The sequence below is a fragment of the Lysobacter sp. Root667 genome, assembly GCF_001427715.1.
Classification (GTDB): Bacteria; Pseudomonadota; Gammaproteobacteria; order Xanthomonadales; family Xanthomonadaceae; genus Lysobacter.
This window is the reverse complement of record NZ_LMHF01000010.1, coordinates 467,200-524,170: the sequence shown is the minus strand read 5'-3', so window position 1 is coordinate 524,170 and position 56,971 is coordinate 467,200. Positions and strand designations below refer to the sequence as shown.

Below are 56,971 nucleotides of genomic sequence, written 5' to 3'. Positions count from 1 at the left end.
ACGTAGCGAGCGTTTTGAGACGAATGTCCATGACGTGTCGTAGAGGCTAAGGCGAGTGCCGAGAGGCACTTTATTAATTGAGTCGTTATATTCGAGTCCGGGCTTTGTACCCCTGGACCCGTATAGTTCCAAGGCAACTTGGGGTTATATGGTCAAGCGAATAAGCGCACACGGTGGATGCCTTGGCGGTCAGAGGCGATGAAGGACGTGACAGCCTGCGAAAAGCGTGGGGGAGCTGGCAATAAGCATTGATCCCGCGATGTCCGAATGGGGAAACCCACTCCGCAAGGAGTATCGTGCAGTGAATACATAGCTGTACGAAGCGAACCCGGTGAACTGAAATATCTAAGTAACCGGAGGAAAAGAAATCAACCGAGATTCCCTAAGTAGTGACGAGCGAACGGGGAGCAGCCCTTAAGTTGAGTAAGGTTTAGCAAAACGAGCTGGAAAGCTCGGCCATAGACGGTGACAGCCCGGTATGCGAAAGACCTCATTCAATGAAATCGAGTAAGGCGGGGCACGAGAAACCCTGTCTGAATATGGGGGGACCATCCTCCAAGGCTAAATACTCCTGACCGACCGATAGTGAACCAGTACCGTGAGGGAAAGGCGAAAAGAACCCTGGTGAAGGGAGTGAAATAGACCCTGAAACCGTGTGCGTACAAGCAGTAGGAGCCCGCAAGGGTGACTGCGTACCTTTTGTATAATGGGTCAGCGACTTACTGTTCGTGGCGAGCTTAACCGTATAGGGGAGGCGAAGGGAAACCGAGTCTGATAAGGGCGCATAGTCGCGGGCAGTAGACCCGAAACCGGGTGATCTAGTCATGCCCAGGGTGAAGGTTGAGTAACATCAACTGGAGGCCCGAACCCACTCCCGTTGCAAAGGTAGGGGATGAGGTGTGATTAGGAGTGAAAAGCTAATCGAACCCGGAGATAGCTGGTTCTCCTCGAAAGCTATTTAGGTAGCGCCTCGGACGAATACTACTGGGGGTAGAGCACTGTTATGGCTAGGGGGTCATTGCGACTTACCAAACCATGGCAAACTCCGAATACCAGTACGTACTATCCGGGAGACACACGGCGGGTGCTAACGTCCGTCGTGAAAAGGGAAACAACCCAGACCCACAGCTAAGGTCCCAAATTCATCGCTAAGTGGTGAACGATGTGGAAAGGCACAGACAGCCAGGAGGTTGGCTTAGAAGCAGCCACCCTTTAAAGAAAGCGTAATAGCTCACTGGTCGAGTCGGTCTGCGCGGAAGATTTAACGGGGCTAAGCGATGAACCGAAGCTTGGGGTGCACAACTTGTTTGTGCGCGGTAGAGGAGCGTTCCGTAAGCCGATGAAGGTGGATTGAGAAGTCTGCTGGAGGTATCGGAAGTGCGAATGCTGACATGAGTAACGATAATGCGGGTGAAAAGCCCGCACGCCGAAAGCCCAAGGTTTCCTTGCGCAACGTTAATCGACGCAGGGTGAGTCGGCCCCTAAGGCGAGGCAGAAATGCGTAGTCGATGGGAAGCTGGTTAATATTCCAGCACCTCGCGTAAGTGCGATGGAGGGACGGAGAAGGTTAGGTCTACCCGGCGTTGGTTGTCCGGGAGAAAGCAGGTAGGTGTGGGTCTTAGGCAAATCCGGGACCCTTTAACACCGAGCAGCGAGACGAGCTCATTAGAGCGAAGTGACTGATACCACGCTTCCAGGAAAAGCTCCTAAGCTTCAGCTTACGCAGACCGTACCGTAAACCGACACAGGTGGGCAGGATGAGAATTCTAAGGCGCTTGAGAGAACTCGGGTGAAGGAACTAGGCAACATGGCACCGTAACTTCGGGAGAAGGTGCACCCCTCTTGGTGGCTCATGCGAGCTACAGCTGAGAGGGGTCGCAGTGACCAGGCCGCTGCGACTGTTTATCAAAAACACAGCACTCTGCAAACACGAAAGTGGACGTATAGGGTGTGACGCCTGCCCGGTGCTGGAAGGTTAATTGATGGGGTCAGCCGCAAGGCGAAGCTCTTGATCGAAGCCCCAGTAAACGGCGGCCGTAACTATAACGGTCCTAAGGTAGCGAAATTCCTTGTCGGGTAAGTTCCGACCTGCACGAATGGCGTAACGACAGCGGCGCTGTCTCCACCCGAGACTCAGTGAAATTGAAATCGCTGTGAAGATGCAGCGTTCCCGCGGCAAGACGGAAAGACCCCGTGAACCTTTACTATAGCTTTACATTGAACGTTGAGTTCGTCTGTGTAGGATAGGTGGGAGGCTATGAAACCATGGCGCTAGCTGTGGTGGAGCCATCCTTGAAATACCACCCTGTCGTGCTTGACGTTCTAACCTAGGCCCGTAATCCGGGTCGGGGACCATGTATGGTGGGTAGTTTGACTGGGGCGGTCTCCTCCCAAAGTGTAACGGAGGAGCACGAAGGTACGCTCAGCGCGGTCGGACATCGCGCACTGTGTGCAAAGGCATAAGCGTGCTTGACTGCAAGATCGACGGATCAAGCAGGTACGAAAGTAGGTCTTAGTGACCCGGTGGTTCTGTATGGAAGGGCCATCGCTCAACGGATAAAAGGTACTCCGGGGATAACAGGCTGATACCGCCCAAGAGTTCATATCGACGGCGGTGTTTGGCACCTCGATGTCGGCTCATCACATCCTGGGGCTGTAGTCGGTCCCAAGGGTATGGCTGTTCGCCATTTAAAGTGGTACGCGAGCTGGGTTCAGAACGTCGTGAGACAGTTCGGTCCCTATCTGTCGTGGGCGTTGGAGATTTGAGAGGGGCTGCTCCTAGTACGAGAGGACCGGAGTGGACGAACCTCTGGTGTTCCGGTTGTCACGCCAGTGGCATTGCCGGGTAGCTATGTTCGGAAGCGATAACCGCTGAAAGCATCTAAGCGGGAAGCGCGCCTCAAGATGAGATCTCCCGGGACTTTAAGTCCCCTAAAGGAACCATCAAGACTAGGTGGTTGATAGGCAGGGTGTGTAAGTGCAGCAATGCATTGAGCTAACCTGTACTAATGATCCGTGTGGCTTGACCATATAACCTCAAGTTGCTTTGGTCTCCACGATATGTTTGACGACATTCGTACGCTTCTTTGAAGTAAACTTCGCTACGTCCCAACTTATTCGCCGATGACGGGCAATACTCCGTCTGAAGCAACCCAACGAGAGCGTGTGCGCGACTCAGTTCATCGAGACCCGCGACCCTCCACCCTCTCCCTGGTGATAATAGCTGTGTGGAACCACCCGATCCCATTCCGAACTCGGAAGTGAAACGCACATGCGCCGATGGTAGTGTGGCCTAAGCCATGCAAGAGTAGGTCATCGCCAGGGGCTTTATCCGAAGGCCGGTTCCCGCAAGGGGGCCGGCCTTCACCTTTTGGGCGAACGAGAATCGGCGTTGGCCGATATGCCCTGCCGGTGGGCGGAGATAATCCGCGTGAATCCACACGCATCCGCGCGAGCCGGGGGCGAGATAATCGCTGCGGTGATCGTGAACCACCCACCCACGCCGGCTAATGCCGGCGTTTGTGTTTGCGGGACCGGAAAACATACCGGCGTCCTTCGTCCCTGCCGGATGGCGGGCCGAACCGCCTGCTGTGGGAGCGGCGTGAGCCGCGATGGCAATGAAGCGACGACGTCGTTCGGTGATGGCGATCGCGGCTTACGCCGCTCCCACAGGAAGCGGCGCGGCGGGGGGAGCACGGCCGTGGCCCATGTCGTTCCTATCCCAAAGCGGAAGGCGCCGCGTGGAGATCGCGGTCGCGGCTTACGCCGCTCCTACCCCAAAGCGGAAGGCGCACAGTGGGGCACTTAACAAAAATGCCGGCTTGCGCCGGCATTTCTCGTTTCGGGACCAGGCATCGTGGTTACCGCGGAGCCGAGGAGTCCTTNAGGCGCACAGTGGGGCACTTAACAAAAATGCCGGCTTGCGCCGGCATTTCTCGTTTCGGGACCAGGCATCGTGGTTACCGCGGAGCCGAGGAGTCCTTGGCTCGCAAGGTCACCACCAGCACATCCCGGTGCGCGGGCAGCTCCGGGTCCAGCGGGGTTACCGCGGTCACGCCGTGGAACACGCGGCTGTCGTCGACCAGGGCTGCGTCCAAGGGCGCGGTCAGAGTGAAGCTGCCCAGCTCGGTGCCGTCCTCGGCATGGATCGAGGTCGTGCCGCTGAGGATGTTCTGACGATCGATCAGCAGCACCAGCACGTAGTCCACGCCATCGCGATGCACGCCTTCCGGGGTCGGCTGGCCGGCCTGGTCGCTGCGCGCCTCGATCCGGAATTGATGCACCTCGATATGCCAGCCGCTGACCGCCGGCGCCAAGGCGCCGAAGAAGTCGCGGCAGAACCCGATGATCCGGCGCAGGCTGTCGCCGTCGCCGATCGCGGGCAGGATCGGCTCGAACCAGCGTTCGATGTCGCCCTGCAGCGTGTTGTAGTCCAGGCTCTGGTAGTGCGGCTGGTGCGCTTCGCGGCGCAGTGCGCCCTCGGTATCGGCGGAGTACACGGCATAACGGCGGCGACGGTCGCGGCCGTGGCGTGCCAGGTAGACGTCGGGGCCGAGGTCGTTCCAGCTGTCGGCGAACGCGGTCCAGTCCTTCCAGGCGCCGCCGCTTTCGAGCAGGCCGCGCATGGTCTGCGCTTCGACGAAGCGGAAGCCGTCGTGTTGCAGTCCGGATTCGAGATCGCGGATGGTATCGGTGACGCCGGAAGTCATTGCGGAAGCCTTGACGTAGCTAGCTGGGCGCTCGGCTGGGCCGCAGCGGAAGCTGCGACGGATCCTGTCCGCCGCAACGGGAGATCACACCTGCGCGATGGCCGCGGCCTTCAGCGCGGCCAGTACCAGCAAGGCGATCACGCAACCATAGCCGACGACCCACACCAGGCTGCGCAGACCGTGCTTGTCGGCCAGATACAGCACGCCGTGCAGCACGCGCATGACCACGAACGTCAGCGCCAGCGCGGCGATGTGCGCGTGGGCGACGCCTGCGAGCTGGGCCAAGACCACGCCGGCGGCGAACGGTGCGAAGGCCTCGTAGGCGTTGAGCTGGGCGGCGTTGGCGCGGATACAACGCGGGTTGTCCTGACGCGCCTGCCAGCCGCGCGGATCGCGATTGTTGTAGCGCTGCCCGCTGCCTTTGGCGATCGACACCCACAGGTACGGCAACAAGGCGGCGATCAACACGCACCAGTAGGCCAGGGCCAGGGTCATGGGCAGGGTCCGTCCAGGAAGATGTAGCGAAGCCTAGCGGAAAAGCCGCGCGGGCGAGGGGATGCGGGGCGCTGCGGCTGTTGGAGGCGGCGAACGGGCCGGTTCGGTGGCGTTCGTGGAGCACGGTCGCCGTTGATACCGGCCCTCACCCCAACCCTCTCCCGCTAGCGGGAGAGGGGGCGGATCCAAGGTTGTGGCTTATTTGCCCGCAGGCTGCATCAGCTTCTCGTGCGCGGCGCGGAAGGCGTTGCCTTCGTACCAGTTCGGCCATTGCTCGTTGCCGGCCAGGGTCTTGCCGACGCCGTACAGCGCGTCCAGGTCCTGGATCACGCCGTCCATCTTCCAGCCTGGATCGAACTGGTCGGCGGGCTTGTGGTAACGCTGGTCGCGGTAGTCGGTGTTGGCCTTCTGTCCGGCCACGGTACCGCCGTCGATCAGGTCGTCGCCGCCCTTGGCGTACAGCGCCGGCACGCCGGCTTTGGCGAAGTTGAAATGGTCGGAGCGGAAATAGAAGCCGTCTTCGGGCGTGGCCTCGGCGTGCAGGGTGCGGCCCTGCGTGCCGACGGTGGCTTTGAGGATGTCCTCGAGCTCGGAACTGCCGTAGCCGATCACCGTCATATCGCGCGCCTTGCCGATCACCGGCATCGCATCGAGGTTGATCACCGCGACGGTCTTGTTGAGCGGCACGGTCGGATGGGCGACGTAATACTTCGAACCGAGCAGGCCGGATTCCTCCAGCGTCACCGCGACGAACAGCAGCGAGCGGTCCGGCGGCGGGGTCTGCTTGGTGAAGGCTTCGGCGATTTCGAGGATGCCGGCCACGCCGGTGGCGTTGTCGATCGCGCCGTTGTAGATCGTGTCCTGCGCGGCGGCCTGGGCCTTCGCGTCGGCGCCGTGGCCTTCGTGACCGCCCTTGTCGGCGTGGTTGCCCAGATGATCCCAATGCGCCATGTAGACGATCGCTTCGTCCGGACGCTTGGCGCCGTCCAGGCGCGCGATCACGTTGCGCGAGGACTTCTCGCTGATCGTGCTCTTGAGATCGATCGAGGCCTTGGCCTGCAGCGGAATCGCCTTGAAGCCGGGCTTGCCCGCGGCCTGGTAGAGCGCGTCCAGATCCTGGCCCAGGTCGGCGAGCAGCTTGCGCGCGGCGTCGCCGGTGATCCAGCCCTGCACCGGCAGGCGCGGTTCCGGATCGTCCTTGGCCGGCAGATCGAACTGCGCACCCGACCACGAGTTCTGGACCACGTCCCAACCGTAGGATGCGCCCTCGCTGTCGTGGATGATCAGCGCCGCGGCGGCGCCCTGGCGTGCGGCCTCTTCGAACTTGTAGGTCCAGCGGCCGTAGTAGGTCATCCGCTTGCCTTCGAAGAGCTTGGCGTCCTGGCTGTGGAAACCCGGGTCGTTGACGAACATGACGACGGTCTTGCCCTTGACGTCGATGCCGGCGTAGTCGTTCCACTTCTGTTCCGGCGCGTTGACGCCGTAGCCGACGAACACCAGGTCGCTGGCGTCGATCTTCACTTCCGGCTTGCCGGTGCGCGTGCCCACGACCATGTCGCTGCCGAACTTGAGCTCGCGCGCCTGTCCCTTGACGTCGAGCTTGAGCACAGCGGATTCGTCGGCCGTGGTTTCGACCATCGGCACGGTCTGGAAGTAGCTGTCGCCGTTGCCCGGCTTCAGGCCCAGGCGCTTGAACTGCGCTTCCAGGTACTGGACGGTCTTCTCTTCGCCGGCGCTGCCCGGCGCGCGGCCTTCGAACTCGTCGGAGGCCAGCACTTTGACGTGTTCTGCGAAGTCGGCGGCGTTGATCACCGCATCGAAGGCATGGCCGGGAGCCGCCGGTGCGGCGGCCTGCGGTGCGGCGGCGGTCGGCGCTTCGGCCGGGGGTTTGCTGCAGGCGGTCGCGGCGAGCGCGGCGGCGAGCACCGAGGTGGCGGTCAGCCAGGGAGTGGCGTGGTACGGCGTGCGGGACATGGGAACTCCGGGACGGCCGGCATCGGCGGAATCCCCATTCTATGTCCCGATGCGGGCCCGGGACCTGACCGCTATCGTGAATACGCGGTCGGGTCCGGGCCGTTCAGCTAGCGCGGCGATTGCTACGCGGCGATCACCGGCTCGGCGGCGTGTCGCCGGAATAGCGCACCGCGGTGGCGCCGGTGACCGCACCGATCTTCGCCGTCGAATGCACGTACAGGTCCACCTCGCGCTTGAACACCAGGGCGCCGTCGACCTGCGCGTTCGGTCCGATGATCACGCGCGGATTGCGGCGGTTGCTGGAGAACAGCTGGAAATTGGGCTTGTCGTAGGTGATGCCGCCCTTGACGTGCGAGCCGGCGCCGACGGTGAGGTCGCCGTTGACGGTCTTGATGCCCTGCGACACGTCGGTGTCGACCAGGCCGATCGAGCCGTTCACGGTCTCGACGCCGCCGCGGATCGTACCGCCGCGATCGACGAAGATGCTGCCGTTGACGGTGCTGACGCCGTCGTTCATCAGCACATTGCGGGCGACGCGGATGCCGCCGTTGACCGTCTGCAGGCCACCGGCCTGGACGTTCTCGGCGACGGTAACGCTGCCGTTGACGGTTTCGGCATCGCCAAGGCGGGCGCCGGCACCGACGCGGATGCTGCCGTTGACGGTGGTCAGGTCGCCGTACTTCTGGCCGGCTTCGGCGTTGATGCTGCCGTTGACCTTTTCGACATCCTGGTCGGAGGCGAAAGCCGGGGCGGCGGCGACGGACAGGGCCAGCGTTAGGGCGAGGGCGAAGCGGTTGCGGATCATGGGCGGGGTCCTTGGAAGTTCCCGTTGGGCGGGCTCGTAACAATAGATGCGATGGGCACGGTACAGGTTTAAGCCATCGTCGATGCGCTCGGCGCGTGTCCTTCGTAATGCCGTTGCGGGCCGCTCCGCTACAATCGGGCAACCGCAACGCCGGCTCCGGCCCCTTCATTAGGAAACGCGACGTGCCATCCCCCTCCGCGCGCCCCCACCCCGTGGTCCTGCTGATCCTGGACGGCTGGGGCCATCGCGACGACCCGGCCGACAACGCCCTGGCCCAGGCCGAGCTGCCGAACTGGCGGGCGCTGCTGGCCACTGAGGCGCATACCCTGATCCACACCGAAGGCCGCCACGTCGGCCTGCCGGACGGGCAGATGGGCAATTCCGAGGTCGGCCACATGAACCTCGGCGCCGGCCGCATCGTCTACCAGGACCTGACCCGGATCGATGCCGCGATCCAGGACGGCAGCTTCTACGCCAACGACGAGCTGCGCGCCGCCTGCGCCGCGGCCAAGGCCTCCGGCGGCAGCCTGCACGTGATGGGCCTGCTTTCGCCCGGCGGCGTGCACAGCCACGAGCAGCACATCTTCGCGATGCTGGAACTCGCGCACCGCGAAGGCGTGCCGCGGGTCGCCGTGCATGCCTTCCTCGACGGCCGCGACATGCCGCCCCGATCGGCCGCGCCCAGCCTGGCGCGCCTGCAGGCGGTCTGCGACCGTCTCGGCAACGCCCACATCGCCTCGGTCAGCGGCCGCTACTACGCCATGGATCGCGACCAGCGCTGGGACCGGCAGCGCCGCGCCTGGGATGCGATCGTCGAAGCGGCCAGCGAGCATCGCGCCGCCGATGCCCAGACCGCGCTGGCGCAGGCCTACGAGCGCGGCGAAAACGATGAGTTCGTGGCCCCGACCGTGATCGACGGCGCGCGGCCGATGAACGACGGCGACGCGGTCGTGTACATGAACTTCCGCGCCGACCGCGCCCGTCAGCTGACCGCGGCCTTCGTCGACCCCGACTTCTCCGGCTACGAACTGCGCCGACCCAAGCTGTCGCGCTTCGTCTGCCTGACCGAGTACGACGCCAAGCTGCCGGCGCCGGTCGCGTACGCGCCCGATGACCTGCGCCACACCCTGGGCGAACTGCTGGCCGAGCACGGCCTCAAGCAGCTGCGCATCGCCGAGACCGAGAAGTACGCGCACGTGACCTTCTTCTTCAGCGGCGGCCGCGAAGATCCCTACGAAGGCGAGACCCGCATCCTGGTGCCCAGCCCCAAGGTCGCGACCTACGACCTGCAGCCGGAGATGAGCTGCCCGGAAGTCACCGCGAAACTGGTCGAGGCGATCCGCTCCGGCGCGATCGACGTCGCCATCTGCAACATCGCCAACCCCGACATGGTCGGCCACACCGGCGATCTCGGCGCGGCGATCCAGGCCGCGCAGGCGGTGGACGTGGCGATCGGCGCGGTCGCCCGGGCCGTGCGCGACAGCGGCGGCGCGCTGCTGATCACCGCCGACCACGGCAACCTGGAAATGATGCGCGACCCGGACACCGGCCAGCCGCATACGGCGCATACGGTCGGCCCGGTGCCGTTGGTCTACCTCGGCCCGCGCCGCGCCGCCTTGCGCGATGGCGGAGCCTTGCGCGATGTCGCGCCGACCATCCTCGACCTGCTCGGCTTGCCGCAGCCGGCGGAGATGACCGGCCGCACGCTGCTGGTGCCGGATGCCGCGACCGAAGGCGGGCTGGTCGCCTGATGCCGACCCTGCGCGCGTTCGCCGTGGCGCTGCTGCTGTCGCTGCTGGCGCTTGCGCCGGCGGCGGCGCAGAACACCAGCCGCGATGCCGAACGCAAGCTCGAGCGCATCAAGAGCGAACTCAAGTCGGTCGCGGACGAGCGCCGCAAGCTCGAAGGCCAGCGCGGCGCGGCCTCCCGCCAGCTGCGCGAGGCCGATGAGAAGGTCGGCCAGTCCAACCGCAGCCTGCGCGACACCGAGCAGCGTCTGGCGCGCGAGCAATCCTCGCTGACGCAGCTGCAACAGCGCCGCGAAACCCTGCAGGGCACGCTGGGCGCGAGGCGCGAAGAACTCAATCGCTTGCTGCGTGCGGCCTATACCCAAGGCGCCGATGCGCCGCTGAAGGTGATGCTGGCGCAGGACAAGGTCGCCGACGCCAACCGCCTGCTCGCCTACCACGGCTATCTGCAGCGCGACCGCGCCCATCGGATCGCGCAGCTGCGCGCCGAGCTGAGCGAACTCGACGCGGTCGAACGCGACATCGTCACCCGCCGCACCGAGCTGGACAGCTCGCGTAAACAACAGCGTGCGCTGCTGGGGCAGCTGCAGAGCGATCGCGAATCGCGCGCCGCCCTGGTCAGCCAGATCAACCAGAAGTACCAGGACCGCAGCAGCCGCGAACGCGCCCTGGGCCGCGACGCCCAGGGGCTGGAAAGCCTGCTCAAGAAGCTGCGCCAGGCCGCCGCGCGCGCCGAAGCGCGGCGCAAGGCCGCGGCCGCACGCGAGGCGCGCGCCGCCGCGCAGACCGGTTCCAAGCAGGGCAGCGCGGCACCGACACGCAAGCCGGTCGTGGTCGCCAGCGCGCCGCCGTTGCAGGTCGGCGGCCTGGGCTGGCCGGTGTCGGGCGCGCTGCTGGCCGGCTACGGCGGCACCATGCCCGACGGCCGCGGCAGCGAAGGCCTGCTGATCGGCGCCAGCGCCGGCGCCACGGTCAAGGCGGTCGGCGACGGCCAGGTGGTCTACGCGGAATGGATGACCGGTTACGGACTGCTGCTGATCGTCGACCACGGCAACGGCTACATGAGCCTGTACGCGCACAACGACGCCCTGCTGCGCAACGTCGGCGACCGCGTCAAACGCGGCGACCCGGTCGCCACCGTCGGCAGCTCGGGCGGCAACGGCCGCCCGGCGCTGTACTTCGAGCTGCGGCGCAACGGACAGCCGGTGAACCCAGGGACCTGGCTGCGGCGCTGAGGGGCGGGGATCGGCTTCCAGCCCCTCCCCGGACCTAGCCTGAATGCTTCGCGCAGCGGTTAACGAAAGCTTCCCGCGGCCTGCCTAACGTGTTCCTATTCGACCACGCGCACCGAGCGAACCCCGATCGCGCCGCGCGGTCCAACCGATATCCGTTTCGGAGTTCCATGCATGCGCCTGCGTCATCCGCCCTCTTTCCGTCCGACCTTGGCGCGAGCCCTGCTGCTGGGCCTGGCGCCGCTGGCGCTGGCCGGCGTGGTCCTGCCCGCCGCGGCCCAGGACAAGCAGCCGCCGGCCACCGCTCCCGAGCCCGCCAAGCCGGCCAAGCCCACTAAGCCCGACGCCAAGCCCGACGCCAAGGACGCTAAAGACGCCAAGGACGAGTCCAAGGTGCCGATCGATGAGATCCGGCGTTATGTCGCGGTCTACAACGCGGTCAAGCAGGCCTACGTCGAGCCGGTCGACGATCGCAAACTGATGCACTCGGCGATCCGCGGCCTGCTGTTCGACCTCGACCCGCACAGCGTCTACCTCGACAAGGTCGCCGCCGACGATTTCGACGAACAGGCGCGCGGCGCCTACGACGGCATCGGCGTCGAACTGCAGCGCCAGGCCGACGGCACGCTGCGGGTGATTGCGCCGATCGACGACACCCCGGCCGCACGCGCCGGGATCAAGGCCGGCGACCTGATCGTCGCCATCGACGGCAAGCCGTTCAAGCCCGATGAAGGCGACAGCTCCGGTCCGCTGCGCGGCGCGCCCGGCAGCAAGGTGGTGCTGAGCATCGTGCGCGAGGGCAAGGACAAGCCCTTCGACGTGACCGTGGCGCGCGAGACCATCCGCATCGCCAGCGTGCGCAGCCGCATGCTCGAACCCGGTTACGGCTACCTGCGCATCAGCGCGTTCCAGGCCGACACCGCCGCCGATTTCGAAACCCAGATCGAGAAGCTCAAGACCCAGGCCGGCGGCAAGCTGCGCGGACTGGTGATCGACCTGCGCAGCAACCCCGGCGGCCTGCTGACCTCGGCGGTGCAGATCGCCGACGACTTGCTGGAGAAGGGCAAGATCGTCAGCACGCGCGGCCGCATCGCGATCAGCGACGCCGAATTCGGCGCGACCCCGGGCGACCGCCTCGACGGCGCGCCGGTGGTGGTGCTGGTCGACGCCGGTTCGGCCAGCGCGTCGGAAGTGCTGGCCGGCGCGCTGCGCGACAACGGCCGCGCGCGCGTGGTCGGCAGCCGCACCTTCGGCAAGGGCTCGGTGCAGACCGTGCTGCCGCTGGACAACGGCGATTCGGTCAAGCTGACCACGGCGCGTTACTTCACGCCCAGCGGCAAATCGATCCAGGCCCTGGGCATCGTCCCCGACGTCGCCCTGCATCCGGCCAAGGAAGCCCCCAACGGCGGCCGCGTCAGCTACAGCGAAGCCAACCTGCCCGGTCACCTGCGCGGCGACGTCGACGACGCGCCGGGCACCAATGCCGGCGAAGTGCTGGAGGGCGACGCGCCGATCACCGCCGCATTGGCGGAACTGAAGAAGCCGGCGGTGGCGAAGGCGGAAGACGGCGCGACCAAGCGCTAAGCATCCAGACGCGGCCAGATCGCGACGCCGCCAGATCGCGCGCACCCGCTTCGACGCATGCGAAAACGCCCGGCTCAAGCCGGGCGTTTTCGTATTCGGATGCGTCGTCGTTCTCGACTGCGAGCGGTCGGTCAACCGGCGATCGCGGCGCCCGTCACGGCGAGGTCCAGGCGTTGCGGCGGTGGCGCCTCGCTCATCGCATGGGCGCTGTACGGCGCGTCGGCGTCAGCGCGGTTTCGCCGGCAGCGGGAACGGCGTGACCACCTTCTCGCCGGTCGCCGCATCGCGGATCGCCGACTGGCCTTTGCGCTCGACCTCCTCGATGCGCACGATGCTGTGCATCGGCAGATGCAGCATGCGGGTGTTGCCGAACTCGTCGCGCAGGCGCTCTTCGGTCGGATCGACGACCAGGCCTTCGTGCACGTCGAACACCAGCTCGCCGACTTCGGTGAACCCCCAAAGCGCGCCGGAGGCCACGTGCCGCGCATACAGCTCGTAAACCTTGCCGGCGTTGAGGAAGGTGACTTTGTAGAGCGTCTTGGCCATGGCGGGTGTCGATGGAGAGGGGCGGGCGGGCCGCGTTCGCGGCGATCTCGCTGGGTATAACGAAAGTAGGGTCGCGGCCGTGACTTGCAAGGCTGCGCCGCGCTCAGAAGCCGCGCCGCCGCCGCATCCGCCGGGCGATGCCCGCGCGCGCGATCAGCGCGAACGCGCCGCCGAAGGCGAAGCCGGCCAGATGCGCCGACCATGCCACCGCGCCGAAGGCCGGGCCGATGAAGGTGAACACCACTTGCAGCAGCGCCCACACCCCGATCAGCAGCGGCGCCGGCACCTTCACGAACTGCAGGAACAACCCCAGCGGCACCACCACTCCGAGCTTGGCCCCCGGGAACAGGGCCAGGTAGGCGCCGATCAGGGCCGAGACCGCGCCGCTGGCGCCGATGATCAGCCGGTCCGGGGTGCCGATCGCGATCACCGCGGCCAGATTGGCGACCGCGCCGCCGCACAGGAACAGGGCCAGGAACCGCCAGGGCCCCATGGTCCGCTCCGCCGGCAGGCCGAAAATCAGCAGGAACACCAGGTTGCCGAGCAGATGCGCCCAGTCGGCATGCAGGAACAGGGCGCTGAACAGGCGCAGGCCGCTGCCGTCGCGGATCGCGTCCCACCAGGCCGACGGGCTGGACAGGCCGCCCGAGAGCGCCCCCCATTCCAGCATCAGCCGGCGCTCCTCCGTGTCCGGCAGCAAGGCCGAACCGATGAAACACAGCCACAGCGCTGCGAACAGCAGGGGGGTGGCCCAGCGCAGGGGTGCCTTTTCGCGGGAGGGGATGGCGATGAACATCGGTCGGGGCGTCGCGTATTCCAGTCCGGCCGGTACGAACAGGGGGAAACCGGCACGGCAGAAAGGCAAAAACGGTAGCGGCGAGACGGGCGTCCTATTGTTAGCTTTCAGTTAACGGCCGCGCTATAGTGCATACGGCGTCGTACGTCGGGAGGGGCATTCCGGCGGGCGCGGCTCCGGCACAGCCGGGACCGCAAGGACAGCCGCGGAACACCAAAAATACTCCAATGGAGACTACACGCATGCAACACGCACACCGCTATACGCGCCTGACCGCCCTCGCGCTGGGCATCACTGGCGCCTTGGCCTTTGGCCAAGTCCACGCTTCGGGCTTCCAGCTCAAGGAAAACAGCGTCAAGGCCATGGGTCGCGCGTTCGCCGGCTCCGGCGTGGCCGCGGGCGATAGCTCCGTCGTTGCCAACAACCCGGCGGCGATGACCCAGTTCGAAGGCACCACCTTCCAGGCCGACGTCACCGTCATCGACCTCAACGCCAAGTTCAGCGGCGGCGGTTACGACGTGCTCGGCCGTCCGCTCACCGGCGGCGACGGCGGCGAAGCCGGCGACATGACCCCGGTTCCGGCGATGTCGATCATCCACAAGTTCGATAACGGCCTGTCCGTGGGCGCCATGGTCAGCGCGCCGTTCGGCCTGAAGACCGAATACGACAACGGCTGGGTCGGCCGCTACTACGCCGCCAAGTCCGAGCTCAAGACCGTCGACCTGACCCTGTCGGCCGCGTTCGAGCTGGTGCCCGACCACCTGTCGGTCGGCGCCGGCATCGTCTGGGAAAAGGCCGAGGCCGAGCTCTCGAAGTCGGTCGACTTCGGCACCCTGCTGTTCGGTAACCCGGCAACCCGTCCGCTGCCGTTCGCGCGTCCGCAGGCGTCCGACGGCTTCGCCAAGGTCGAAGGCGACGACACCGGCCTGGGCTGGATCATCGGCGTCAACTTCCGTCCGAACGACAAGCTGGCCATCGGCCTGTCGCACCGTTCGGAAATCGACCACGAGCTGGAAGGCTCGGTCGACTGGACCGTGCCGGGCAACGTCGCCGCCGTGTTCGCCGCGAGCCCGACCACCCGTCCGCTGTTCCAGGACGGCAAGGTTCTGGCCAAGCTGACCACGCCGGCGGTCACCACCGTCAGCGTCGAGTACAAGTTCAACGACCAGTTCTCGCTGATGGCCGACTACTCCGAGACCGATTGGTCGTCGCTGCAGGAAATCCGCATCGACTTCGCCAACCCGGATCCGGATTCGGTCGAGCACTTCGGCTGGGATACCACGCGCTTCATGGCTCTGGGCGGCGAGTACAAGCTCAACGACACCTGGACCCTGCGTGCCGGCTACGCCTACGACGAAACCCCGACCACGTACGCCGCGCGCACCCCGCGCCTGCCGGACGAAGACCGTCGCTGGTACTCGATCGGCGCCACCTGGAACTTCAGCGAGAACCTCGAGCTGAACTTCTCCTACGTGCGCATCGAGCCGGACACCCCGGAGATCGGCATCGTCACCCCGCCGGCGCAGGGCGGCCAGCGTCTGTTCGGTTCCTACGACAGCAACGTGAACCTGTTCGGCGTTTCGGCTCAGTACCACTTCTGATCCGACGCGGCATCGCGACTCGAAAAGCCCCGCTTCGGCGGGGCTTTTTTTGTGCCCGAATGTGGCGCGGATGCGCCGGAGCGCACGCATTTCTTGACAGCGCCCGCGCACGGGTGGACAGATGGTCGCGATGCGCGCGGCGACTCATGGGGAGGCCGCGGGACGTCCGGCCTCCACGGATCGAAGGAGGCCGGGCGCGCCGCATCGTGGACACGCCTGCAACGCAGGCGCCTTGATGGACTAAGGAGACGCTCATGGACTTCGTTTCTCGCTCCGCGCCATTCGTCGCGAACGACGGTGGCGGCAACGCTATGCGTGTGTGCTTGCGCTGGTTATTGATCGTTTTGGCTTTCGTCGTCGCCGCCTTGCCCAGTCGCGAGGCCGCCGCGCAGGCGTGGCTGCTGACCCAGGCCGAACGCAAGGCCTATCTGGAGTACTACGCGCCGGTGATCATGCAGCGCGCCGAAGAGAGCAGCAGCAAGAAGGGCCGCGATTGGATCTCGAACTACGACTTCGACCGCGACGGCAATTTCTCCAACAACCGCTACAGCTGGCCGAACCTGCTGCCGCAGTACATCGCCGCGTCCGCGGCCGGCTCCGGCGCCTATCAGAACTGGCGCATCCGGCCCACGCTGTACGCGTCGGCGATCGAGTACATGGACGGCAACAACAAGGGATTGGTGCTGCTGTACCACGTCTATCATCCGGTCGATAAGAAGGCCAACGAGATCCACGACTGGGAGCGCATCGAGATCGTGGTGCGCGCGGCGACCGGCATACCCGGCGGCGCGGGCGAGTACGTGGGCCACGTCACCATCACCAGCCACAAGGACCACGTGATGCGCAGCAACGGCAGCGCCGACCTGAACTTCATGCAGGTCGCCGGCGGCAAGCACGTGATGATCTGGCAGGCCGACGAGGACAACACCGAGCTCGGCACGCACGGCCACGAGCTGCATTTCGTGCAGGACGCCTACAGCACGATCGCCGCGCGCAGGGCCGCCAACAACTCGGCCGAAGTCGAGGTGACCAACGACGACGACAAATCGGTGCACTACGTGTGGGTGCCGGAAACCTCGTCCGCGGCGGTGTCGGCCTGGGGCGCGAGTGCGATCAATTACGGCAACGCCGCCAGCCTGGCGGCCGGGCGCGACGACACGGTGTCGTGGTCGCTGGTCAAGCGCATCACCTACGAGCTGCAGGACCTCGCCGACATCCACGTCACCCAGTGGTCGGGTTCGGCCTGGTCGACGAACTGGACCACCAACGTCATCGTCGATGTGCTGCTGGACGAGCCGATCGCGAACGAAGCCGGGCAGGTCGAAGTGCCGGCCGGCCTGCAGCGCTTCTATCTGGGATCGCGCGACATCATGAGTTCCAGCCTCACCGACGGCCGCGAAGGCGTGCTCGCCAAGGCCTGGTTCTGGGGCGGCTATTCGGCGGAAACCAATGCCGACACCATCTCCGGCTCCGACAAGCTCGACGGCTACAGCGGCGCCGGGCGCGACAGCTACAACCGCAACCGCGCCGATGCCAGCGGCGACTACGCGTCGCTGGGCAACTATTGGCGTCAGCACGACTTCCTGGTCCACTCCGGCGCCATCGACACCCGCGAGCACTACGAAGCCGGCGTGTGGCTGGGCAACGGCTGGAACCTGCCGCAGAACGGCGGCTTCGACGGCCGCTGGGCGCAGCTGTTCGACGACCGCGTCGCCTACGAGCCGGTCGCGCCCCTGGCCGTGAGCCTGCCGGCGTCGATCCGGGGCTGCGGCGAAACGGTGACGGCGACGGTGCTGGTCTCCGGCGGCTTGCCGCCGTACTCCTACAGTTGGAGCAACGTGCTGTGGCAATCCGGGGCCTCGGCCGAAATCGACGTCGGCGTCCTGGCGACCGTCGTCGTCGGCAGCGCCGACGGACAGAGCGCGACCCGAACCGTCCGCAACACGGCCGGCTGGACCGGCTGCGGCGGAGGTGGCGGCGGCAATCCGATTCCGTAAGCCCTGTCGCGGCCATGCGCTGCGGCGATCGGAAAGATCGCAGTGCGTTTTCCGGGAGCCCCGCATGCAGCGGGGCTCTCTTTGCGACCGGCTCCCGCGCAACAGGGGCCATACGCCGATGCATCGCTGCGGTGTGCTATCGACCTTGCTCGCCGCCGCGTTCAGCCCGCTCGCGCATGCAACTGACCGATGGCGGCGCGAGCATGCCTTACGCGCGTAAGCCGCGGCACCCTCCTGAGCGCGCAAACGAAAAGCCCCGCACTCGGCAGGGCTCTCGTTACTGAGCGATGCGGCGTCGGATCAGTCGCCCAAGGTCAGCAGCGAGGCGTTGCCGCCCGCGGCCGTGGTGTTGACGGTGATCGTCTTCTCGGTGGTGAAGCGCGGCAGGTAGTGCGGGCCACCGGCCTTGGGGCCGGTGCCGGACAGGTTCTGGCCGCCGAAGGGCTGCACACCGACGACCGCGCCGATCTGGTTGCGGTTGACGTAGCAGTTGCCGACCCGCACCCGCGCGCTGATGCGCTCGATGGTTTCGTCGATGCGCGAGTGGATGCCCAGGGTCAGGCCGTAGCCGGTGGCGTTGATCGCGTCGATGACCGCGTCGAGCTGATCGCCCTTCCAGCGGATCACGTGCAGCACCGGGCCGAAGACTTCCTTGTGCAACTGGTCCAGCGACTTCAGCGCGTAGGCGCGCGGGGCGAAGAAGCTGCCGTGGGCGCTGTCGGCGTCGAGCGCGACCTCGCCGATCTTGGTCGCTTCCTTGTCCATGCGCGCGGCGTGATCGACCAGCATCTTCAGCGCGTCTTCGTCGATCACCGGACCGACGTCGGTCGAGAGCAGGCCGGGGTCGCCGACCTTGAGCTCGGCCATCGCGCCGGCCAGCATCGAGGTCACCTTGTCGGCGATGTCTTCCTGCACGAACAGCACGCGTGCGGCCGAGCAGCGCTGGCCGGCCGAGGTGAAGGCCGAGCCGATCGCGTCCTTGACCAGTTGTTCCGGCAGCGAGGACGAGTCGGCGATCAGCGCGTTCTGGCCGCCGGTCTCGGCGATCAGCACGCCGATCGCAGCGTCGCGCGCGGCCAGCGAACGGTTGATCGCGCGCGCGGTGTCGGTGGAGCCGGTGAAGGCCACGCCGGCCACGCGCGGGTCGCGGGTCAGCGCCGCGCCGACGGTGGCGCCGTCGCCGGGCAGGAACTGCAGCACCGCTTCCGGCACGCCGGCTTCGTGCAGCAGCTTGACCGCGTAGTAGCCGATCAGGTTGGTCTGCTCGGCCGGCTTGGCGATCACGCTGTTGCCGGCGGCCAGCGCGGCCGCGATCTGGCCGGCGAAGATCGCCAGCGGGAAGTTCCAGGGGCTGATGCAGACGAACACGCCGCGACCGGACAGGTGCAGGGTGTTGGACTCGCCGGTCGGGCCCGGCAGCGCTTCCGGCGCGAACAGCTTGCGCGCCTGCTGGCCGTAGTAACGCAGGAAGTCGACCGCCTCGCGCACTTCGGCGACGCCGTCGGGGATGGTCTTGCCGGCTTCCTTGGTGCACAGCGCGATGTATTGCGGCATGCGCTGTTCGAGCAGGTCGGCGGCGTGTTCGAGGATCGCGGCGCGGCTGTCGGCCGGGGTCGCGTCCCAGGCTTCCTGCGCGGCGACCGCGTTCTTCAGCGCCAGCTCGACGGTGGCGGCGTCGGCGGCGCGCCACTGGCCGACGGTTTCGCGGCGGTCGGCCGGGTTGGTCACGGCGATGTCCGGGCCGGCGACGTTGGCGCCCGGCACCAGCGGCGCGGCGCGCCAGTCGCCCAGGGCGGCGTTGACCTGCGCGGCCAGGGACTGCAGTTGCTGATCGTTGGCGAGATTGACGCCCATGGAATTGGCCCTTTCCGAACTCTTGTTTGACGCCGCGAAACTGCGGTACAGGTCGACCGGCAGCGGAATGCGCGGGTGGGGAATGCTGTCGAACGCGGACACCGTCTCGACCGGGTCGCGGATCAGTTCGTCGATCGCGATGTCCTCGTCGGTGATGCGGTTGACGAAGCTGGAATTGGCGCCGTTCTCGAGCAGGCGCCGCACCAGGTAGGGCAGCAGGTCCTCGTGCGAGCCGACCGGCGCGTAGACGCGGCAGGGCACGTCCAGGCGATCGGCGGGTATGACCTCGGCGTAGAGGTCGTCGCCCATGCCGTGCAGCTTCTGGAACTCGAAGGCGCGGCCGGCGGCCATGCGGTGCACGGTGGCGATGGTCTGCGCGTTATGGGTCGCGAACATCGGATAGATCGCGTCGCTGGCGTCGAGCATGCGGCGCGCGTTGGCCAGGTAGGACACGTCGGTGTTGGGCTTGCGGGTGAACACCGGGTAGCCGGCCTGACCGTCGACCTGGGCGCGCTTGACCTCGCTGTCCCAGTAGGCGCCCTTGACCAGGCGCACCGGGATGCGGCGGCCGCTGCGGCGGGCGAGGTCGGCGAGGAAGTCGATCACCTCCGGGGCGCGCTTCTGGTAGGCCTGCACGGCCAGGCCGTAGCCCTGCCAGCCGTCCAGCGACTTGTCGGCGTAGGCCGCGGCGATCACGTCCAGCGACATTTCCAGGCGGTCGGCTTCCTCGGCGTCGATGGTGAAGCCGATGCCGTAGCTCTTGGCCAGCTGCGCCAGTTCCAGCACGCGCGGGGTCAGTTCGGCGAATACGCGTTCGCGCTTGGCGTGCTCGTAGCGCGGGTGCAGCGCCGACAGCTTGACCGAGATGCTGGGCGCGGCGAACACGTCGTGCTGCAGGTAGTGGCCGCCGGGGCCGCTCTTGCCGATGGCGTGGATCGCCTGGCGGTAGGCCTCCAGGTAGCGCAGCGCGTCCTTGGTGGTCAGCGCGCCTTCGCCTAGCATGTCGAAGGAGTAGCGGTAGCTGGCGTTGTCGCCCTTCTTGGAACGCGACAGCGCCTCGCCGATGGTGCGGCCCATCACGAACTGGTGGCCCATGATGCGCATCGCCTGGCGCACGGCCAGGCGGATCACCGGTTCGCCGACGCGGCCGATCAGGCGCTTGAAGGCGTTGTGGGCGTCGCGCTTGGTGTCGTCGGCCAGGTCGACCAGGTGGCCGGTCAGCATCAGGCCCCAGGTCGAGGCGTTGACCAGGACCGAATCGGACTGGCCGAGGTGGCGCTTCCAGTCGGCTTCGCCGAGCTTGTCGCGGATCAGCTTGTCGGCGGTGTCCTGGTCGGGGATGCGCAGCAGGGCCTCGGCCACGCACATCAGCAGCACGCCTTCCTCGCTGCCCAGGTCGTACTGGCGCATGAAGGCCTCGATTGCGCCCTGGTTCTGGGCGCGGGCGCGGACCCGGGCGACCAGGTCGGCGGCGGTGCTCTGCGCGGCCTGGCGGTCGGCTTCGGGCAGGCGTGCCTGTTCAAGCAGATGGCGTACGTGTGCGGCTTCGTCGCGGACCCAGGCGGCGGTGATCGCCGCGCGCGGGGCGGCCGGGGCCGGGGGCAGTTCGGGACTGATCAGCGCGCGCGGCGGCGGGCCGTCGGCGGCGTCGGAGGAGGAGTCGATGGTCATTCGGACCGCAGCGCAGCGGAGGGGAGCCGCTTAGTTTAGAGCTTTCGGTCCAATCCGGTCTGTCGCAACCGGGCTGCCGGCGGCGCCGCTCGCGCATCGGACCGCCATGCGGGTGCGAACGGGTCGGTCGCTACGCTACGGTCGGCGTCGTCGAGCGGGCTGCGGCGCGGGCCGCGGAAGCCGCCCGCAGGCTGCTGCGACGGCCGTTGCGGGCCGTTTGCGCAAGGCCCGCAGCGGTTGCGTGAACGCCTCGCGGGTTGCCGCAGAGCGGGTCGGAGGCTACCATTTCGCGGATTATCCGTAGCGCCGTCACCGGCGTGATGGGCCCTGGACGGGGCTCGCCAGCCACCTCCTTCCGGACGGTCCCCCGCGCCAGCACCTGGCCGGGCCGGTGCCGGGAGAGGCAGCCCGCGGAGCAGACAACGCAACCTTCTACGATTTTCGGGGCTCGAACTGATGAAAGCCGGTCGTTTCAAGCAGTGGGCAGTGGGTGTCGCCGCGATGGCGCTGCCGGTCCTTGCATTTGCTCAGGCGGCCGATCCCAAGCCGTGGCAGCTGAACATGGGCCGTGGCGTCACCGCCCAGTCGGTCAACGCGTACGAAGCGCACATGATGGCGCTGTGGATCTGCGTGGCGATCGGCATCCTGGTGTTCGGCGCGATGGCCGTGGCGATGTTCAAGTTCCGCCACTCCAAGGGCGCGGTGGCGGACAAGGACTTCACCCACAGCACCAAGCTGGAAATCATCTGGACCGTGGTCCCGGTCGTGCTGCTGGTGGCGATGGCGTTCCCGGCGACCAGCAAGCTGATCAAGATGTACGACACCCGCCAGTCGCAGATGACCGTCAAGGTCACCGGCTACCAGTGGATGTGGAAGTACGACTACCTGGGCCAGAACGTCTCCTTCACCAGCCGTCTGGACCGCAAGAGCGACCAGCTGCGCCAGGCCAAGCGGACCGTCACCAAGGCCGACCACGAGCATTACCTGCTCGACGTCGACAACGTCCTGGTACTGCCGACCGACACCAAGATCCGCTTCGTGATCACCGCCGACGACGTCATCCACGCGTGGTGGGTGCCGGCGCTGGGCTGGAAGCAGGACGCGATCCCGGGCATCGTCAACGAAGCCTGGACCGAGATCAAAGAGCCGGGCGTGTACCGCGGCCAGTGCGCCGAACTGTGCGGCAAGGACCACGGCTTCATGCCGATCGTCGTGCGCGCCGTGCCCAAGGCCGAGTACCAGCAGTGGCTCGCCGAGCAGAAGGCCAAGAACGCTCCGGCCGCGGCGCCCGCCGCTCCGGCTGCGCCGGCCGAAGCCGCTCCGGCGCCTGCGACGGCCGGCACCCCGAACACCGACGCCACGGCCGCTCCCGCGGTCGCCGGCTGATCGTCAAAGCATTCTCAGAGGTAGGCCATGGCAGCCACGCACCCCGTCGCCGATCATCACGATGATCATCACGCCCACCAGCAGGGCTTCATCGAGCGTTGGTTCTTCTCGACCAACCACAAAGACATCGGCACGCTGTACCTGATCTTCAGCTTCGTGATGTTCATCATCGGCGCGGGCATGTCGGTGGTCATCCGCGCCGAGCTGGCGACCCCGGGCCTGCAATTGGTGAAGCCCGAGTTCTTCAACCAGATGACCACCATGCACGCGCTGGTGATGATCTTCGGCGGCGTGATGCCGGCCTTCGTCGGCCTGGCCAACTGGATGATCCCGCTGCAGATCGGCGCGCCGGACATGGCGCTGCCGCGCATGAACAACTGGTCGTTCTGGATCCTGCCGTTCGCCTTCAGCCTGCTGCTGTTGACGCTGATCCTGCCGGGCGGCGCGCCGGCCGGCGGCTGGACGCTGTACCCGCCGCTGTCGCTGCAGGGTGGCAACAACGTCGCCTTCACGATCTTCGCCATCCACATGATGGGCATCAGCTCGATCATGGGCGCGATCAACGTGATCGCGACCGTGCTCAACATGCGCGCGCCGGGCATCGACCTGCTGAAGATGCCGATCTTCTGCTGGACCTGGCTGATCACCGCGTTCCTGCTGATCGCGGTCATGCCGGTGCTCGCCGGCGCCGTGACCATGCTGCTGACCGACAAGTTCTTCGCCACCTCGTTCTTCAACGCGGCCGGCGGCGGCGACCCGGTGATGTTCCAGCACATCTTCTGGTTCTTCGGTCACCCCGAGGTCTACATCATGATCCTGCCGGCGTTCGGCGTGGTCTCGGAGATCATCCCGACCTTCAGCCGCAAGCCGCTGTTCGGCTACCAGGCGATGGTGTACGCGACCGCCTCGATCGCCTTCCTCTCGTTCATCGTGTGGGCCCACCACATGTTCACCGTCGGCATGCCGCTGGGTGGCGAGATCTACTTCATGTTCGCGACCATGCTGATCGCGGTCCCGACCGGCGTGAAGGTGTTCAACTGGGTCACCACCATGTGGCGCGGTTCGATCAGCTTCGAAGCGCCGATGCTGTGGGCGATCGCGTTCGTGATCCTGTTCACCATCGGCGGCTTCTCGGGCCTGATGCTGGCGATCGTGCCGGCCGATTTCCAGTACCACGACACCTACTTCGTGGTCGCGCACTTCCATTACGTGCTGGTGACCGGCGCGCTGTTCTCGATCATCGCCGCGGTCTACTACTGGTGGCCGAAGTGGACCGGCCGCATGTACAACGAGACCTTCGCCAAGTTCCATTTCTGGTGGACGATCGTGTTCGTCAACCTGCTGTTCTTCCCGCAGCACTTCCTGGGCCTGGCCGGCATGCCGCGCCGTATCCCGGACTACAACGTCGTGTTCGCGGACTGGAACCTGGTCAGCTCGATCGGCGCCTTCGGCATGTTCCTGACCCCGTTCATGATGCTGGGCATCCTGTGGCACTCGAAGAAGTACGGCGCCAAGGCCGAAGCGCGTTCGTGGGAAAGCGCCAAGGGCCTGGAGTGGACCCTGTCGAGCCCGCCGCCGCACCACAGCTTCGGCACGCCGCCGGTGATCCGCGATGGCGACCTGGCGCACGGCGACATCACTCATTGAGGCTGACGCCCGGCAGGAAGCTCGGAGTGCATGGCTTCGGATGGATTCGGATTGCATGCCATACCCCGCCTTGCTCCGCTGCGCGAAGCAAGGCCGCCCCCTAACTCAGGGGGCTCCAAGGGCGGGGCTTCCGGAGTAAGTAATAGGAAACGTATGAACAAGACGCCTGACAACTCGGATATCGCAGCGCGTCGCAAGCGCGCGCGGCGTACCGCGTTGTGGGCGGCGGCGATCGCGGTGGCGATCTACGCGGTGTTCATCCTCAGCGGCGTGATGTCGAAATGAACGCCGGCAGCGACGACCGCAGCAAGAAGAACACCGCCGGCCTGATGAAGATGGTGCTGGTGGCGCTGGCCGCGTTCGCGTTCACCTTCACCCTGGTGCCGCTGTACCGGATCGCCTGCGAGAAGGTGTTCGGCATCCGCCTGGAGCGCACGGCCGCCGAAGGCGCGAAGGACGCCGTGGCCAAGGGCGCGCGCATGGTCACCGTGCAGTTCGACGGCGGCGTGAACTCCAAGCTGCCGTGGTCGTTCCACCCCAACCAGGTGACCATGCAGGTGCGTCCGGGCGAGCAGTACGAGACCACCTACTACGCCCACAACGACAGCGACCGCACCATCGTCGGCAGCGCCGTGCCCTCGGTGGCGCCGGCGCGCGCGTCGGGCTACTTCAGCAAGACCGAGTGCTTCTGCTTCACCGCCCAGACCCTGGCGGCCGGCGAGAAGCGCGACATGCCGGTACGCTTCATCGTCGACCCGAACCTGCCGGCCGACGTCAACACGATCACGCTGTCGTATACCTTCTTCAAGAACGACGTACTCACCGCGCAACAGCAAGGCACGACGGCGAAGACGCCGGCGTCGCCGCTGTCGGCGCCGTAAGCCCGCAACTCACTCAGTACCGCAAACAACGGAACGCCGCCATGGCCCAAGCCCACACGCCAGACGCCAACACCTACTTCGTGCCGCACAGCAGCCGCTGGCCGTTCCTCGGTTCGATCGCGCTGTTCACGACCATGATCGGCATCGCCAGCTGGCTCAATGAAGTCAGCTGGGGCCAGCCCACGTTCTTCGTCGGTCTGGCCCTGATGTGCGGCGTGCTGTTCGGCTGGTTCGGCGACGTGATCCGCGAGTCGGTGCGCGGCCACTACAACCGCCAGGTCGATGTCTCGTTCCGCATGGGGATGATGTGGTTCATCTTCTCCGAGGTGATGTTCTTCGCGGCCTTCTTCGGCGCGCTGTTCTACGCCCGCCAGCTGGCGCTGCCGTGGCTCAGCGGCGAAGGCGACGGCGTGATGACCAACAGCCTGCTGTGGAGCGGTTACACCGCCGGCTGGCCGACCAACGGCCCGGGCGCGATCGGCGGCATGTTCGAGACCATTCCGGCGTGGGGCCTGCCGCTGCTCAACACCATGATCCTGCTGACCTCGGGCGTCACCGTGACCATCGCGCACCACGCGCTGAAGGCCGGCCACCGCAAGCAGCTGCTGGTGTTCCTGGGGCTGACCGTGGCTCTGGGTTGCCTGTTCCTGTTCTTCCAGGCCGAGGAATACATCCACGCCTACAAGGAACTGAACCTGACCCTGGGTTCGGGCATCTACGGTTCGACCTTCTTCATGCTCACCGGCTTCCACGGCGCGCACGTGACGCTGGGCACCATCATGCTGGCGATCATCTGGTTCCGCTGCCTGAAGGGCCATTTCGACAAGGACAACCACTTCGCGTTCGAAGCCGTGGCCTGGTACTGGCACTTCGTCGACGTGGTCTGGCTGGGCCTGTTCCTGTTCGTCTACGTGCTGTAAGCGCGGACGCCAGGGTTTCGCATCGGGCCGGCACTGCCGGCCCGTTTGCGTCTTGGGAACCCGCGATTTTCTCCCGGCCGCGCGCGGCCGGGACTCACTTCGGGTTGGATCCGATGCCGTGCGGCTGGATCCAGCCCATCTTGATCGACAGGATGATGATCAGGATCAGCGCCACGGACAGCGCGATACGGCGGGTCAGCGCGTTCACCGTGCGCTTGCTCTGCCCCTTGTCCACGAGCATGTAGTAGAGGCCGGCGCCCAGGTTCCAGAGGATGAGGATCAGGAACGCAATGATCAGCAGGGTCTTGAGCGAGTCGTTCATGGCGGCCTCCGCGCGCGTTACCGCGAAAGCAGGATTATCGCAGTCCGGCCGGAGGAAGTCGTGAGCCGTCGGCGCAACCTCGTCGTCGGCTGGACGCTGGCGCTGTTGACGATCGCCACCTTCGCCAATCTCGGCCTGTGGCAGTCGCGGCGCGCGGTCGAGAAGCAGGCCATGCTCGACGCCGCCGCGCGCGTGCTCGGCGAGCGCAGGCCCGGCGCGCTGGCGCTGGCCGCCGATCCGGCCAGGCGCCGGGATTACGACTGGGCCAGCGGCCGCGGCGAGTTCGACGCGCGCGGCGCCCTGCTGCTCGACAACCAGCAACGCAACGGCCGCGCCGGCGTGCGCGCCTACCGCATCTTCGTGCCCGAACACGGTGCGCCGCTGCTGGTCGACCTGGGCTGGCTGCCGCTGGACGGCCGGCGCCGTTTCCCGGCGATCGAGCGCCCGCAGGGAACGCTGGAGCTGCGCGGTCTGCTCGCGCCGCCGCCGTCGACCGGCATCGCCCTGGGCCCGGCCCTGGGCCGCGAAGGCGAGGGCTGGCTGCTGACCCGCGTCGACACCGACGCGATCGCGTCCGGCGTCGGTCTGTCGGCGCCGTTGGCGCCGCGCGTGCTACGCCTGGACCCGGCCCTGAAGCTGGGCTACGAACGCGACCTGGAATTGCTCGCCAATACCCTGCCGCCCGAACAGCACCGCGGCTATTCGCTGCAGTGGTTCGCGCTGGCGGCGGCGGTGCTGGCCACCGCCTTGATACTCACTTTCCGGAAATCCCGCCGATGAACGTCCCCGACACTGACGCGAACGTTTCGCGCAAACGCAATCGCGGCATGCTGATCGTGATCTTCGCGCTGTTCTTCGGCAGCATGCTGGTCGCCGGCGTGCTGCGTTTCTCGGGCTGGCGCCCGCACGGCATGAAGAACCACGGCGAGCTGCTGCAGCCGCCGTCGGACCTGCGCCGGGTCGTGCCGCGCCTGGCCGACGGCAAGGCCTACGAGTGGCGCCCGGCCGAGCGCATGTGGCGCATCGCGCTGGCGCCGCCGGCCGACTGCACCACCGAATGCGCGAAGCTCGCGCGCGACCTCGACACGGTCTGGCAGTTGTTCGGCAAGGACGCGGATCAGGTCCACGTCCTGTGGATCGGCCAGCCGCCCGCGGGCGCGCCGCATCCGGCCGCGCTGCGCATCGTGCAGTCCACGCCGCAACTGCGCGCCGGCCTGCCGCGCGTGGACGATCCCAAAGGGGTCCCCGTCTACGTGATCGATCCGAACGGCTTCGTGATTCTGCGCTACGCTCCCGGCTTCGACCCGGCCGACTTGCGCGAAGACCTGTCCAGGCTGCTGAAACTGATGTGACCCGGCCGCGGGTCGCTACAGCGCCCGCGTCCAACCGCAACCGAGTCAACCGCAAGAGTTCCGCATGAACGTGACGTTCAAACCGACCTGGTACCGCAACTTCCACCGCATCGCCTGGCTGGCGGTGGCGCTCGCGCTGTGCGTGATCGTGTTCGGCGCGTTCGTGCGCCTGTCCAACGCCGGCCTGAGCTGCCCCGACTGGCCGACCTGCTACGGCCGTGCCGCGTGGCCGACCGTCGCGCACGAGATCAGCGACCACGCCGCCACCGCGATCCGTCCGGTCGAGGTGCATAAGGCCTGGCGCGAACAGTTCCATCGCATGATCGCCGGCCTGCTCGGCGTGCTGACCCTGACCCTGGCGCTGCTGGCCGCGCGCAAGCGCCGCTACGGCGTCGCCCAGGTGATCGTGGCGGCTGCATTGGTGGCGGTGTCGATTCCGCTGTACATGAAGGGCCAGCACGTCGCCGCATCGGTGCTGGCCGCGACCGGCGAAGCCGTGCTGCTGCTTGCGGCCTTGCGCTGGAACAACAGCGATCTGTCGCGCGTGGCCGCGCTGACCCTGGCGGTGATCGTATTCCAGGCCCTGCTCGGCATGTGGACGGTGACCTGGCTGTTGAAGCCGATCGTGGTCATGGGCCATCTGATCGGCGGCCTGCTCACCTTCTCGCTGCTGCTATGGATGGCCTGGCGCGCGACCGATCTGCCGATCCGCCTGGCCGACGCGGTGACCGTGCGCAGGCTGCTGATCCTGGGCATCGTCCTGCTCGGCGTGCAGATCGCGCTCGGCGGCTGGACCAGCGCCAACTACGCCGCGCTCGCCTGCGGCAACGATTTCCCGACCTGCGTCGGCCAATGGATGCCCAAGCACGACTTCCGCGAAGCCTTCGTGCTGTGGCGCGGCATCGGCGTGGACTACGAAGGCGGCATCCTCGACGGCGAGGCGCGCATCGCGATCCAGCTCGCGCACCGGGCGATGGCGATGGTGGTGTTCGTCTACCTGCTCGGCCTGGCGATCAAGTTGCTGCGCACGCCGGGCATGCTCGGTTGGGGCGTGCTGCTGGCGCTGCTGACCCTGGCCCAGGTCGGCCTGGGCATCGCCAACGTCAAACTCAGCCTGCCGCTGACCATCGCGGTGCTGCACAACGCCGGGGCGGCGCTGCTGCTGTTCGTGCTGGTGTCGCTGCTCGCGCGCATGCGCGCCCCGGAGCACTGAGCATGGCCGCCGCCCGCGCCAGCCTGCGCCAATACTGGGACCTGACCAAGCCGCGTGTGGTCGCCCTGATCGTGTTCACCGCCCTGGTCGGCATGCTGCTCGCCGTCGACGGCGTGCCCAGCGGCGAGGAGACCGTACGCGGTTTGCTCGGTTTCCTCGGCATCTGGCTGGCCGCGTCCAGCGCCGCGGCGATCAACCAGCTGCTGGACTCGCGCATCGACGCCAAGATGGCGCGCACCTCGTGGCGGCCGATCGTCGCCGGTCAGATCACGCCGGCGCAGGCGCTGGTGTTCGCGCTGATCCTGGCCGCGCTGTCGATGGCGATCCTGCTGCTGTGGGTGAACCCCCTGACCGCGATCCTCACCTTCGCCTCGCTGATCGGTTACGCGGTGATCTACACCGTCTTCCTCAAGCGGGCGACGCCGCAGAACATCGTGATCGGCGGCATCGCCGGCGCGGCGCCGCCGGCGCTGGGCTGGGCTTCGATCACCGGCACCCTCGATCCGCACGCGCTGCTGCTGGTGCTGATCATCTTCGTCTGGACCCCGCCGCACTTCTGGGCCCTGGCGATCTTCCGCCGCGAGGACTACGCGCGCGCGATGGTGCCGATGCTGCCGGTCACCCACGGCGTGCAGTACACGCGCTGGCAGATCCTGTTCTACACCGTGCTGTTGGTGGCGGTGACCGTGCTGCCCTGGGCGACCGGCATGAGCGGCCTGTTCTATCTGGGCGGCGCGCTGGTGCTCGGCGCGGTGTTCCTGGGCTATGCCTGGAAGCTGATGGACCCGCCGGACGAGCTGTACGCGATGAAGGTGTTCAGCTACTCCATCGTCTACCTGATGGCGCTGTTCGCGTTCTTGCTGGTCGACCATTGGCTGCTGCCGTTCATGCAGCCGGCGCCGCTGTTCGAGCTGCAGCCGGTGCTCTGAGGCGCGAAAGACGCCGCGCTCACTCTCCGCAGCGCGGCGGCCAGTCCGCATCGACCTGCGGCTGCAGGTCGGCGAGAAACAGCTCGCCGAAGTCGCGTTCGCTGGCGACCTGGCCGAACAACACCCGATCGCCGCGCGGCGACAGCAAGGGTCCGACCTGGAACACGTCTTCGCGCGCGGGTACGCGTCCGTTCGCGACCCAGCGTCCGCCTTCGCGCTGGTAGCGATACAGGTGCGAGCGGCCGTCGCCGCGCTGTCCGACCAGGATCAGCTGGCGGCCATCGCGCGAAATCTCCACTTCGTATTCCTGTTCGGCGGTGCTGATCGGGGGCCCGAGCAGGCTCACGTCCCAGCCGCCGCCGTTGCGCGGCCTGCCGACGTAGATGTCGGTCAGGCCCGGACCGCCGGGGCGCGAAGAGCCGAAGTACAAGGTCCCGTCCGCGTCTTCGCGCGGCAGCAGTTCGGAAGCCGTCGAGTTGACGGGCGCGGGCAGGCGTTGCGGCTTCGACCAGAGGCCATCGGCGCTGCGTTCGACCCGCCAGATGTCGAGATCGTCGGGGTCCGTGCCGCCACGCGAAGACACGTAGTACAAACGCCGGCCATCGGCGCTGACGTAAGGGTCGGCTTCCTGCGCCGCGGCGGGTCCCGCGAACGGCGGCGGCACCGGTGCGCTCCAGGCACCGTTCTCGCAGCGCGACATCAACAGGCGGTAGCGGCCGAAGCTGCGGTCGCTGCGCATGAAGTAGAGCTCGCGACCGTCCGGTGTGAATGTCGGCGAGGACTCGTACTGATCGCTGGCGATCGCGGTCGGTGTCCAGCGCTGCGGCGATGCCGCCTGCGCATGACAGGACAGCGCCGACAACGGCAGCAATGAAAGGACGGGGATCAGGCAACGTGCGCGCATCCGGACGGTCCTGGAACGGGGCCGCCGTCAGCCTAGCGCCGTCATTCCGGTAAAACAAGTTTTAACGGTTATAGTGCGCCGTGACCCGAACGGAGCCTGGACGATGGACAGACGAGGTTTCTGCATCACCGGCCTGGGCCTGTGGGCGCCGTTCGTAGCCGCCAAGACGGGAGCCCCGGCCCCTGCGACGGTCCGACGCCGCAGCTACGCGCCGGCCGACGGCACCTATGCGCAAGCCGCCGAAGTGCGCGCGCCGCAGCGCCTGCTGTTCGTGAGCGGGCAGGTGCCTGCCGATGCCGAAGGCGCGGTGCCCGAGGGTTTCCGCGACCAGTGCCGCTTGGCGTGGCGTAACGTCGGCGCGCAGCTGAAGGCCGCGGGCTTGGGCTACGAAACATCTGGTCAAGGTCACGGTCTATCTGGCCCGCCGTGAGGATCGCGACGCCGCGCGCGAAGTGCGCCAGGAGGTGCTGGGTCGCTTGCCGCATCCGCCCGCGCTGACGGTGGTCGTGGTCGGCATCTACGACAGCGCCTGGCTGCTGGAGATCGAGGCGATCGCGGCCGCGTGAGGCCAGGCGCCGCGAGCCGTCCCGCGAGGCGCCGATACCGCCATGCGCCGAAACGGTCGGCCGGGCCGCAACGGCTGCGCTAGAGTCGGCGCGACGTCCACAGGGAGAGGGCAGGCATGATCGATCGACGCGAATTCCTCGGTGCGGTCGGGCTGACCGCGCTGGCCGCAGCCACCGGGCCCACGTTCGCCGCCGCCGCCGCGCCGGCGCGCTGGCCGCGATACCGCGACACGCTCGCGATCGACGCCCTCAGCGGCTCGGAGCTGTTCTATCTCAAGGAAGGCGACCCCGACGTTCCCAAGGCGCTGCAGCAGCTGCGCGAGTGCGGGCTCAGCGGGATCATGGCCAGTCTCGCGCCGCAGGGACGGTTCTGGTACACCGACCAGGCCTATGCTGAGGCCAAGCAGCGCGTCGAAGACTGCAAGGCGACGATCGCGCGCCACGCCGACGTGCTGTTGCTGGTGCGCAACGGCACCGACCTCAAGCAGGCCGAGCGCGAGAACAGAGTCGGCATCATCTTCACCTTCCAGGGCGCCGAGCCCTTGGGCGAAGACGTCGAGCGCATCGCGCAATTCCGCGAGCAGGGCCTGCGCGTGCTGCAGCTCACCCACAACCGTCGCAATCTGGTCGGCGATGGCTGCATGGAGCCTGGCAACGCCGGCTTGAGCAACTTCGGCCACCAGGTGGTCGAGCGGCTCAACGCCGAGAAGATGGTGGTCGACCTCGCTCACGGTGCGCAGCGCACCATCCGCGAGGGCATCCTGGCTTCGAAGGCGCCGGTGCTGATCGGACACACCGGCTGCCGCGCGCTGTCCGACGTGCCGCGCATGGTCCACGACGCCGAGCTCAAGCTGCTGGCGGACCGGGGCGGCGTCGCCGGCATCATCTTCTGGCCCTACCTGCGCGAGCAGGGTCAGCAGACCTCGGCCGACGTGATCCGGCATATCGAGTACGCGATCAAGGTCTGCGGCGAGGACCATGTCGGCATCGGCACCGATATCAACGTGTCGGCGGTAGACGTCACGCCCGAGTACGTCAAGGAAAACACCGAGATGGTCAAAGGCATGATCGGGGACGGCATCTTCGAAAAGGGCCGCGACCCCAACCTGCTGCTGTTCGCGCCCGACCTCAACACCGCCGACCGCTTCGAAACCCTGGCCGGATTACTTTCGGCACGCGGCCATCCGGATGCGCGTATCGCTAAGATCCTGGGAGGCAACTTCGCCCGTGTCATGACCGAGGTGTGGGGATGATCGACCGTCGCGGTTTTCTGATCGGCGCGGGCAGCCTCGCGCTCGCCGGCCTGGCCCGCAACGCGCAGGCGTTCGCGCCGCCGCCGCGCTGGGCGCCCTACGCCGATGCCTTCGTGCTGGATGCCTGCGGCACCATCGGCCGTCAGGACCACCAAGGCGATGCGCCGCTGAGCGCGCCGGAACTGGGCGACCTGCGCGAGTCCGGGCTGAGCGCATTGCAGGTCACGGTCGCGCCGGTCGGGCATTACAAGGACGCGTTCGAGGAGACGATCGCGCAGATCGCTTCCTGGGACGACGAGATCGCCCGCCATCCCGAGCAACTGCTGCTGGCGCGCGCCGGCGCCGATCTGCAGCGCGCGCAGAGCGAGCGCAAGACCGCGATGATCTACGGCTTCCAGGACACCACGCCGATCGGCGAGGACCTGGACCGCATCACCGTGTTCCATCGCAGTGGCGTGCGCGTGGTGCAGCTCACCTACAACCTGCGCAACCTGGTCGGCGACGGTTGCCTGGAGCCCGGCGACGCGGGGCTCAGCAAGTTCGGCCACAAGCTGGTCGAGGCCTTGAACGAGAAGAAGATCGTCGTCGATCTGGCCCACAGCGGCCGCCGCACCGCGCTGGAAGGCATCGCGGCGTCGAAGTCGCCGGCGGTGATCAGCCACACCGGCTGCGCCGCGCTCGCCGACCTGCCGCGCAACAAGACCGATGCCGAGTTGCGCGCGGTCGCCGAACGCGGCGGCGTGGTCGGGATCTACCTGATGCCGTTCCTGCGCCTCAAAGGCCAGCCGATGGCGGCCGATCTGATCGCGCACCTCGAGCACGCGGTCAAGATCTGCGGCGAGGACCACGTGGGCCTGGGCAGCGACGGTACGGTGGCGGCGACCAGGCTGACGCCCGAGTACAAGCGCGACCACCGCAAGTTCATCGCCGAGCGCCGCGCACTGGGCATTTCGGCGCCGGGCGAAGCCGACGACGTCTACCTGCTCCTGCCCGACCTCAACCATCCGCGCCGTTTCGAGACCCTGGCGGCGATGCTGTCGGCGCGCGGGCATTCCGATGCGCGCATCGGCAAGATCCTGGGCGGAAACTTCAAGCGGGTGATGAGCGAAGTCTGGGGTTGAGTGCGCGCCGGCGCGAATTCGGACGCCGTCAGAGCGCCGGGCCGGAGTAGCCGGCGATCTGCGAACGCAGCGCGCGTGCGTCCTGCAGCAGGCGCGCGATTTCGGCGCGCTCGTCGGCGCCCAGCGACGAAGGGCCGAGTTCGCGCAGCTTGTCGGCGATCTCGGCCTGGCGTTGTTCCACCGCCTGCAGTTCGAGCTGGCTCATGGTGCCGAGGAAGTAGCGGGTGATGATCTGTTCGTCGCCGACGAAGCTGCCCGCGGCGAGCTTCTGCAGCGCCTTGGCTTCCTCGCGCTCGGCGAAGTGCTCGATTAGCGCGCCGGTGTTGATGTCGGGACGCGACACCACCAGATCCACGATCTCGGTCAGCAGCTCGATGCCGTTCTGGCGCAGTGCGGCGAAGCGGTAGGGCGGCCGCAGTTCCAAGGCCAGCGCCGGTTGCTGCAGCAGCAGTTCGATCGCCGCGCGCACCAGCGAGCGCTTCTGCGTCGGCGCGCTGGCGCCCGCGCGTGCGCGCTGCGCGGGCACGTGGGTGTCGGGCGTGCTGGCGCGCGCGCCGACGCCGGTGAGTTCGGTCAGGCGCTGCCGCATCAGGTCGCCGAAGGCGCCATCGGGAATCTGCGCCAGCAGCGGCTTGGCGCGTTCGGCCAGGCGACCCTTGCCTTCCAGGGTGCCGAGGTTGACGTCGGCGGCGAGCGAGTCGAACAGGAACTGCGACAGCGGCACGGCCTCGCGCAGGCGCGCGTCGAAACCCTCCGCGCCTTCCTTGCGCACGATCGAATCCGGATCCTCGCCTTCGGGCAGGAACAGGAAGAAGGCCTGGCGGCCGTCCTTCATGCGCGGCAGCACCGATTCGACCGCTTTCCAGGCCGCGCCGCGGCCGGCGCGGTCGCCGTCGAAACAGAAGTAAACGTCGGCGGCGTTGCGGAACAGCAGTTCGGCGTGGTCGGGCGTGGTCGCGGTGCCGAGCGTGGCGACCGCGGTGTCGACGCCGTGCTGGAACAGCGCGACCACGTCCATGTAGCCCTCGACCACGATCAGGCGCGGGATCTTGTTGTGGGCCTGGCGCACCTGCCACAGGCCGTAGAGTTCGCGGCCCTTGTGGAACAGCTGGGTCTCGGGCGAGTTGAGGTACTTGGGCCCGTCCTCCTTGTCGAGCACGCGGCCGCCGAAGGCGATGGCGCGGCCGCGACGGTCGAGGATCGGGAACATCACCCGGTCGCGGAACTTGTCGTAGACGCGGCCGCTGTCGTTCTTGGAGAACAGGCCGGCGCGCTCCAGCAGCTTCATCCGGCGCTCGTCGGTACCCAGCGCGTCGCGCAGGGCGTTGAAGCCGTCGGGCGCGTAGCCGATCGCGAAGCGTTCGCGGATGTCGGCGCTGACGCCGCGGCTGTCGAGGTAACCCTGGGCCTTGCCGCTGAGGCCGTACTGCTTCTGGAAGAACTTGGACGCGGCCTCGACCGCGGCGTACAGATCGCTGCTGTCGGAGTCCTCGTTGCGCTGGCGGGTGTCGCGCGGGACTTCGACGCCGATGCGCTTGGCCAGTTCTTCGACCGCGTCGAGAAACTCGAGGCGGTCGTAGTTCATCAGGAAGCTGATCGCGGTGCCGTGCGCGCCGCAGCCGAAGCAGTGATAGAACTGCTTGGTCGGCGAGACCGTGAACGAGGGCGAGCGCTCGTCGTGGAACGGACAACGCGCCGAGTATTCCTTGCCCTGACGCTTCAACGGCACGCGCGCGCCGATCAGCTCGACGATGTCGGAGCGGGCGAGGAGGTCGTCGATGAAGGCGTCGGGGATGCGGGCCATGCGTCGGGTGCCCGAAGGGGGCGTCGTGCTCGTGAGGGCCAAGTCCTAGGATGCCATGCGCGGCAAGTCCCGGCGGTCGGGCGGAAAGCCCCGCGGCGGAAACGACGAAGCCGGGGCATGCCCGGCTTCGTCAGGTCTTGCGAGGGCGGCTCAGCCGGCCAGGCGCTGCTTCACCAGCACCGACACCTGGCCCATGTCGGCCTTGCCGGCGAGCTTGGCCTTGAGCGGGCCCATCAGCTTGCCCATGTCGGCCGGGCCGGCGGCGCCGGTTTCGGCGATGGCGGCGTCGATCGCGGCCAGGATCTCGGCTTCGCCGAGCTTGGCCGGGACGTAACGCTCGATCACCAGGATTTCCTCGCGCTCGATCGCGGCCAGATCCTCGCGCGCGGCGGCCTCGTACTGGCTGACCGAGTCGCGGCGCTGCTTGACCATCTTGTCGAGCACCGCGATCACGGCGGCGTCGTCGAGTTCGATGCGCTCGTCGACTTCCTTTTGCTTGATCGCGGCGTTGATCAGACGGATCACGCCCAGGCTGTGCTTGTCGCCGCTCTTCATCGCGGCCTTCATGTCGTCGGTGAGTCGTAGCTTGAGGCTCATGGCGCGCTCCTGAAGTGGTGCCGGAAGGTGGGATAGGGGGTGCGACGGCCGGGGGGCGGCCGAAACGCAAAAAGCCGGCGGCGCAGGGCGCAGCCGGCTCGTTGGTCATCCCTCGCCGGCCCCGCCCGCGAACGGTGGGGCTGCGCGGGATGCGCGATCAGTACAAGCGCTGGCGCTTGGTGACGTCGCGCGAGGCGCGGCGCGCCTGACGCTTCACCGCAGCAGCGGCCTTGCGCTTACGCTCCTGGGTGGGCTTCTCGTAGAACTCGCGCTTGCGGGTTTCGGCCAGAACACCGGCCTTCTCGCAGGTGCGCTTGAAGCGGCGCAGGGCAAACTCAAAAGGCTCGTTTTCGCGGACTTTGACGCTGGGCATACGTGATCTCGGATTCGGGGACCGGCCCGTACAGACCGGGCGAGCCGTGCATTATAGCGGTGGCGCCGCGGAAGGTGCAACATAGCGCCCCATGAAGGCGAAAACCCCAGCAAAGCCGGGCCTTTCATGAAAGTCCTCGGCATCGAAACCAGCTGCGACGAGACCGGAGTGGCGGTCTACGACACCGCCACCGGGCTGCGCGCGCACGCACTTTACAGCCAGATCGCCCTGCATGCCGAGTACGGCGGGGTGGTCCCTGAACTGGCCAGCCGCGACCACGTGCGCAAGCTGCTGCCGCTGATCCGCCAGACCCTGGACGAATCCGGCCTGCAGGTCTCGGATCTGGACGGAGTGGCCTACACCGCCGGCCCGGGCCTGGTCGGGGCGCTGCTGGTCGGGGCCGGGGTCGCGCGCTCGCTGGCCTGGGCCCTGGACCTGCCCGCGGTCGCGGTGCACCACATGGAAGGCCATCTGCTGGCGCCGCTGATGGAGGAGGACCCACTGGGCCGCCCGCAGCCGCCGTTCGTGGCCCTGCTGGTGTCCGGCGGGCATACCCAACTGGTCGCGGTCGAGGCCATCGGCCGCTACCGGCTGCTGGGAGAAACCCTGGACGACGCCGCCGGCGAGGCCTTCGACAAGACCGCCAAGCTGATGGGCCTGCCCTATCCGGGCGGACCGCAGCTGGCCGCCCTGGCCGAGCGCGGCCGGCCCGGCATCTATAAGTTCTCCCGACCGATGACCGACCGCCCCGGGCTGGACTTCAGCTTCAGCGGCCTCAAGACCCAGGTCCTGCTGGCCTGGCGCGACAGCGACCAAAGCGAGCAGACCATGGCCGACATCGCGCGCGGCTTCGAGGACGCGGTGGTCGAGACCCTGACGATCAAGTGCGGGCGCGCGCTGGACGCGGCCGGCTGCGAGACCCTGGTGGTCGCCGGCGGCGTCGGCGCCAACAAGCGCCTGCGCGAACGCCTGGCGCAGATGGCGCAGCGCCGCGGCGGCCGGGTCGCGTTCCCGCGGCCGGCGTTCTGCACCGACAACGGCGCGATGATCGCCTACGCCGGCGCGCTGCGGCTGCAGGCCGGCCAGCACGAGGACGCGGCGGTGATGGTGACGCCGCGCTGGGACATGGCGGAACTGCCGGCGGTGTGAGCGGCCGCATCGATCGCCACGCTTGAGCGCCGCCGGCCACGAGCGCGGCGCGATCGCGATTCTGCGCGACAATGGCCGCCGAGCCCGACTGTCGAATCCCCAATGGACCACGTCTTCATAGAAGGCCTCGAGATCGAGGCGCTGATCGGCATCTACGACTGGGAGCGGCGCATCCGCCAGCCGCTGGTGTTCGACCTGGAAATGTCGTTCGACAACCGCATCCCGGCCGCGACCGATGCGATCGAGGACACCTTGAATTACAAGGCGGTCAGCAAGCGCATCGTCGAATACGTGTCGCAGTCGGATTTCGGCCTGGTCGAAACCCTGGCTGAGCGCGTCGCGGCGATCGTGATCGAGGAGTTCGGCGTGCGCCGGGTGCGGCTGAAGCTGAGCAAGCCCGGCGCGGTGCGCGGTGCGCGCGCGGTCGGGGTCACGATCGTGCGCGAACGCGACGCCGCCTGAGCCGCGCCGCGGCTTCCCACTTTCCGCCCCGCCGCCGGCCGGGCGCACCGGATACAGCGATGGGCAAGGCTTATCTCAGTCTCGGCAGCAATCTGGATGCCGCCGAGCACTTGCGCGGCGCAATCGCGGCACTGCGCGAACGCTTCGGCGAGGTGGTGCTGTCGCCGGTCTACCGCACCCGTGCGGTCGGGTTCGTCGGCGCCGATTTCTACAACAGCGCGGCCATCGTCGACAGCGAGCTCGAACCGCAGGCGCTCAACGACTGGCTGCACGCGCTGGAAGACCGCCACGGCCGCGACCGCACCGGCCCGCGCTACGGCGACCGCACCCTGGACATCGACATCGTGCTGTACGACGACCGTCTGCTCGAAGGCCCGGGCAATCTGCGCATTCCGCGTCCGGAGCTGAAGCACGCCTTCGTGCTGCGGCCGCTGGCCGACATCGCCCCGGACCTGGTGGTGCCGGGCGACGGCCGAACCCTGGCGGAGCTGTGGCGCGCGCATCCGGACCACGGCCAGGCGGCGGTGGTCGCCGACATCGGCGGCTGAGCCGCGCTGCGGCTCGGATCTACCTGCCAAGTAAGCAAGCGGCCGCAGGGTCGCTGTCGCGCGCGGCGCCCGGCCGGTCACATCCGCCGCCGAGCATCGTCCTGGCTCTCGCAGACGCCGCCGGTCGGGCCGGTGACGGCTGACGCTTGCGATGTGCCGAGTTTGGCCCGAGCATGCGTCCATTCATCCACGGGGGAGCACACGATGTTCGAAAAATTTTCGCGTAGCTGGGCACTGGTCAAGGCCAGCGCCGGAGTGCTGCGCTCCGACAAGGAGCTGATGCTGTTCCCGGTCCTGTCCAGCCTGGCGACGCTGGTGGTGCTGGCGACGTTCCTGGTGCCGATGTTCGCGCTGCGCGTGTTCGAGAACGGCGTCGGCGTGGGCGGGATCGTGTTCGGCTTCCTGTTCTACTTCTGCCAGTACAGCGTGATCATCTTCTTCAACTGCGCCCTGGTCGGTGCGGCCATGATCCGCCTCGACGGCGGCGACCCGACCCTGCGCGACGGCTTCGACGCGGCCAGGTCGCGCCTGCCGGCGATCCTGGGCTACGCCGCGATCGCCGCGACCGTGGGCCTGATCCTGCAATCGCTGAAGGACCGCGACAACAACTTCATCGTGCGCATGATCGGTTCCGGCCTGGGCGCGGCCTGGACCCTGGCGACTTTCATGGTGGTGCCGGTGCTGGTGAGCCAGAACGTCGGCCCGATCGACGCGCTCAAGCGCAGCATCGGCCTGCTCAAGCAGACCTGGGGCGAGAACGCGATCGGCAACGTCGGCATCGGCGCGGCGTTCGGCCTGATCATGTTCCTAGTGATCGCGGCCGGCGTGGGCTTGTCGTTCCTCGCGGCGCAGGCCTCGGTCGGTCTGGCGATCGCGGTCGGCGCGGTGTTCCTGGTCGTGGTGTTGCTGCTGGGCGTGTACCAGGCGGCGCTGAGCGGCATCTACTCGGCCGCGCTGTATCGCTACGCGACCGAAGGCGAAGCCCCGGCGGCGTTCCGCGCGCTGGAGCTGCAGACGGCGTTCAAGGCCAAGTAAGTCGTTTCCTTAGCCCCTCTCCCGCTGGCGGGAGAGGGGTTGGGGTGAGGGGCCCGCCGCAAGCGCGAGGCTTTACAACCTCGGCACGCCCCTCATCCGCCCTTCGGGCACCTTCTCCCGCAAGCGGGAGAAGGGAGAATCGGCTGCGATATCGCCGTTAGCCCCTCTCCCGCTGGCAGGAGAGGGGTTGGGGTGAGGGCCCGCCGCAAGTGCGAGGCTTTCGAGCTCGGCACGGCCCTCATCCGCCCTTCGGGCACCTTCTCCCGCAAGCGGGGGAAGGGAGAATCGACTGCGATATCGGCGTTAGCCCCTCTTGCGCAGGCGAGAGAGAGCGGAAGAGCCGGCGCTCAATCCGCCAACAGCCGTCCGCCGTCCACCCGCAGCACCTGCCCGGTGGTATAGCGCGCTTCACGCAGCAGCCAGCGCACCGCTTCGGCGATTTCCTCGGCGCTGCCGGTACGCCCCAGCGGCGTGCGCGCCAGCATCGCGGCCTTGGCCGCCTCGTCCTTGTCCGCGCCGCCGGCGCCGGGTTCCGGCCACAGGATCGCGCCCGGCGCGACCGCGTTCACCCGCACGTCCGGCGCCAGTTCCAGCGCCAGCGCGCGCGTGGCCATCGCCAGCGCGGCCTTGGCCATGCAGTAGAGGCTGTGGTCGCGCAGCGGGCGCTCGGCGTAGATGTCGACCATATTCACGATCGCGCCGTGCGCGAGCTTCAGATGCGGCGCCGCGGCCTGTGCCAGGAAGAACGGCGCGCGCGCGTTGCTGGCGAACAGCGCGTCCCACTGCGTCGGCGTGGCGCTGCCGATCGGCGTCGGCGCGAAGCCCGAGGCGTTGTTGACCAGGGCGTCGAGGCGGCCGTAGCGGCCGACGGTGTGCGCGACCAGCTCGGGCAGGCGGTCGAATTCGGCCAGGTCGGCCTGCAGGGTCAGGGTGCTGCCCGGGCGCAGGCCTTCGAGCTCCGCGGCGAGCGCGGCCATGGCCTGGCCGGAGTCGCGGTAGTGCAGGGCCAGGTCGTAGCCGTCGGCGTGCAGCGCGCGCGCGATCGCGGCGCCGATGCGCTTGGCGCTGCCGGTGATCAGGGCGACGGGAGCGGGCGTGGTGGCCATGGCTTGCGTATTCGATTCCGTGTCGGTAACGAGTGAAGGAGTTAGCGGCTGGCAACTAGGAATCAGCGACTAGCAACTAGTAACCAGCAACTAGTAACGAGCAACTGGCAATTGGTAGTCGCGAGATATGTACTTACTAATTACTCTCTACTCGTTCCTTATACTGCAAGCCGCCCGCTGCGCGCCCGGTGACCGTATGTCCGACCCGACCCCCAACGACCTCCACCGCGACGCCGCGACCCTGCCCGCACCGGGTCCGGACGCGCTGGAGCACAGTGCGCGGCTGGAGGCGCTGATCCGCGAGCAGATCGGGGTCGGCGAGGGCGCGATTCCGTTTTCGCGCTACATGGAGCTGGCGCTGTACGCGCCGGGCCTGGGCTATTACAGCGCCGGCGCGCGCAAGTTCGGCGACGACGGCGATTTCGTCACCGCGCCCGAGCTGGGCCCGGTGTTCGCCGCCTGCGTGGCCGAAGCGGTGGCACCGGTGCTGCGCCAGATCGGGCCGTCGGCGCGCTTCCTCGAACTCGGCGGCGGCACCGGCGCCTTCGCCGAGGTCGCGCTGAAGCGCCTGCTCGAACTCGACGCCTTGCCCGACCGCTACGCCATCCTCGAACCCAGCGCCGAGCTGCGCCAGCGTCAGCGCGAACGCCTGCAGCAACGCCTGGCGCCGCCGCTGTTCGACCTGGTCGAATGGCTGGACGGCCCGTTCCAGGAGGACTGGGACGGCGTGCTGTTCGCCAACGAAGTGATCGACGCGCTGCCGACGCCGCGCTTCGCGATCCGCAACGGCGAGGTCTACGAGGAGCACGTCGTCGTCGACGGCGACGGTTTCGCGCGCGAGCTGCGCGAGGCCGATGCCTTCCTCGGCAATGCGGTGCGCCAGGCCGAGCGCCGGCTCGGCCGGCCGCTGGAAGAGGGCTACCGATCGGAACTGCTGCCGCAGCTGCCGTATTGGATCCAGGCCGTTTCCGGCGGCTTGCGCGCCGGTGCGATGCTGTTCGTCGACTACGGCTACGCACGCGCCGAGTACTACGCGCCCGAACGCAGCGACGGCACGTTGCGTGCGTTCTACCGCCACCGCATGCACCACGATCCGCTGCTGTGGCCGGGCCTGCAGGACCTGACCGCGTCGGTGGACTTCACCGCCCTGGCCGAGGCCGGCGTCGCCGCCGGCTTCGATTTCGCCGGTTACTGCTCGCAGGCGAACTTCCTGCTCGGCAACGGCCTGGCCGGTGTGCTCGAACGCATCGACGCGATCGCCGACGAGGGCGAGCGCCAGCGCCGCCACAACGAGGTCAAGCGCCTGACCCTGCCCAGCGAGATGGGCGAACGCTTCCAGGTGATGGGCTTCGAGAAGGACGTCGAGTTCGGCATCGCCTTCCTTGCCGGCGACCTGAGCCATCGCCTGTGAGGGCCGCGCGCAAGACCGACGCGCCCAAGGGACCCTGGCTGCGCAGTTTCCGCACGCCGGGCCGCTGGCTGGCCCTGGGCGCGGCCGGCGTGCTGGCGGTGATCGCGCTGTCGCTGCTGCCGGCGGGCGATCTGCCGCCGTCGCCGTTCGCCGGTTCCGACAAGGTCGGCCATTTCCTCACTTACGCCGCGCTGTCGGCCTATGCCTGCATGCTGTTCGCGCGGATGCGGCCGCAGGCGCTGTGCGCGGCCGGCCTGATCGTGCTGGGCGTGGCGCTGGAGTACGCTCAGGCCTCGCTCACCGACAGCCGCATGGGCGACAGCCGCGACGCCCTCGCCAATGCCCTGGGCGTGCTGCTCGGGCTGGCCACGGCCTCGACCCCGCTGGCGCTCATGTTGCAGCGCATCGATAACCGTCTGGCCAAGACGCGTTAATCAGAGTGTGACGGGGTTGGTGAAGCCAAAGTCGGCAAAGTCACACGACGTATTGCGCAAAGGTTAAGAACTTGTGAATCTCGGGCCGGACTTCCAGGGGGAAGTCCGCCGCCCCGCCTCTTCGCAAGGAACCGACCATGTCTGCAGTGCACCGCAACCGACTGGCGCTGGCCGTGGCCGCCGCCATGGCCGCCAGCGCGATCGCCTCGCCCCTCTACGCCCAAACCGCAGCGCCCGCGTCCACCGAGGATACGGCCACCACTCTCGACACCGTCCAGGTCACCGGCTCGCGCGTGCGCGGCCGCACCGCTGAGGACACCGCCGCCCCGGTCGACGTGATCGGCCGCGAGGAGATCAACGCCACCGGCGCGCTCGAGGTCGGCCAGATCCTGCAGATGCTGGAGCCCTCGTTCAATTTCTCGCGCACCTTCGTCAGCGACGGTACCGACATCCTGCGTCCGGCCACGCTGCGCGCGCTGGGCCCGGATCAGGTGCTGGTGCTGGTCAACGGCAAGCGCCGCCACCAGCAGGCGCTGGTGAACGTGCAGCAGACCATCGGCCGCGGTTCGGCCGGTACCGACATCAACGCGATTCCGGTCTCGGCGATCGAGCGCATCGAAGTGCTGCGCGACGGCGCCGCCGCGCAGTACGGCTCCGATGCGATCGCCGGCGTGATCAACATCATCCTCAAGCGCCAGACCGAGTACACCGAACTGTCGATCGAAGGCTCGCAGTACTACGCCGGCGACGGCGAAATGCTGCACGGTTCGGTCAACACCGGCTTCAAGCTCGGCGCCGAGGGCTACATCAACCTCACCGCGGAAGCGCGCAACCGCAACGAGACCAACCGCGCCGGCCCCGACAGCCTGCGCACCAACCCGCCGCGCGTGACCCAGCGCCTGGGCGACGCCGACGCCAAGGACTACTACCTGTGGCTCAACGCCGCGGTGCCGGCGGGCAAGGGCGAGCTGTACTGGTTCGGCGGCCTGTCGCGCCGCGAAGGCGATTCCTCGGGCTTCTTCCGCAGCGCCGGCGACAACCGCACGGTGCCGGCGCTGTACCCCAACGGCTTCCTGCCCAACATCCTGACCACGGTCGACGACGCCTCGCTGGCGGTCGGCTACAAGGCGCCGATCGGCGAGAACTGGGATTGGGACATCTCGATCAACCACGGCCGCAGCAAGTTCGGTTTCGAAGAGGCCAACTCGGTCAACGTGAGCTGGTGGTACGAGCCGATCGATCCGGCCAACCCGGCCGCCGGCATCCACGCCGCGTCGCCGACCACCGCCGACACCGGCACGCTCAAGTACGACCAGACCACGTTCAACCTCGATTTCCGCGGCAGCGTCAACGGCTTCAACAACAATCCGCTGTACCTGGCGACCGGTTTCGAATGGCGCCAGGACAACTACGCGATCGAAGCCGGCGACCCGGTGTCGTACACGTACGGCCGCACCAACAACCCGGCCATCATCATCCGCGGCCAGACCGGCGACATCGCGCCGGGCGGCATCCAGGGCTTCCCGGGCTTCACGCCGGGCACCGAGGTCGACGAGGGCCGCCACAGCATGGCGGTGTACTTCGATGCCGAAACCAACCTGAGCGAGCGCGTCCTGCTCGGCGGCGCGGTCCGTTTCGAGGACTACTCGGACTTCGGCAACACCACCACCGGCAAGCTCTCGGCGCGCTTCAACGCGACCGAACGCTTCGCCGTGCGCGGCACCCTGTCGACCGGCTTCCGCGCACCTGGCGTGCAGCAGCAGTTCTACAACCAGGTCTCGACCAACCTCAATCCCGACGGCACCCTCACCGACACCCTGACCGCGCGTCAGGACAGCGCGGTGACCCGCGCGCTGGGCGTGGCGCCGCTGAAGGAAGAGACCTCGCGCAGCGGTTCGGTCGGCATGGTGTTCAAGCCGAACGAGCGCTTCTCGCTGACCGCCGACCTGTTCCGCATCGACATCGACGACCGCATCATCTTCTCCGGCGTGATCGCGCCCGAATCGGTCGGCACCGACGGCCTGGCCTGCAACGCCAGCAACAGCAACTGCCCGATCGCGGGCGCGCTGGCGCCGTTCCGGGTCGGCCAGGCGCAGTTCTTCACCAACGCCATCGACACCCGCACCACCGGCCTGGACATCGTCGCCAACCACAACACCGAGTTCGCCAGCGGCAGCAACCTGACCCTGACCGCGTTGGTCCACTTCAACAAGACCGAAGTGCGCGAGATCCATTCGAACTCGCCGATCCTGGCGCCGGGCCAACTGTTCGACGCCGCCCAGGTCACCCTGGTCGAGCGCGGCCAGCCGCGCGCGCACCACGTGCTGCAGAGCGTGTACGAAACCGGCCCCTGGCAGATCACCGGCCGCGCCAACTACTACGGCTCGGTCACCGGCGAATTCTTCGCGCCGGAGCAGACCTGGGGCGGCAAGACCCTGTTCGATCTGGCGGTGCGTTACTCGTTCAACGAGAACACCCACCTCACCGTCGGCGGCAACAACATCTTCGACCAGTACCCCGACAAGTGGTCGGTCGGCGCCGACAACCCCGGCGTGAATCCGTTCCCGTCGCTGGGCTTCAAGTACGGCTGGGAAACCATGCCCTTCGGCATGAACGGCGGCAGCTACTACGTGCGGCTGGACTATCGCTTCTAAGCCGCGGCGCAGGATGGAGTGACAGGAACGCCGGGCGGCCGCGAGGCCGCCCGGCGTTTCGTTTGGCGCGTGGTGCGGATTACCGGCACCGCATCGCGGCACCGGCTTTGGGGTAGGAGCGGCGTAAGCCGCGACCCGGGTRGGTGTSCGATGCAGRTTTCGTCGTAGCCGCGGATTCGCGRTCGCGGCTTACGCCTGGCGCGGTTTACCGGCRCCGCATTGCGGCATCGGCTTTGGGGTAGGAGCGGCGTAAGCCGCGACCCGGGTGGGTGTGCGATGCAGATTTCGTCGTAGCCGCGGATTCGCGGTCGCGGCTTACGCCGCTCCTACCCCAAGGCGTATGCCGCGATGGCGCGCCTGCCCTTGGGCTGTCTGTGGGAGCGGCGGCGGAGGCGGTGTGCGTCAGGCCTTCTTGCCGGTGGCCGTGGCGATGGCGGCGATGCGCGCGCGGCGCAGCGCTTCGCCGACTTCCGGGCCGCTGCGGCCCTGGGCGATATCGGACGCGCGCACCGCGAGCGCGGCGTCGAGCGCATCGCGCAGGCGCTGGCCTTGCGGGTACTCGACTTCCGACAGGCCGGCGCGGCCGCGCTTGTCGGCCTCGCACACTACGCTCATGCGGCGCACGCGCTCGGGCTGGCGGAAACCGTCGCAGCGCGCGATCAGATCGTAGACCGTGCTTGCGCGCAGTTCGTCGTAGCGGTGCACGTTGAGATGCTCGCGACACGCGGCTTCGGCGAGCTGGCGGTGTTCGGTCGGCACGCGCAGGCGTTCGCACAGCACGCGCAGCGGTTTCAGGCCGGCGTGCTCGTGGCCCAGGTGGCGCGGCAGCACGTCGGCGGGCGTGAGCGCCTTGCCCAGGTCGTGGGTGAGCGCGGCGAAGCCGATGGCGTCGTCGCCGGGCGCCAGGCGTGCCGCCATGTCGCAGACCAGCTCGATGTGAATGCCGGTGTCGACTTCCGGGTGGTACTCGGCGCGTTGCGGCACGCCGTAGAGCGCGTCGACTTCCGGCAGTACCGCGGCCAGGGCGCCGGCGTCGCGCAGCGTGCGCAGGAACGCCGACGGTCGCGCACTGGCGAGCGCGCGCCGCAGTTCCTGCCAGACCCGCTCGGGCACCAGTTCGGCGAGTTCGCCGGACTCGGCCATCGAGCGCATCAGCGCGGTGGTCTCGGGCGCGACGCTGAAACCCAGCTCGGCGAAGCGGGCCATGAAGCGCGCGGCGCGCAGCACTCGCAGCGGGTCCTCGACGAAGGCCGGACCGACGTGGCGCAGCACCCGCTCCTGCAGATCGCGCGCACCGCCGTAGGGGTCGACCAGCGAACCGTCTTCGTCCTCGGCGATCGCGTTGATGGTGAAATCGCGACGGCCGAGGTCGTCTTCCAGCGTCACCGACGGATCGGCGTCGACCACGAAGCCGCGGTAGCCGCGTCCGGATTTGCGCTCGGTGCGCGCCAGCGCGTATTCCTCGCCGGTGTGCGGATGCAGGAACACCGGAAAGTCGCGCCCGACCGGCTTGTAACCGGCGTCGAGCATGGCCTGCGGGGTGGCGCCGACCACGACGTAGTCGCGGTCGCCCGGCGTCCGCCCCAGCAGCCGGTCGCGGACCGCGCCGCCGACCAGGTAGGTCTTCATCGCATGGCCTTGGTCTGCATGCGCGTTCAGCGCGGCGAGTTCTGCGCCAGCAGCGCGATGATGTCCTCGGCGCCGCTGCTGCGGCCGAGGTGGCGCACGATCGGCGCGGCCTGGCCGGAAACCCACACGCGCAGCTCGGATTCGAGATCGAAGTGGCCCGCGGTTTCCAGCGAGAACATCACGATGCTGCGATAGGGCAGGCTGAGGAATTCGGTCTTGCGGCCGGTTACGCCCTGCTTGTCGACCAGGATCAGGCGGCGGTCGGTGAACACGATCAGGTCGCGGATCTCGCCGAAGGCGCGCTGCACGGTTTCGCCGGGCGCGAGCAGGGGCATGAAGTCGTCGGCGATCTTGTCGACCGGCTTGTCGCCGGCGTGGCCGAGCAGGGTGTCGAGCAATCCCATGGCGGCGCTCCTGTGTGGGGTCGGACACCGATGCTAAGGGTTGTGGGGCGGCAGGGCGAGGGCGGCGGCTGGGTACGTGTTTTTGCCTTTGCGAACGAGGGCGGCGAGGTCGCCTGCAAAAGCCTGCGTGGCCCTTGCGGGAATCCAAGGGCAAAAAACGGCGGGAAGGACAAAGCGGGACGAGGTCGTAGGATGCGGTAAGCCGCAGGCGCACCGCATCGATCGCGATGTTGCGAGATGGCGGCGATGCGGTTGTCGCCGCATTCCACCAAGCTGATTTCGCGAAGCAGCGACGGGCAGCGCCCATCGCAAGCTCGCCTCAATCGCGCGACGGCTCCAGGCCGAGGATCTCCCGCACCCGAGGCGGCACCGGCGTCGCGGCGATGCCCAACTTGGGCAGGCCGTTGTCGTCGCTGACCGAATCCAGCTGCAGCGAGCGCCAGTTGTCGCGGCTGATCGGTTTGCCCGGCAGGTGCTCGCCGATCCCGGCCTGCAGCCGGCCCAGCGCCTCGGGCAGCGGGATCACCGCGCGCAGGCGGCCGCGCGCGCGCGCGGTGAGGCGCACGATGTCGGCCAGGCTGAGCACGTCGGGGCCGACCAGGTCGTAGCGCTGGCCGATGCTGCCGCCGTCGGCGAGGGCACGCGCGTAGGCCTGGACCACGTCGCCGACCCAGACCGGCTGGAAGCGGGCGTCGGCACGGCCGATCGGCAGGACCGGGGCGAAACGCAGCAGTTGGTCGAAGCGGCAGAACAGGCCGTCGCCGGGTCCGGCGATGACCGAGGGCCGGAACAGGGTCCAGTCCAGGCCGGATTCGCGCACGCGCTGTTCGGCGCGGCCGCGCGATTGCAGGTAGTGGCTGTCGCCGCTGCCGGCGCCGAGCGCGCTCATCTGCAGCAGGCGGCGCACGCCCATGTCCTTCATCGCCGCGATCAGCGACTCGAGCTGGGTCACGTAGACGCGCTCGAAGCCGTCGCCGGCGTCGCCGCGTTCGTTGAGGATGCCGATCAGGTTGACCACTGCGTCGGCGTCGTCGAGCACCGCGCGCAGGAAGTCCGGATCGTGCACGTCGCCTTCGATCAGGCTGGAATCGCGCGGCAGCAACGCGCGCTTGGCCGGGTCGCCGCCGCGGCTGAGCACGGTCAGGCGATGGCCGTCGCGCAGCAGCTGGGCGACCAGGCGCCGGCCGACGAAGCCGGTGCCGCCCAGGACGACGACGTGGCGCCGCGCCGCGGTGTTCACGGCGACGCTCACGGCGATTGGGCCGCCGGCGCGCTGGCCAGCGGGCAGGCGAAGCGCTTGCGCGGCGCGTCGATGCGCCCACGCATGCGGTCGGTCATGTTCATCGCGTCGCCGTTGAGGCGCCAGTCGTAGAGCACGCTGAAGGCGAGCACACGTGCGACGTATTCGCGCGTTTCCTTGTAGCTGATGGTCTCGATCCAGAAGTCCGCGTCCATGCCCGGGCGCTGCGACTGCCAGCGCGCCAGCGGCGCCGGGCCGGCGTTGTAGCCGGCCATGGCGAAGTAGGGCTGGCCGCCGTACTTGTCGAGCAGTTCGCGCAGGTAGGCGGTGCCCAGGATGATGTTGGTGTCGGAGTCGTACAGACTCGCCGCGCCGCCCCAGGGCAGGCCCAGGCGCTTGGACACGTTGGCGCCGGTGGCCGGCACGACCTGCATCAGGCCCATGGCGTTGGCGCCGGAACGCGCGTTCGGATCGAACACGCTCTCGGCGCGGATCTCGGCCGCGACCCAGGCCGGGTCGAGATCGTTCTTGGCCGACTCGCGCCGGATGGTGGCGTCGTGGTGCAGCGGGAAGCGCAGGTTGTACAGGCGCAGCTCGTCGGGCTTGCCCTTGCCCAGCGAGAACACCGCGCGGTCGAACCAGCCGTAACTCTGCGCGACCTCGACCGCGATCCGGCGCTGATTGTCGTCGTAGCGCGACAGCGCGTCGTCCCATTCGCGGATCGCCCAGGACTTGCGCTCGATCTTGTACAGGCCCATCGCCCGCAGCAGCGCCGGATCGCGCGCGATCGCGGCCTTGGCCGCGGCACTGTCGTTGGGGATCAGCGGGCACAGCGCGTACGGTAGGCCGACCCGGTCGGCGGCGAGGAAACCGTGGAACTCGGGCTTGCGCGCGGCTTCGCGGTACAGGCGGTCGGCACCGGCCTTGTCGCCGGCGCGTTCGCTCAGGCGCGCTTCGAAATACTGCCAACGCGAATCGGCGCGCTGCTTGGGACCCATCTTGCGGATCGCGGCCAGGGCGCCGGCCCAGTCGGAGCGCGCCATGGCTTCGCGCGCGCGCCATTCGTGCAGGCGCTCGTCGTAGGACACGGCCGGCACGGCGTTGAGGCGCTGCGCGGATTCGGGACCGTACGAGGCCACCGTCCACAGCGCGGTCTGGTACAGCACGCGGCCGCGGTCTTCGTCGCTGAAACCCAGCGCGCTGGCGTACTTGGGCAGTTGCGCCTCGGCCGCGTCCGGCGCCGATTTGCCCAGCCGGGCCAGGCCGTAGGAGGCCATGCGCCGGCTGCGTTCGGTCTTGGGCCAGTTCAGGGCGCGTTCGTTGACGCCGTCCAGGAACGCGGCGTAATCGTTGGCCTGCGCCTGCTGATCGGCGGGCAAGCCGCGCGCGGCGCTGCGCATCACCGCCGGCAGGCCCTCGGCCGCGGCGGCGTCGATGCGCTGCCAGCGCTGTTCGTCGCTGAGGCCGCCCTGCGCTGCGAGCAGCGCCATCGGCGCATCGCATTCGTTGGGCAGGGCCTTGCCGTTGGCGGTCCATACCGCCTGGGCGTCGAGCGTCCACTGCGCGTCGGCGCGGCGCAGGGCCTGGCGCGCGCTGAGTTCGGCGCAGCGCAGCGAGGTGTTCTTGGCCAGTTCGGGTTTCCAGGCGGCGATGAAGGCCGGCCAGTCTTCGCGGCGCGCGGTCGCGGCCAGCCAGATTTCGCGGAAAGCGGTGCCGGCGGCCTGATCGCCGTAGCGCGACAGGAAATTCTGCGCCTGGGCGTTGGACAGCGTGTCGATGTTGCGGCGCAGGCCGGCGTACTCGACCCAGCCGTACAGCGGATGGCGGGCGAGGTCGGCGTATTGCGCGGCGTCGAACTGGCCGCGTTCGGCGCTGTCGAGCGCGGTGCGCAGACGCGGCAGCTGCGGGTCGTTGATCGGCGCGGGCACGCTGGCGACGACCGGCGGTGCGGCCGTGGTCTGCGCGCAGGCGGCGGTGGCGAGGGTGGCCGCGAGCGCGGCGAACAGCAGGGGGAGTGGGCGCGGGAGCATGGCCGGACTATAGCCCAGCGACGATGAATCTCCGGCGTGAACGTGGCATCGTCACGCACTCGCGCCGCATGCGGCGCAGCGCATGTGCGCAGGATGTTGCGAACACATACACGAAGGAGACGCGGTGACCATCGCTTGGCTGGCATTTCTGGTACTGGGGGCGATCGCCGGCGTGCTCGCCGGTCTGCTCGGCGTCGGCGGCGGCCTGGTGCTGGTGGCGGCGCTGTCGTGGCTGGCGCCGTGGGTCGGCGTGCCGCAGGAAGCGGCGATGCACACCGCGCTGGCCAGTTCGCTGGCCAGCATCGTACTGACGGCGGCGGCGTCGGCGCGCGCGCATGCCAAACGCGGCAGCGTGTTGTGGCCGACCGTGGCCTGGATGGTGCCGGGGCTGCTGATCGGCGGCTGGTTCGGCAGCATGATTGCGGTCCGCATCGACGACGATCTGCTGCGTTACATCGTCGCCGGCTACTGCCTGATCGCCGCGGCGCAGCTGCTGTTCGGCAAGAACCGTCCGACCGTGGCCGATCACGAGCCGGCGCCGCGCGGGGTGCCGATGAGCGCGGCCGGGGTCGGGATCGGTGCGATCTCGGCGGTGGTCGGCATCGGCGGCGGCAGCATGACCGTGCCGCTGCTGGTCTGGCGCGGGATCGCGCCGGTGCGCGCGGTCGGCACCTCCTCGGCTTGCGGCGTCGCGATCGGACTGGCCGCGGCGGTCGGCTACGCGATGCATGCCCCGCCCGGGGCGCTGCCGCACCACGCGATCGGCTACGTCTACCTGCCGGCCGCGATCGGGGTGGCGATCGCCTCGGTGCTGGCCGCGCCCTACGGCACCCGTTTGGCCCACCGCCTGAACGGGCTGACCTTGAAGCGGGTGTTCGCGGCCTTCCTGGTCACGGTCGCAGTCAGCCTCCTGATCGGCGGCTGAACGTGTAAACCGTTGATTTAACAAAAAACGTGCCACCTGAACAGGCGGCGCGGCGTCTCTGCGTGTCCCGAATTGGGCATTCCGTCGCGGGCCGGGCATTTTGCCGCTTGTGGCGGCTTCACGAATTGTTTACAACCTCGTGACGCCGTAGGACAGGGGTACGGCGCCCAAAACAAAAAACTTCAGCCACGTCTTAGGGAGAGAGAGATGAAGCCGCTGCGCCGCCAGTCCTTGGCGAAAGCCATCCAGTTGTCGTTGCTGATCAGCCTGCCCGGCCTCGCCGCCGCGCAGGACGCCCCACCCGCCGCCCCGGCCTCGGCCACCACGCTGGACACGGTGACGGTCACGGGTACCCGCATCAAACAGACCAACGCGGTCACCGCTCAGCCGGTGTTCGTGCTCGACCGCCAGAAACTCGAAAAGACCGGCGTGCAGACCGTCGGCGAAGTGCTGCAGCAGCTCACCGCCGGCGGCAAGGCGCTCAACGCCAAGTTCAATTCCTCGGGCAACTTCGGCTATCCGCCGGACGGCGGCGGCATCGGCGCCGGTTCGGCCCAGGTCGACCTGCGCAACCTCGGTTCGCAGCGCGTGCTGGTGCTGGTCGACGGCATCCGTTGGGTCAACGAATCCTCCGCCTCGGGCGTCAGCGGCAGCGCCGACGTCAACACCATCCCGCTGGCGATCGTCGAGCGCATCGAAGTGCTGGAAGACGGCGCCTCGGCGATCTACGGCTCCGACGCCATCGCCGGCGTGGTCAACATCATCACCCGTCGCAAGCTCGACGGCGCCGAAGTCCACGCCTATTTCGGCCAGTGGGGCGACGGCGGCGACACCACCGAAGCCAGCATGACCCTGGGCGGCGCCGGCGAGCGCTGGTCGGCCGTGTTCGGCGCCAGCTACTTCGAGCAGAAGGACATCAGCTCCGGCAGCTGGAAGCAGTCGTCCGAACCCGTACCCGGCGGCGGCCTGGCCTCGGGCAGCTCGGGCATCCCGCAGGGCCGCTTCACCTTCTGCGACCCGAGCCGTCCGGTCACCGGCGTCGGCGGTTGCGATGCGGCGGGCGACAACTGGTACGACATCACGCTCAATAACGGCACCACCGTGCCGATGTTCGATCCGAACAACCCCAACGGCGGCACCTACCACGGCTTCAGCGGCGCCGACCGCTTCAACTTCGCGCCGTTCAACCTGCTGCTGACCCCGAGCAAGCGCAAGGCGCTGTTCACCAGCATCAACTACGACCTGACCGAGAACACCCGGTTGCACGTCAAGGCGCTGTACAACAACCGCACCTCGACCAACCAGGCCGCGCCGGAACCGATCTTCGTCGGTCCCTTCGCCGGCACCGGCGGCATCGCCGACACGGTCATCGTGCACGCCAACAATCCGTACAACCCGTTCGGCATCACCCTGGACCCGGCGACCAACTTCGGCTGGGTGACCAAGCGTCCGATCGAAGTCGGCCCGCGCATCTTCGAGCAGGACGTCGACACCATCTACTTCAACATCGGCCTGGACGGCGTGTTCGATCTGGGCGACCGCGGCTTCGGCTGGGACGCCAACTACGTGCACTCGGAGAACAAGGCCGAGCAGACCTTCCGCAACGGCTACAACGTCGCCAAGATCAAGCTCGCCTTGGGCGATCCGGCGGTGTGCGCGGCGGTCCCGGGCTGCGTGCCGCTGGATTTGTTCGGCGGCCAGGCGCGTCCGATGACCCAGGCCATGATCGACTGGATCCGCACCAAGCAGATCGACTCGAGCAAGCAGGTGCTGGACCTGTTCTCGGCCAACATCACCGGCGACCTGTTCAAGATCGGCGATCGTTCGGCCGGCTTCGCCGCTGGCGTCGAGCACCGCCGTTACCGCGGCGAGTTCAACCCCGATCCGCTGCGTCAGACCGGCGAATCGCAGGACTCGTTCGCCGCGCCGGTCAACGCCAACTACGACGTCAGCGAGGTCTACACCGAGTTCAACTTCCCGGTGCTGTCGACCCTCGACATCACCGCGGCGGTCCGCTACTCGGATTACTCGACCTTCGGCGGCGCCACCACCGGCAAGGCCGGCTTCCGCTGGCAGCCGATCGAAGACCTGGTGATCCGCGGCACCTACTCGCAGGGCTTCCGCGCCCCCAACCTGGGCGAGCTGTACGGCCTGACCCAGTTCGGCGCCAGCCTGGTCGACCCCTGCGGTCCGACCGGCGGCGGCGGCCCGGCTCCGCAGTACGTGGCCGGCTGTAACGCGCAGGGCGTGCCGCCCGGCTTCGAGCAGGCCAACACCCAGATCACCACCTTCACCGGCGGTAATCCGAATCTGGATCCGGAAGAGTCCGACAGCTACACCGTCGGCCTGGTCTACAGCCCGGGCTGGGCCGAAGGCCTGTCGTGGTCGAGCAAGCTCGATTTCGAGCTGAACTACTACCACCACAAGATCGACGGCGCGATCCAGGCCCGCGACCTGCAGGCCCTGCTCAACGCCTGTCTGGCCAGCGGCGGCACCACGCCGTCGGTGTGCTCGCCGTTCACGCGTGCGGCCAGCGGCAACCTCAACCCGCCCAACAACTTCCTCAGCAACCTGGGCAGCGTCAAGACCGACGGCGTCGACATCAAGGTCAACTGGGCCAGCCCGGATTGGAGCTGGGGCCGCCTGACCGCGGGTCTGCAGTCGACCTTCGTCAACGACTACAAGGCGGTGGACATCGACGGCAACGTCTCCCAGCGCAAGGTCGGCGTGGAAGTCGCCGACAGCGCGATTCCGGAGTGGCAGACCAACCTGCAGCTGGGTTGGAGCCGCAACGATTTCGACGCGAGCTGGAACGTGCGCTACATCGCCTCGGTCGACGAAGACTGCGGCAACTCGGTGTTCGCCGGTCCCAAGCCGGGCTGCTTGAACCCGCAGAACGTCAACACGCTGGGTTCGGTCACCTACCACGACGTCCAGTTCGGCTGGAAGAACGCGTTCACGGTGGAAGGCCTGAAGCTGTCGGCAGGCGCCAACAACGTGTTCGGCAAGGACCCGCCGGTGTGCGTGACCTGCTCGCTCAACGGTTACGACGCGGGCACCTACGACCTGCCGGGTACGTTCTGGTACGTCAGCGCCGATTACCGCTTCTGATTCAGCGCAGCATGATCTGAACGCGACGGCCGGCGATGCGAATCGCCGGCCGTTTCGTTTGCAGGCCAGCCGCGTTCGCCTAGGGGTAGGAGCGGCGTAAGCCGCGACCGCGAACCTGCCGCTGCGACGAACCATGTCGCGCGCCGTACTCCGGGTCGCGGCTTACGCCGCTCCTACCCCAAAGCGGGCGATGTTGAGGAGGGGTTGTGTGCGATCCCCAAAGCCTGCGATTTCGAGGAGAGCTGCGCCCGATCGCTGTGGGAGCGGCGTAAGCCGCGATTTGGCGCCCGATCGTGACGATGGTTGCGCCGCGAGTGCGTATGCAGGCCAGCCGCGTTCGCCTAGGGGTAGGAGCGGCGTAAGCCGCGACCGCGAACCTGCCGCTGCGACGGAACCATGTTGCGCGCCGCACTCCGGGTCGCGGCTTACGCCGCTCCTACCCCAAAGCGGGCGATGTTGAGGAGGGCCGTGTGCGATCCCCAAAGCCTGCGATTTCGAGGAGAGCTGCGCACGATCGCTGCGGGAGCGGCGTAAGCCGCGATTTGGCGCCCGATCGTGACGATGGTTGCGCCGCGAGTGCGTATGCAGGCCAGCCGCGTTCGCCTTGGGGTAGGAGCGGCGTAAGCCGCGACCGCGAACCTGCCGCTGCGACGAAACCATGTCGCGCGCCGCACTCCGGGTCGCGGCTTACGCCGCTCCTACCCCAAAGCGGGCGAATGTTGAGGAGGGGCTGTGTGCGATTCCCAAAGCGAGCGATGTTGAGGAGGGGCTGCGTGCGATCGCTGTGGGAGCGGCGTGAGCCGCGATCGGCGCCCGGCTATGACGATGGTTGCGCTGCGAGCGCGTAGCTTCATCGCGGCTCACGCCGCTCCCACAGGTGCGTGGCTTCATCGCGGCTCACGCCGCTTCCACAGGTGCGTGGCTTCATCGCGGCTTACGCCGCTCCCACAGAAGGCTTGCTGGGCCAAGACAGGCGGGCAGCGCTTCGCCGCATCGCGGATCGCGTCGATCCGATCAGCAATCGGCGGGCTGGGCGCGGCGGTAGACCACGACGATCACCAGGTCCTCGTCGCCGAGCTGCTTCAGGCCGTGGGTGCTGCCCTTGCGGGTCAGTACGGCGTCGCCGGGGCCGACTTCGCGGCGCGCGTCGTCGAGCATCAGCTCGCCGCGGCCGCTGAGCACGTAGTAGATCTCGTCCTTGTCGTTGCGGTGTTCGCCGATGCTGGCGCCGCGGTGCAGCGCGCGCTGCCGGAAGACGAGGTCGAAACCGGCGGCCTGTTCGAAGAACGGGTAGGCGGTGGTGGTACCGGCGCCTTCGTGCGGGCCTGGCTGGGCGACGGCCAGCTCGCGCGCCTGCTCTACATAGGAGTCGCTGCGTTTGGAGCAGACCGGTTCGCCGGCCCGCGCGGCGCTGCTGCACAGGACCAGCGTAGTGAGGATCGCGGTGTGGCGCAGGTGATCGGACATGGTTCGCTCCCGGCGTGGGCAACGCTCAGCGTGCGAGTTCGCCGTCCTGCGCGGCGTCGCTGCGCAGGGCCGGCGCGATGAGGATCGCGGTGCGGCGAACGTGGTGGTTAGGCATGGTTCGATCCTCGCGCATGCAACGCTCAACGCGCGAGCCAGCCGCCGTCGACGGGCAGGATCGCGCCGTGCACGTAGTCGGACGCCGCGCTGGCCAGGAACACCGCCGCGCCGCCCAGGTCCGAGGGCTCGCCCCAGCGCCCGGCCGGAATGCGCGCCAGGATGTCGCGGTTGCGCTGCTCGTCGGCGCGCAGCTGGGCGGTGTTGTCGGTGGCCATGTAGCCCGGCGCGATCGCGTTGACGTTGACGCCCTTGCCGGCCCATTCGTTGGCGAGCAGGCGGGTGATGCCGGCCAGGCCGGATTTGCTGGCGGTGTAGGACGGCACGCGGATGCCGCCCTGGAACGACAGCATCGAGGCGATGTTGACGATCTTGCCGCGGCCGGCCGCGATCATGCGCCGGCCTACCGCCTGCGACAAGAAGAACGCGCTCTTGAGATTGACGTCGATCACCGCGTCCCAGTCGTCTTCGCTGAAGTCGACCGCGTCGGCGCGGCGGATCAGGCCGGCGTTGTTGATCAGGATGTCGACCGCGCCCAGTTCGGTCACGGTCTCCTCGACGATGCGCGCGATCGGCTGCAGCGTCGACAGGTCGGCTTCGATCGCGTGGAAGCGCCGGCCCAGCGCGCGCACGCGCTCGCCGGTGTCGTCGGCCGCGCGCGTGCTGACCGTGGCGATGTCGGCGCCGGCTTCGGCCAGCGCCAGCGCCAGGCCCTGGCCGAGGCCGCGATTGCCGCCGGTGACCAGGGCGACCCGGCCTTCGAGACTGAAAGGCGAACGGCTCATGTCTGCGGCCTCACTTGAGCTGGCACAGGTCGAGCTGGTGCATGTCGGTGTAGTCCAGGTTCTCGCCGCCCATGGCCCAGATGAAGCAGTAGTTGCGCGTGCCCGAACCCATGTGGATCGACCACGGCGGCGACACCACGGCTTCGTCGTTGCGGATCACCAGGTGACGCATGTCCGCCGGTTCGCC

General features: G+C 67.9%; 46 protein-coding genes, 2 rRNA genes and 2 pseudogenes (1 of these 50 cut by a window edge). 29 read left to right on the top strand and 21 right to left on the bottom strand.

All coding sequences use genetic code 11. The annotated features are described in order from the left end of the window. Window positions 1–150 precede the first annotated feature (150 nt). Window positions 151–3,030: ribosomal RNA gene (locus ASD78_RS10180) — 23S ribosomal RNA — on the top strand. A 179-nt stretch (window positions 3,031–3,209) separates the two neighbouring features. Further along, window positions 3,210–3,324, top strand: a 5S ribosomal RNA gene (gene rrf / locus ASD78_RS10175). 635 nt (window positions 3,325–3,959) lie between these two features. On the opposite strand, the gene ASD78_RS10170 is transcribed toward rrf, so the two are convergent. The 4 genes from ASD78_RS10170 to ASD78_RS10155 form a co-directional block, all read right to left on the bottom strand. After that, the gene (locus tag ASD78_RS10170) at window positions 3,960–4,709 is read right to left on the bottom strand and encodes a 2OG-Fe dioxygenase family protein (RefSeq protein WP_056100890.1); all 750 of its coding nucleotides are present in this window, start codon (window positions 4,707–4,709) and stop codon (window positions 3,960–3,962) included. Between the two features lie 84 nt (window positions 4,710–4,793). Then, window positions 4,794–5,204, bottom strand: a complete 411-nt coding sequence (locus ASD78_RS10165; protein ID WP_056100886.1) for an MAPEG family protein — start codon at window positions 5,202–5,204, stop codon at window positions 4,794–4,796. Between the two features lie 198 nt (window positions 5,205–5,402). Further along, window positions 5,403–7,178 carry a M28 family metallopeptidase gene (locus ASD78_RS10160; protein WP_056100882.1) on the bottom strand — a complete coding sequence of 592 codons (1,776 nt, stop codon included), beginning with the start codon at window positions 7,176–7,178 and terminating at the stop codon, window positions 5,403–5,405. A 133-nt stretch (window positions 7,179–7,311) separates the two neighbouring features. Then, complete coding sequence (locus ASD78_RS10155) at window positions 7,312–7,983, bottom strand: hypothetical protein (protein ID WP_055901995.1); 672 nt, start codon at window positions 7,981–7,983, stop codon at window positions 7,312–7,314. A gap of 182 nt (window positions 7,984–8,165) precedes the next feature. Here ASD78_RS10155 and gpmI point away from each other — a divergent pair, with 182 nt between their 5' ends. From gpmI to ASD78_RS10140, 3 genes and pseudogenes are all read left to right on the top strand, one after another. Then, window positions 8,166–9,734 (top strand): 2,3-bisphosphoglycerate-independent phosphoglycerate mutase, encoded by a 1,569-nt coding sequence (gene gpmI, locus ASD78_RS10150; RefSeq protein WP_056100879.1) that lies wholly within the window; start codon window positions 8,166–8,168, stop codon window positions 9,732–9,734. Further along, on the top strand, window positions 9,734–10,966 hold the full coding sequence (locus ASD78_RS10145) for a peptidoglycan DD-metalloendopeptidase family protein (RefSeq protein WP_082575536.1): 1,233 nt from the start codon (window positions 9,734–9,736) through the stop codon (window positions 10,964–10,966). Before gpmI ends, ASD78_RS10145 begins: the two co-directional genes overlap by 1 nt. A gap of 384 nt (window positions 10,967–11,350) precedes the next feature. Beyond that, window positions 11,351–12,547, top strand: a pseudogene (locus tag ASD78_RS10140) (S41 family peptidase); the annotation flags it as partial. Between the two features lie 225 nt (window positions 12,548–12,772). Here ASD78_RS10140 and ASD78_RS10135 read toward each other — a convergent pair. Both ASD78_RS10135 and ASD78_RS10130 read right to left on the bottom strand, forming a co-directional pair. Next, on the bottom strand, window positions 12,773–13,093 hold the full coding sequence (locus tag ASD78_RS10135; RefSeq protein WP_055901988.1) for a DUF1820 family protein: 321 nt from the start codon (window positions 13,091–13,093) through the stop codon (window positions 12,773–12,775). Between the two features lie 103 nt (window positions 13,094–13,196). Continuing rightward, window positions 13,197–13,889 carry a rhomboid family intramembrane serine protease gene (locus ASD78_RS10130; protein WP_055901984.1) on the bottom strand — a complete coding sequence of 231 codons (693 nt, stop codon included), beginning with the start codon at window positions 13,887–13,889 and terminating at the stop codon, window positions 13,197–13,199. A 242-nt stretch (window positions 13,890–14,131) separates the two neighbouring features. Here ASD78_RS10130 and ASD78_RS10125 point away from each other — a divergent pair, with 242 nt between their 5' ends. Both ASD78_RS10125 and ASD78_RS10120 read left to right on the top strand, forming a co-directional pair. Then, window positions 14,132–15,490 carry a porin gene (locus ASD78_RS10125; RefSeq protein WP_055901981.1) on the top strand — a complete coding sequence of 453 codons (1,359 nt, stop codon included), beginning with the start codon at window positions 14,132–14,134 and terminating at the stop codon, window positions 15,488–15,490. A 254-nt stretch (window positions 15,491–15,744) separates the two neighbouring features. Further along, window positions 15,745–17,487, top strand: a complete 1,743-nt coding sequence (locus ASD78_RS10120; protein WP_235566477.1) for a SprB repeat-containing protein — start codon at window positions 15,745–15,747, stop codon at window positions 17,485–17,487. 300 nt (window positions 17,488–17,787) lie between these two features. Here ASD78_RS10120 and putA read toward each other — a convergent pair whose 3' ends face one another. Continuing rightward, window positions 17,788–21,012 carry a bifunctional proline dehydrogenase/L-glutamate gamma-semialdehyde dehydrogenase PutA gene (gene putA, locus ASD78_RS10115; RefSeq protein ID WP_056100875.1) on the bottom strand — a complete coding sequence of 1,075 codons (3,225 nt, stop codon included), beginning with the start codon at window positions 21,010–21,012 and terminating at the stop codon, window positions 17,788–17,790. A gap of 456 nt (window positions 21,013–21,468) precedes the next feature. On the opposite strand from putA, the gene coxB reads away from it, so the two are divergent. The 5 genes from coxB (at window position 21,469) to ASD78_RS10095 (ending at window position 25,846) form a co-directional block, all read left to right on the top strand. Next, entirely contained in the window at window positions 21,469–22,398 is a 930-nt protein-coding gene (coxB, locus tag ASD78_RS10110; RefSeq protein WP_056100873.1) for a cytochrome c oxidase subunit II, read from the top strand. 27 nt (window positions 22,399–22,425) lie between these two features. After that, window positions 22,426–24,045, top strand: a complete 1,620-nt coding sequence (gene ctaD, locus ASD78_RS10105) for a cytochrome c oxidase subunit I (RefSeq protein WP_056100870.1) — start codon at window positions 22,426–22,428, stop codon at window positions 24,043–24,045. A gap of 153 nt (window positions 24,046–24,198) precedes the next feature. Further along, the gene (locus ASD78_RS21685) at window positions 24,199–24,330 is read left to right on the top strand and encodes a hypothetical protein (protein WP_255355386.1); all 132 of its coding nucleotides are present in this window, start codon (window positions 24,199–24,201) and stop codon (window positions 24,328–24,330) included. After that, on the top strand, window positions 24,327–24,926 hold the full coding sequence (locus ASD78_RS10100) for a cytochrome c oxidase assembly protein (RefSeq protein WP_056100867.1): 600 nt from the start codon (window positions 24,327–24,329) through the stop codon (window positions 24,924–24,926). The genes ASD78_RS21685 and ASD78_RS10100 overlap by 4 nt, the downstream gene beginning before the upstream one ends. Before the next feature lie 41 nt (window positions 24,927–24,967). After that, the gene (locus ASD78_RS10095) at window positions 24,968–25,846 is read left to right on the top strand and encodes a cytochrome c oxidase subunit 3 (protein ID WP_055901964.1); all 879 of its coding nucleotides are present in this window, start codon (window positions 24,968–24,970) and stop codon (window positions 25,844–25,846) included. A 94-nt stretch (window positions 25,847–25,940) separates the two neighbouring features. On the opposite strand, the gene ASD78_RS10090 is transcribed toward ASD78_RS10095, so the two are convergent. After that, window positions 25,941–26,168, bottom strand: coding sequence for a twin transmembrane helix small protein (locus ASD78_RS10090; protein WP_056100864.1), 228 nt, complete (start codon window positions 26,166–26,168; stop codon window positions 25,941–25,943). 60 nt (window positions 26,169–26,228) lie between these two features. Between ASD78_RS10090 and ASD78_RS10085 the strand changes: the two genes are divergently transcribed. The 4 genes from ASD78_RS10085 to cyoE all read left to right on the top strand — a co-directional run bounded on the left by ASD78_RS10085 (window position 26,229) and on the right by cyoE (window position 29,662). Further along, complete coding sequence (locus ASD78_RS10085; RefSeq protein ID WP_056100861.1) at window positions 26,229–26,948, top strand: SURF1 family protein; 720 nt, start codon at window positions 26,229–26,231, stop codon at window positions 26,946–26,948. Beyond that, window positions 26,945–27,520: a hypothetical protein gene (locus ASD78_RS10080; protein ID WP_056100859.1), complete on the top strand. Its 576-nt coding sequence runs from the start codon at window positions 26,945–26,947 to the stop codon at window positions 27,518–27,520. The genes ASD78_RS10085 and ASD78_RS10080 overlap by 4 nt, the downstream gene beginning before the upstream one ends. A 64-nt stretch (window positions 27,521–27,584) precedes the next feature. Beyond that, window positions 27,585–28,733, top strand: coding sequence for a COX15/CtaA family protein (locus ASD78_RS10075; RefSeq protein ID WP_056100856.1), 1,149 nt, complete (start codon window positions 27,585–27,587; stop codon window positions 28,731–28,733). Between the two features lie 2 nt (window positions 28,734–28,735). Next, complete coding sequence (cyoE, locus tag ASD78_RS10070; RefSeq protein WP_056100854.1) at window positions 28,736–29,662, top strand: heme o synthase; 927 nt, start codon at window positions 28,736–28,738, stop codon at window positions 29,660–29,662. Between the two features lie 19 nt (window positions 29,663–29,681). Here cyoE and ASD78_RS10065 read toward each other — a convergent pair whose 3' ends face one another. After that, window positions 29,682–30,566, bottom strand: coding sequence for a PD40 domain-containing protein (locus ASD78_RS10065; protein ID WP_056100851.1), 885 nt, complete (start codon window positions 30,564–30,566; stop codon window positions 29,682–29,684). A 103-nt stretch (window positions 30,567–30,669) separates the two neighbouring features. Between ASD78_RS10065 and ASD78_RS10060 the strand changes: the two genes are divergently transcribed. From ASD78_RS10060 to ASD78_RS10050, 4 genes are all read left to right on the top strand, one after another. After that, window positions 30,670–30,996, top strand: coding sequence for a RidA family protein (locus ASD78_RS10060; RefSeq protein ID WP_200944151.1), 327 nt, complete (start codon window positions 30,670–30,672; stop codon window positions 30,994–30,996). Further along, window positions 30,962–31,132, top strand: coding sequence for a RidA family protein (locus ASD78_RS21515; protein WP_343123537.1), 171 nt, complete (start codon window positions 30,962–30,964; stop codon window positions 31,130–31,132). Before ASD78_RS10060 ends, ASD78_RS21515 begins: the two co-directional genes overlap by 35 nt. Window positions 31,133–31,248: 116 nt before the next feature. After that, a complete protein-coding gene (locus ASD78_RS10055; RefSeq protein ID WP_056100850.1) occupies window positions 31,249–32,385 on the top strand; it encodes a membrane dipeptidase in 1,137 nt (378 codons plus the stop codon). Next, a complete protein-coding gene (locus ASD78_RS10050) occupies window positions 32,382–33,506 on the top strand; it encodes a membrane dipeptidase (RefSeq protein ID WP_056100848.1) in 1,125 nt (374 codons plus the stop codon). The genes ASD78_RS10055 and ASD78_RS10050 overlap by 4 nt, the downstream gene beginning before the upstream one ends. 28 nt (window positions 33,507–33,534) lie before the next feature. Here ASD78_RS10050 and ASD78_RS21680 read toward each other — a convergent pair whose 3' ends face one another. The 4 genes and pseudogenes from ASD78_RS21680 to rpsU all read right to left on the bottom strand — a co-directional run bounded on the left by ASD78_RS21680 (window position 33,535) and on the right by rpsU (window position 36,280). Further along, window positions 33,535–34,095, bottom strand: coding sequence for a hypothetical protein (locus ASD78_RS21680; protein ID WP_255355388.1), 561 nt, complete (start codon window positions 34,093–34,095; stop codon window positions 33,535–33,537). After that, a pseudogene (gene dnaG, locus ASD78_RS10045) lies at window positions 34,072–35,310 on the bottom strand (DNA primase); the annotation flags it as partial. The gene ASD78_RS21680 and the pseudogene dnaG, both read right to left, overlap by 24 nt. 150 nt (window positions 35,311–35,460) lie before the next feature. Beyond that, a complete protein-coding gene (locus ASD78_RS10040) occupies window positions 35,461–35,907 on the bottom strand; it encodes a GatB/YqeY domain-containing protein (RefSeq protein ID WP_055901930.1) in 447 nt (148 codons plus the stop codon). A gap of 157 nt (window positions 35,908–36,064) precedes the next feature. Beyond that, a complete protein-coding gene (gene rpsU, locus ASD78_RS10035; protein ID WP_031371286.1) occupies window positions 36,065–36,280 on the bottom strand; it encodes a 30S ribosomal protein S21 in 216 nt (71 codons plus the stop codon). A 126-nt stretch (window positions 36,281–36,406) separates the two neighbouring features. Here rpsU and tsaD point away from each other — a divergent pair, with 126 nt between their 5' ends. The 4 genes from tsaD to ASD78_RS10015 all read left to right on the top strand — a co-directional run bounded on the left by tsaD (window position 36,407) and on the right by ASD78_RS10015 (window position 39,474). Beyond that, entirely contained in the window at window positions 36,407–37,429 is a 1,023-nt protein-coding gene (gene tsaD / locus ASD78_RS10030; RefSeq protein ID WP_056100841.1) for a tRNA (adenosine(37)-N6)-threonylcarbamoyltransferase complex transferase subunit TsaD, read from the top strand. A 102-nt stretch (window positions 37,430–37,531) separates the two neighbouring features. After that, entirely contained in the window at window positions 37,532–37,891 is a 360-nt protein-coding gene (gene folB, locus ASD78_RS10025) for a dihydroneopterin aldolase (protein ID WP_056100837.1), read from the top strand. Window positions 37,892–37,950: 59 nt separating this feature from the next. Next, the gene (gene folK / locus ASD78_RS10020; RefSeq protein WP_056100836.1) at window positions 37,951–38,439 is read left to right on the top strand and encodes a 2-amino-4-hydroxy-6-hydroxymethyldihydropteridine diphosphokinase; all 489 of its coding nucleotides are present in this window, start codon (window positions 37,951–37,953) and stop codon (window positions 38,437–38,439) included. A 204-nt stretch (window positions 38,440–38,643) separates the two neighbouring features. Next, window positions 38,644–39,474 carry a DUF6159 family protein gene (locus ASD78_RS10015; protein WP_056100832.1) on the top strand — a complete coding sequence of 277 codons (831 nt, stop codon included), beginning with the start codon at window positions 38,644–38,646 and terminating at the stop codon, window positions 39,472–39,474. A gap of 347 nt (window positions 39,475–39,821) precedes the next feature. On the opposite strand, the gene ASD78_RS10010 is transcribed toward ASD78_RS10015, so the two are convergent. Further along, window positions 39,822–40,580, bottom strand: a complete 759-nt coding sequence (locus ASD78_RS10010) for a pteridine reductase (protein ID WP_056100828.1) — start codon at window positions 40,578–40,580, stop codon at window positions 39,822–39,824. 196 nt (window positions 40,581–40,776) lie between these two features. Here ASD78_RS10010 and ASD78_RS10005 point away from each other — a divergent pair, with 196 nt between their 5' ends. From ASD78_RS10005 to ASD78_RS09995, 3 genes are all read left to right on the top strand, one after another. After that, a complete protein-coding gene (locus ASD78_RS10005) occupies window positions 40,777–41,991 on the top strand; it encodes an SAM-dependent methyltransferase (RefSeq protein ID WP_056100826.1) in 1,215 nt (404 codons plus the stop codon). Then, on the top strand, window positions 41,988–42,425 hold the full coding sequence (locus ASD78_RS10000) for a hypothetical protein (protein ID WP_056100824.1): 438 nt from the start codon (window positions 41,988–41,990) through the stop codon (window positions 42,423–42,425). Before ASD78_RS10005 ends, ASD78_RS10000 begins: the two co-directional genes overlap by 4 nt. Window positions 42,426–42,562: 137 nt before the next feature. Continuing rightward, the gene (locus tag ASD78_RS09995; RefSeq protein ID WP_082575534.1) at window positions 42,563–45,079 is read left to right on the top strand and encodes a TonB-dependent receptor; all 2,517 of its coding nucleotides are present in this window, start codon (window positions 42,563–42,565) and stop codon (window positions 45,077–45,079) included. A gap of 402 nt (window positions 45,080–45,481) precedes the next feature. Here ASD78_RS09995 and ASD78_RS09990 read toward each other — a convergent pair whose 3' ends face one another. The 4 genes from ASD78_RS09990 to ASD78_RS09975 form a co-directional block, all read right to left on the bottom strand. After that, the gene (locus ASD78_RS09990; protein ID WP_056100821.1) at window positions 45,482–46,708 is read right to left on the bottom strand and encodes a multifunctional CCA addition/repair protein; all 1,227 of its coding nucleotides are present in this window, start codon (window positions 46,706–46,708) and stop codon (window positions 45,482–45,484) included. 26 nt (window positions 46,709–46,734) lie between these two features. Continuing rightward, complete coding sequence (locus ASD78_RS09985; RefSeq protein ID WP_055901902.1) at window positions 46,735–47,112, bottom strand: PH domain-containing protein; 378 nt, start codon at window positions 47,110–47,112, stop codon at window positions 46,735–46,737. A 319-nt stretch (window positions 47,113–47,431) separates the two neighbouring features. Further along, window positions 47,432–48,364, bottom strand: a complete 933-nt coding sequence (locus ASD78_RS09980; protein WP_162250160.1) for a complex I NDUFA9 subunit family protein — start codon at window positions 48,362–48,364, stop codon at window positions 47,432–47,434. Further along, window positions 48,361–50,382, bottom strand: coding sequence for a lytic transglycosylase domain-containing protein (locus tag ASD78_RS09975; RefSeq protein ID WP_082575533.1), 2,022 nt, complete (start codon window positions 50,380–50,382; stop codon window positions 48,361–48,363). Before ASD78_RS09975 ends, ASD78_RS09980 begins: the two co-directional genes overlap by 4 nt. Window positions 50,383–50,506: 124 nt before the next feature. Here ASD78_RS09975 and ASD78_RS09970 point away from each other — a divergent pair, with 124 nt between their 5' ends. Then, window positions 50,507–51,307: a sulfite exporter TauE/SafE family protein gene (locus ASD78_RS09970; RefSeq protein ID WP_235565797.1), complete on the top strand. Its 801-nt coding sequence runs from the start codon at window positions 50,507–50,509 to the stop codon at window positions 51,305–51,307. 207 nt (window positions 51,308–51,514) lie between these two features. Further along, entirely contained in the window at window positions 51,515–54,418 is a 2,904-nt protein-coding gene (locus ASD78_RS09965; protein ID WP_056100818.1) for a TonB-dependent receptor, read from the top strand. 1,014 nt (window positions 54,419–55,432) lie between these two features. Here ASD78_RS09965 and ASD78_RS09960 read toward each other — a convergent pair. The 3 genes from ASD78_RS09960 to kduI all read right to left on the bottom strand — a co-directional run. Then, window positions 55,433–55,885: a cupin domain-containing protein gene (locus ASD78_RS09960; protein ID WP_056100815.1), complete on the bottom strand. Its 453-nt coding sequence runs from the start codon at window positions 55,883–55,885 to the stop codon at window positions 55,433–55,435. A gap of 140 nt (window positions 55,886–56,025) precedes the next feature. Next, on the bottom strand, window positions 56,026–56,784 hold the full coding sequence (gene kduD / locus ASD78_RS09955; RefSeq protein WP_056100812.1) for a 2-dehydro-3-deoxy-D-gluconate 5-dehydrogenase KduD: 759 nt from the start codon (window positions 56,782–56,784) through the stop codon (window positions 56,026–56,028). Window positions 56,785–56,794: 10 nt separating this feature from the next. After that, window positions 56,795–56,971 carry the end of a 5-dehydro-4-deoxy-D-glucuronate isomerase gene (kduI, locus tag ASD78_RS09950; protein ID WP_055901889.1) on the bottom strand. 669 nt of this gene lie beyond the right edge of the window, so the window shows 177 of its 846 coding nt (coding positions 670–846); its start codon lies off the right edge, out of view; it ends in the stop codon at window positions 56,795–56,797.

Excerpts from the sequence above, each read along its gene's own strand:
- ASD78_RS10125 (WP_055901981.1), top strand. The coding sequence starts at position 14,132 with ATGCAACACGCACACCGCTATACGCGCCTGACCGCCCTCGCGCTGGGC.
- ctaD (WP_056100870.1), top strand. The coding sequence starts at position 22,426 with ATGGCAGCCACGCACCCCGTCGCCGATCATCACGATGATCATCACGCC.
- ASD78_RS10095 (WP_055901964.1), top strand. The coding sequence starts at position 24,968 with ATGGCCCAAGCCCACACGCCAGACGCCAACACCTACTTCGTGCCGCAC.
- ASD78_RS10090 (WP_056100864.1), bottom strand. The coding sequence starts at position 26,168 with ATGAACGACTCGCTCAAGACCCTGCTGATCATTGCGTTCCTGATCCTC.
- ASD78_RS10100 (WP_056100867.1), top strand. The coding sequence starts at position 24,327 with ATGAACGCCGGCAGCGACGACCGCAGCAAGAAGAACACCGCCGGCCTG.
- ASD78_RS09975 (WP_082575533.1), bottom strand. The coding sequence starts at position 50,382 with ATGCTCCCGCGCCCACTCCCCCTGCTGTTCGCCGCGCTCGCGGCCACC.
- rpsU (WP_031371286.1), bottom strand. The coding sequence starts at position 36,280 with ATGCCCAGCGTCAAAGTCCGCGAAAACGAGCCTTTTGAGTTTGCCCTG.
- ASD78_RS10155 (WP_055901995.1), bottom strand. The coding sequence starts at position 7,983 with ATGATCCGCAACCGCTTCGCCCTCGCCCTAACGCTGGCCCTGTCCGTC.
- ASD78_RS10055 (WP_056100850.1), top strand. The coding sequence starts at position 31,249 with ATGATCGATCGACGCGAATTCCTCGGTGCGGTCGGGCTGACCGCGCTG.
- ASD78_RS10075 (WP_056100856.1), top strand. The coding sequence starts at position 27,585 with ATGAACGTGACGTTCAAACCGACCTGGTACCGCAACTTCCACCGCATC.
- ASD78_RS09965 (WP_056100818.1), top strand. The coding sequence starts at position 51,515 with ATGAAGCCGCTGCGCCGCCAGTCCTTGGCGAAAGCCATCCAGTTGTCG.
- ASD78_RS10130 (WP_055901984.1), bottom strand. The coding sequence starts at position 13,889 with ATGTTCATCGCCATCCCCTCCCGCGAAAAGGCACCCCTGCGCTGGGCC.
- ASD78_RS09990 (WP_056100821.1), bottom strand. The coding sequence starts at position 46,708 with ATGAAGACCTACCTGGTCGGCGGCGCGGTCCGCGACCGGCTGCTGGGG.
- ASD78_RS10120 (WP_235566477.1), top strand. The coding sequence starts at position 15,745 with ATGGACTTCGTTTCTCGCTCCGCGCCATTCGTCGCGAACGACGGTGGC.
- ASD78_RS10135 (WP_055901988.1), bottom strand. The coding sequence starts at position 13,093 with ATGGCCAAGACGCTCTACAAAGTCACCTTCCTCAACGCCGGCAAGGTT.
- ASD78_RS09985 (WP_055901902.1), bottom strand. The coding sequence starts at position 47,112 with ATGGGATTGCTCGACACCCTGCTCGGCCACGCCGGCGACAAGCCGGTC.
- folB (WP_056100837.1), top strand. The coding sequence starts at position 37,532 with ATGGACCACGTCTTCATAGAAGGCCTCGAGATCGAGGCGCTGATCGGC.
- ASD78_RS21685 (WP_255355386.1), top strand. The coding sequence starts at position 24,199 with ATGAACAAGACGCCTGACAACTCGGATATCGCAGCGCGTCGCAAGCGC.
- ASD78_RS10145 (WP_082575536.1), top strand. The coding sequence starts at position 9,734 with ATGCCGACCCTGCGCGCGTTCGCCGTGGCGCTGCTGCTGTCGCTGCTG.
- kduD (WP_056100812.1), bottom strand. The coding sequence starts at position 56,784 with ATGAGCCGTTCGCCTTTCAGTCTCGAAGGCCGGGTCGCCCTGGTCACC.
- ASD78_RS10170 (WP_056100890.1), bottom strand. The coding sequence starts at position 4,709 with ATGACTTCCGGCGTCACCGATACCATCCGCGATCTCGAATCCGGACTG.
- ASD78_RS09960 (WP_056100815.1), bottom strand. The coding sequence starts at position 55,885 with ATGTCCGATCACCTGCGCCACACCGCGATCCTCACTACGCTGGTCCTG.
- ASD78_RS10005 (WP_056100826.1), top strand. The coding sequence starts at position 40,777 with ATGTCCGACCCGACCCCCAACGACCTCCACCGCGACGCCGCGACCCTG.
- tsaD (WP_056100841.1), top strand. The coding sequence starts at position 36,407 with ATGAAAGTCCTCGGCATCGAAACCAGCTGCGACGAGACCGGAGTGGCG.
- folK (WP_056100836.1), top strand. The coding sequence starts at position 37,951 with ATGGGCAAGGCTTATCTCAGTCTCGGCAGCAATCTGGATGCCGCCGAG.
- putA (WP_056100875.1), bottom strand. The coding sequence starts at position 21,012 with ATGACCATCGACTCCTCCTCCGACGCCGCCGACGGCCCGCCGCCGCGC.
- ASD78_RS10160 (WP_056100882.1), bottom strand. The coding sequence starts at position 7,178 with ATGTCCCGCACGCCGTACCACGCCACTCCCTGGCTGACCGCCACCTCG.
- ASD78_RS10015 (WP_056100832.1), top strand. The coding sequence starts at position 38,644 with ATGTTCGAAAAATTTTCGCGTAGCTGGGCACTGGTCAAGGCCAGCGCC.
- ASD78_RS10165 (WP_056100886.1), bottom strand. The coding sequence starts at position 5,204 with ATGACCCTGGCCCTGGCCTACTGGTGCGTGTTGATCGCCGCCTTGTTG.
- cyoE (WP_056100854.1), top strand. The coding sequence starts at position 28,736 with ATGGCCGCCGCCCGCGCCAGCCTGCGCCAATACTGGGACCTGACCAAG.
- ASD78_RS10050 (WP_056100848.1), top strand. The coding sequence starts at position 32,382 with ATGATCGACCGTCGCGGTTTTCTGATCGGCGCGGGCAGCCTCGCGCTC.
- ASD78_RS10010 (WP_056100828.1), bottom strand. The coding sequence starts at position 40,580 with ATGGCCACCACGCCCGCTCCCGTCGCCCTGATCACCGGCAGCGCCAAG.
- ASD78_RS10080 (WP_056100859.1), top strand. The coding sequence starts at position 26,945 with ATGAACGTCCCCGACACTGACGCGAACGTTTCGCGCAAACGCAATCGC.
- ASD78_RS10040 (WP_055901930.1), bottom strand. The coding sequence starts at position 35,907 with ATGAGCCTCAAGCTACGACTCACCGACGACATGAAGGCCGCGATGAAG.
- ASD78_RS10060 (WP_200944151.1), top strand. The coding sequence starts at position 30,670 with ATGGACAGACGAGGTTTCTGCATCACCGGCCTGGGCCTGTGGGCGCCG.
- coxB (WP_056100873.1), top strand. The coding sequence starts at position 21,469 with ATGAAAGCCGGTCGTTTCAAGCAGTGGGCAGTGGGTGTCGCCGCGATG.
- ASD78_RS21680 (WP_255355388.1), bottom strand. The coding sequence starts at position 34,095 with ATGCGGCAGCGCCTGACCGAACTCACCGGCGTCGGCGCGCGCGCCAGC.
- ASD78_RS09995 (WP_082575534.1), top strand. The coding sequence starts at position 42,563 with ATGTCTGCAGTGCACCGCAACCGACTGGCGCTGGCCGTGGCCGCCGCC.
- ASD78_RS10065 (WP_056100851.1), bottom strand. The coding sequence starts at position 30,566 with ATGCGCGCACGTTGCCTGATCCCCGTCCTTTCATTGCTGCCGTTGTCG.